Source organism: Streptomyces sp. WG5, assembly GCF_049974565.1.
In the GTDB taxonomy this organism is placed as follows: domain Bacteria; phylum Actinomycetota; class Actinomycetes; order Streptomycetales; family Streptomycetaceae; genus Streptomyces.
Genome location: NZ_JBNGGC010000013.1, coordinates 56,791 through 111,512, shown reverse-complemented (window position 1 = coordinate 111,512; position 54,722 = coordinate 56,791). Strand labels below are relative to the sequence as shown.

The window sequence follows — 54,722 nt, the reverse complement described above, 5'->3', positions numbered from 1 at the left end:
ACGGCGGCAAGGTGGTGAAGTCGGACCAGATGGACGAAAGTGGACTCTTCCCCACTTACCGCGAGGAGTTCGAGCTGATGTGGGCGGATTCGCGGCCGGTGTCGTGAGTGCCGGCGACGGGAGGGCCTGCCGCCTGACCGGACGTAAGCGGAATGCGATCCTCTGATTGTCAGTGGCCCATGGGAAGGTGGAGACCACTGGGGGAACGCACCACTGAGAAGGGGGACCGCCCATGGGCTGGCACCGGGAGCTGCTGGTCGGCTTCGACCTGGAGACGACGGGCACCGATCCGCGTGAGGCACGCATCGTCACGGGGGCCGTGATCGAGGTCGTGGGCGGCGATCCGCGAGGACGCCGGGAGTGGCTGGCCGACCCCGGCGTGGAGATCCCGGCGGACGCGGTGGCGGTGCACGGCATCACCGGCGAACGAGCGGCCGCCGAGGGCCGCCCAGCCGACCAGGTCGCCGACGCCATCGCCGGTGTGCTCGCGGCCTACTGGAAGACGGGCGTCCCGGTCGTCGCCTACAACGCGGCCTTCGACCTCACCCTCCTCTCCGCCGAACTGCGGCGCTACGGACTGCCGTCCCTGCGCGACCGCCTGGGCGGCCTGGACCCCGCCCCGGTCATCGACCCGTACACCATCGACCGTTCCGTCGACCGCTACCGCCGCGGCAAGCGCAACCTCGAAGCCGTCTGCCGGGAGTACGGCGTCCCGCTCGACGCCGCCCACGACGCCACGGCCGACGCCCTCGCCGCGGCCCGGCTGGCCTGCGCGATAGCCGGCCGCCACCCCAAGGTCGCGTCCCTCGGCCCGGCGGAGCTGCACCACCGCCAGATCGAGTGGTATGCCGAGTGGGCGGCGGACTTCCAGAGCTTCCTGCGCCGCAAGGGCGACGCCGCGGCGGTCATCGACGGGAGATGGCCGGTGCGGGAGCCGGCCGGCGAGCGGGTCTGACCGGTACCGGAAAGGACGACGCGCGGTCAGAACGGATACCAGCGCACCGTCGGATCCCCGTCCCGCAGTGATGCCACCCGGCGTTCGAACTCGGCCAGCGCCTTCGGGTTGCTCGGCGCGTGCTGGGCCACCCATGCGCAGCTGGCCGTCTCCCGGGCGCCGCGCAGCACCGCGCAGCCGTCCCACTCGCGCACGTCCCAGCCGTAGGTCGCGGTGAAGGCGTCGTGCGCCTCGGCGGGCAGTCCGTAGCGGTCCCGGCTGAGCGCCATCACCACCAGGTCGTGCTCGCGCAGGTCGGCGGAGAAGGTCTCCAGGTCGACCAGGACCGGCCCGTCGGGCCCGACGTGCACGTTGCGGGGCAGCGCGTCGCCGTGGATCGGGCCCGGCGGCAGATGGGGGACGAGCGCGGCGGCCGCCGCCGCGAAGCCGTCACGCCGCTCACGCAGATACGCGGCGTCCGCCGGGTCGATCACGTCACCCGCGAGGCGCAGCCAGCGTTCCACGCCGCCCAGCAGCTCGCGGGGCGGCAGCCCGAAGGAGGGGGAGGGCAGCGCGTGGACCAGCCGGAGCAGCGCGGCCACGTCCCGGGGCTCGGCGGGCCGTACCGGGTCGGGCAGCCGCCGCCACACCGTCACCGGGTGCCCCTCGACGAACCGCGCCGTCGGATCGGCCGCCCGCACCGCCGGCACCCCGGCCTCCTCCAGCCACACCGCGACGGCCAGTTCCCTGCGCGCCCGGCCGAGGAGCTCCGCGTCCCGGCCCACCTTGACCGCCAGGTCACCGGCGGCGAACACCGCGTTCTCGCCGAGGGCGAGCAGCCGCGCCTCCCGCGCCGGGCCGGGCAGCACCCCCGCCGCGGCCAGCACCTCCCGCGCCCGTGCCTCGTCCATCGTTGTCCGCCTCCGTGTCCGTGGTGCCCGTGGTGCCGGTCGCGCCGGTCGTGTCCGTCATGTCCGTCGCGTTCCCGTCATCCGTCGGCCAGTGTCGCATTCGCACAGGTGGGAGCGTGTGCGCGGGCTCTTGACGGGGCACGGCGCCTTCACGACCATGACCAGGCCCGTTCGATCCGTGCAAAGGGGCTGATTACGTGACATCGGTGACCGAGCCGAGAAAACCGGCGCGCCGCGCGCCCGGCACGGACCGGCCGCGGCACGGCCCCGACCACGGCGCCTGGTTCCTGGTGCTGCCCGCGCTGATCCCCATCCTGGTGCTCAGCGTCGGGCCGCTGCTCTACGGCATCCTGCTGGCGTTCACCGACGCCCAGTCCGGCCGGACGGAGCCCACCCGGTGGATCGGCACCCTGAACTTCCAGGACCTGCTGCACGACACCCTGTTCTGGGAGTCGTTCCGCATCGGACTGGTGTGGGCCGTCGGGGTGACGGTGCCGCAGTTCCTGCTCGCGCTCGGCCTCGCCCTGCTGCTCCACCAGAACCTGCGGCTGCGCTGGCCGGCCCGCGCCCTGGCGATCGTCCCCTGGGCGATGCCCGAGGTCGTCGTCGGCATCATGTGGCGCCTGGTCTACAACCCGGACGCCGGCATCCTCAACGAGGCCCTGCGCGACTTCGGCCTCGGCGACGGCCGCGACTGGCTCAGCGGCCTCGCCACCGCCCTGCCCGCCGTCATCGTCGTCGGCGTCTGGGCCGGCATGCCCCAGACGACGGTCGCCCTGCTCGCCGGGCTCCAGAACACCCCGCGCGAGCTGCACGAGGCCGCCGCGGTCGACGGCGCGGGAGCCTGGCGCCGCTTCCGCACGGTCACCTGGCCCGCCCTCAGACCGGTCGCACTCGCCATCACCGCGCTCAATCTCATCTGGAACTTCAACTCCTTCGCCCTGGTCTACGTGCTGACCAACGGAGGCCCCGGCGGCCGGACCCGGCTGCCCATGCTCTTCGCCTACGAAGAGGCCTTCCGCTACGGGCAGTTCGGCTACGCGGCCGCGATGGGGTGCGTCATGGTCGCCGTCGTCTCGATCCTGCTGGCCGTCTTCCTCGCCGGCCGGCTCAGGGGCGGACTCAAGGGAGGTGGCGAGGCGTGAGGACCTCGAGAGGGGCCCGGGTGGGCCAGTACGCCGCGCTGCTCACGTATCTCGTCTTCCTGGCCTTCCCGCTCGTCTGGCTGGTCTCCACCGCGTTCAAGCCGCCGCAGGAGCTGGCCAGTCTCCACCCCACCTGGATCCCGGAGGACCCCACCCTCGACAACTTCCGGCAGGCCTTCGACGAACAGCCGCTGCTGCGGGCCGCCCTGAACTCCCTCCTCACCGCGCTCGGCGCCGCGGTGATCGCCGTGGTGATCGCGACGCCGATGGCGTACGTGATGGCCCGGCACCGCGGCCGGCTCGGCAGGGCGGCCACCGGGTGGGTCGTGGTCAGCCAGGCCTTCCCCTTCGTACTGCTGATCATCCCGCTCTTCCTGGTCCTGAAGAACCTCCGGCTGATCAACTCCGTGCCGGGCCTGGTGATGGTCTACGTCGTGTGGTCGCTGCCGTTCGCGCTGTGGATGCTCGCCGGGTACGTCCGGGCCGTGCCGGCCGAGCTGGAGGAGGCGGCGGCGGTCGACGGCGCCGGGCGGCTGCGCACACTGGTGTCGGTGACCGCGCCGCTGCTCGCGCCGGGGATCGTGGCGACGGCACTGTTCGCGTTCATCACCGCGTGGAACGAGTTCTTCTTCGCGCTCGTGCTGCTGAAGACACCGGAGAAACAGACCCTGCCGGTGATCCTCACCCACTTCATCGGTGCCGAGGGCGTCGCGGACCTCGGCCCGCTCGCGGCGGCGGCCTTCCTCGCGACGCTGCCCTCGCTGGTGGTCTTCGCACTCATCCAGCGGCGGATCACGGGCGGCATGCTCGCCGGGGCGGTGAAGAGCTGATGCGCACGAGAATCACGACCCTGCTCCTCTCCCTCAGTCTCCTGCTCGCGGGCTGCTCGGGCGGGGGCGACGGCGAGGACGGCCGGATCACCCTGCGCTTCCAGTCCCTGGCCTGGCAGGAGGAGTCCGTGACGGCCAACAAGGAACTGGTCCGGGAGTGGAACGCGGCCCACCCGGACGTGCGCGTCGAGTACGTCCAGGGCAGCTGGGACAGCGTCCACGACCAGCTCCTCACCTCCTTCGAGGGCGGTGAGGCACCCGACATCATCCACGACGCCTCCGACGACCTCGCGGACTTCGCCTACGGCGGCTACCTGGCCGACCTGACCGGCCTGCTGCCCGAGCGGCTGAAGGCGGACATCCCGCAGCGCAGCTGGGAGACGGTCACCTTCGGTGACGGCGTCTACGGCGTGCCGTTCCTCCAGGAACCCCGTGTACTGATCGCCAACGCCGACCTGCTGAAGGAGTCGGGCGTCCGGATCCCGGCACCCGGTCGACCGTGGACCTGGGACGAGTTCCGGCAGGTGACGAAGGAGCTGAGCGGCGACGGGAGGTACGGCGTGGCCTGGCCGCTGAAGGAGCCCGTGTCCGCCACGCTCAACCTCTCGCTGTCCACGGGAGGGAAGCTGTTCCACCGCGGCGCGGACGGGAAGGTCACCGTCCGGTTCGAGGAGGGCGACCAGGTGGTGCCCCGCACCATCCACGACCAGGTCACCACGGACCACAGCGCCTCGCCCACCACGCTCGGCAGCGGCGGCTCCGACACCCTGCCCGGCTTCTTCGCGGGCACGTACGCGATGGTGCCCCTCGGCTTCTCCTACCGCCAGCAGATCGAACAGCAGGCACCCGACGGCTTCGACTGGCGGGTCCTGCCCGCCCCGGCCGGTGCCGAGGGGCTCACCCAGGGCGTCAGCCCCCAGACGCTGTCGATCGCCGAGGACAGCCCGCACAAGAGGGAGGCCGCCGCGTTCCTCGACTTCCTCCTCCAGCCGGACAACATGGTGCGCCTCGCCCTCGGCGACTGGATGCTGCCGACCGGCAGCGAGGCGCTGAAGGACCCGGCCCTGCGCACGGCCGAGCACGGCTGGGCCACGGGCACCGCCCTCGCCGGCCATCTGCGCTCGGCGCCCGCGCAGTCCGTGCGGGGCTACCCCGAGTGGAAGGACAAGGTGGCCACCCCCGCACTCCAGGAGTACTACAGCGGAGCGATCGACACGGAGGAGCTGCGCAGCCGCCTGGAGAAGGACGGAAACCTCGTCCTCGCCCGCTACCAGCGCTGACGGGAGCCGGCGGTTCGCCGCGCGCGGTTCCCGCGGCGTGCCCGCCCCGGGCGCCGGGTGGACGCAGCCGCAGGGAGCCGGCGGTACGAGGCGGAACCCGCGGGAAAAAGGTTGCACGAGACGTATCGTCTCGCCTAGTCTCGTCCCATGACCAGTCCCGCTCACATCGCCATGTTCTCCATCGCCGCGCACGGCCACGTGAACCCCAGCCTGGAGGTGATCCGCGAGCTCGTAGCACGAGGGCACCGGGTGACGTACGCGATCCCGCCGCTCATGTCGGAGAAGGTCGCCGAAGTGGGGGCCGAGCCCAAGCTGTGGAACAGCACGCTGCCCGGCCCCGACGCCGACCCGGAGGCATGGGGGACCACGCTGCTGGACAACGTGGAGCCGTTCCTGAACGACGCGATCCAGGCGCTCCCGCAGCTCGTCGAGGCGTACGAGGGGGACGAACCGGACCTGATCCTGCACGACATCGCCGCCTACCCGGCCCGGGTACTCGGTCACCGCTGGAACGTGCCCGTGATCTCCCTGTCGCCGTGCATGGTCGCCTGGGAGGGGTACGAGCAGGAGGTCGGCGAGCCGATGTGGGAGGAGCCGCTGAAGACCGAGCGCGGCCAGGCGTACTACGCCCGTTTCCAGGCCTGGCTGGAGGAGAACGGGATCACCCAGCACCCCGACCCGTTCGCGGGCCGCCCCGCCCGGTCCCTGGTACTGATCCCCAAGGCGCTCCAGCCGAACGCCGGCCGGGTCGACGAGACGACGTACACCTTCGTCGGCGCCTGCCAGGGCGACCGCTCCGCCGAGGGGGAGTGGCAGCGGCCCGACGGCGCCGAGAAGGTCGTCCTGGTCTCCCTTGGGTCGTCCTTCACCAAGCAGCCGGCCTTCTACCGGGAGTGCGTGAAGGCCTTCGGCGAGCTGCCCGGCTGGCACACGGTGCTCCAGGTCGGCAAGCACGTCGACGCCGCCGAGCTGGGCGACGTACCGGACACCGTGGAAGTGCGGTCGTGGGTGCCGCAGCTGGCCATCCTCAAGGAGGCCGACCTGTTCGTCACCCACGCGGGCGCGGGCGGCAGCCAGGAGGGACTGGCCACCGCCACGCCGATGATCGCCGTGCCGCAGGCCGTGGACCAGTTCGGCAACGCGGACATGCTCCAGGGCCTCGGTGTCGCCCGCCACCTCCCCACCGAGGAGGCCACCGCCGAGGCGCTGCGCACCGCCGCCCTCGCCCTGGTCGACGACCCGGAGGTGGCCGGGCGCCTGAAGGAGCTCCAGGCCCAGATGGCCGAGGAGGGCGGCACCCGGCGGGCCGCCGACCTGATCGAGGCGGAGCTGCCGGCGGCGAGGGCCTGACCGCGCCGACGTCGAAGAGGCCGAGAGGCCCGTCGGTCTCCAGGAGGACATCCCGGAGACCGACGGGCCTTCCGGCGCTCACCCGCGGAGGTTCCCGCTCTCGCCCCGACCCGCTCGCCCGCGGTGTCCGCCTCCTTCGAGAGCTCTGCTCCTGCTACTGGCGGGTCCTGATCAGGGGGGCGAAGCCGTACGGGGCCCTTCCGCAGAGTTGTTGAATAAGTCACAGGAGTGCGTAGTGGTTGAACCGCGCGCACCGCATCGGCGAGAGTGGCGCGCACGTCCGCCGGGTGCGCGGACGCGGCCGTCGTGCCCACCCCCACGGGGCACGACGGCCGTCCTATGGTGTGTGCATGACGACGATGTACGCGGCGCTGCTGCGCGGGATCAACGTGGGCGGCGCGAGGAAGGTCCCGATGGCCGAACTGCGGGCGCTCCTGGAGAGCCTCGGTCACGACGCCGTACGCACCCATCTCCAGAGCGGGCAGGCCGTGTTCGCGTCCGGCGACGGGGACGAGGAGGCCCTGGCGGCCGAGTTGACGCGGGCGATCGAGAAACGCTTCGGCTTCGCGGTGGACGTGATCGTGCGCGACCACGCCTATCTGCGGGCGGTCGCCGAGGCGTGCCCGTTCCCGGCCGCCGACCTGGAGGCCAAGCAGGTGCACGTCACCTACTTCTCCGCGCCGGTCGACGCGGAGCGCTTCGCGGCGATCGACCGGCCGGCGTTCCTCCCGGAGGAGTTCCGCCTCGGCGACCGTGCCCTCTACCTGTACGCGCCGGACGGCCTCGGCCGCTCCAAACTCGCCGAGGCCCTCGCCGGGCGTCGCGTGAACAAGGGCCTGATCGCCACCAGCCGCAACTGGAACACCGTCACCAAGCTCGTGGAGCTGACCGCCCCCTGACCGCCCCGTGACCGTGCACGCCGAGGATCGGAGCAGCGACAGAGCGCAGAATCGGGTCACGACGCCGTACCACCCGGACACCGGCGTCGGCGGCATGAACGCCATGAACACCATGGCCACCGCGCCACCCACGTGCGCCGACTGCTTCTTCGACCCCGCCCGCCCCTCCGCCCGGACCACCTCCCGCCGGCTGCTGGAGGCCGAACGGGAGCGCCCGCCCGGCCTCCGCTTCCGCGTGACGAGCCTGTACCCGCGCAACGCGCACGGACCGGCGTACGACGAGGCCGTGCGCCGCAGCCACGAGGCGGGGGCGGCACCCGGCTCGGGCGGCCATGTGGGGACACCCGGCCTCCACGTCGACGGAGCGGTGGGGTCCGGACCCGTGCCGCGGGCCGTTCCGCGCGGCACCCGGACGGCCGGGCGCTTCGACGGCTTCCGCGTCCTGGCCACCGGCCCCGAGTCTTCGGGCTCAGGCGCACCCGCACCGGCGGGCTGTCCTTCGACTGAGGACGACGCCGAGGTCAGGCCCCGACCGCCGCCGGCACCGGCAGCCGCGCCCCGTCGTACCGCTCCAGCAGCACCCGCGCCACCTCCGGCGAGGGGCCGAGGACGTCCGCCAGTACGTCCGCCTCGGCAGCGCCCCGCGCGATACGGTCCGGCAGGAAGCCCGGGGCCAGGACGTACGGTGCCACGGCGACGCGTGCGCAGCCCAGCTCCCGCAGCTCGCGCACCGCGTCCTCGGTGCGCGGAAGGGATGCGGAGGCGAACGCGGGCCGCACGGCGCACCAACCGGTGTGCCGCCACTCCCGCGCGATTTCTGCGATCACCGCGATCGCCTCCGGGTCGGTGGACCCCGCCGAGGCCAGCACGACCCCGGTCGAGGACTTGTCGGCGGGCGTCAGACCCGCCTCGTACAGGCGCCGTTCCAGGGCGGAGCGCAGCAGCGGGGAGGGGCCGAGCACCTCGGCCTGCCGGATCCGCAGCCGCGGGGGCGCGTCCGCGAGGACCGCCGGGATGTCCGCCTTGGCGTGGAAGGCGCGGGTCAGCAGCAGTGGCAGCGCCACGACGTCCCGCACCCCCTCCGTCTCCAGGGATTCCAGGACCCCCTGCACGGAGGGGACGTTGAAGTCCAGGAAGCCGGTCTCCACCCGTACGTCCGGGCGCAGCGACCTGACCCGGCGCACCAGGGCGTGCACGGTCGCCGCGTGGCGCGGGTCGCGGCTGCCGTGCGCGATGACCAACAGGACGGGGTGGGCGGAACGGACGGGGCGGGAGGAGCGGACGGGGCGGGAGGAGCGGGCCGGTCGGTGCATGGTGTGCCTCAGCTCCTCACCAGCAGGCCGCGGCTGCGCAGCACCCACCGCTCCAGCGGGCTGAAGATCAGCAGGTCGATCGCGATGCCGACGAACAGGATCAGCAGGATCGCCTCGAACACCATGGCCATGTCGCTGGCGTTGCGGCCGTTCTCCAGCAACTGGCCGAGGCCCACCCCGAGGTCGGGGAAGGAGGCGATGATCTCGGCGGCCATCAGCGACCGCCAGGAGAACGCCCAGCCCTGCTTCAGCCCCGCCACATAGCCGGGCAGCGCGGCCGGCAGCACGATGTGCCAGGTGCCCTTCAGCCCCGTCGCGCCCAGCGTGCGGCCGGCGCGCAGGAAGATCGGGGACACCTGGTCGACGCCGGAGACCAGACCGTTGGCGATGGACGGCACCGCGCCGAGCAGGATGACGGCGTACATCATCGAGTTGTTCAGGCCGAGCCAGATCACGGCCGGCGGCACCCAGGCCACCGACGGCAGCGACTGGAGGCCGGACAGGATCGGGCCGATCGCCGCGCGCACGAACTTCACCCGCGCCACCAGCAGCCCCAGCGGGGTGCCGATCAGCAGGGCGAGGCAGAAGCCGAGCAGGCCGCGCGAGACGCTGGTCCAGATGTAGCCGAGCAGCTCGCCCTGGAGCCAGGCCTGGCGGACCACGTCCCACACGTCGGACGGGGCGGGCAGCTTGGTCGGGTCGTCGACTATCCGGAAGGAGACGAGTCCCTGCCACACCGCGAGCACCAGGAGAACGGCGACGGAGGGCGGCAGGATCTTCTCCACGAAGGTCTGCCGGAAGGGCTTGCGGCCCTGCTGCACCGTCTCCAGTGCGTCCAGGCCGGCCTCCAGACCGGCGAGATCGCCGCCGTCCTTCGCGGGGCGCGTCGTGTCAGTGCTGGCCATGGCGGCGGATCTCCCCACGCAGTTCTTCGGTGATCTCGACGGACAGCTCCGCCACGGCGGTGTCCTCGATGCGGCGCGGATGCGGGATGCCGACCGTCCACTCCCGCGCCACGCGCCCGGGACGGGAGGACAGCAGCACCACGCGCTCGGCGAGCCGGACGGCCTCGCGCACGTTGTGCGTGACGAACAGGACGGACAGGTTCGTCTCGCGCCAGATCCGTGTCAGCTCGTCGTGCAGCACGTCCCGCGTGATGGCGTCCAGCGCCGCGAACGGCTCGTCCATCAGCAGCAGCTTGCTCTCCTGGGCGAGCGCCCGGGCCATCGCGACCCGCTGGCGCATACCGCCCGACAGCTCGTGCACCCGCTTGCCGTACGCGCCCTTCAGCCGGACGAGTTCGAGCAGCTCCTCCGCCTTGCCGCGGCGCTCGGCCTTGGGCACGCCGCGCAGTTTCAGGGCGAGTTCGATGTTCTTGCCCGCGGTCAGCCACGGGAACAGGGCGTGCTCCTGGAACATCAGGGCCGGCCGCCCGTCCGTGGTGATCGCGCCGGCGCTCGGCTTGTCCAGGCCCGCCACCAGGTTCAGCAGCGTGGACTTGCCGCAGCCGGAGGCCCCCAGGAGGGTGACGAACTCGCCGGGCGCCACATCGAGGGTGATGTCGTCCAGTACGAGTTGCCGCCCGGCGGGGCCTGTGAACGACTTCGAGACGTGCTCGATCCGGGCGGCGTGCGTGGCCGCCCCGGTGCCCTCGTCGGCCTTGGCGAGGGTCGTGGTCGTGGCCATGGTCGTCACCTCCTGAGGAATGGTCGGGGTCCGCGCCTACTGGACGCCGAGACCGGCGTCGTCGACCGCGGGTTCACCCTTGGCCTTGAGGACCTTGTTGAGCAGCGTGAGGTCGTAGATGCCCTCGAGGTCGGGCTGCTCCAGCAGGCCCGCCTCGACGGCGTGGTCCGCCTGGGCGTCGAGGGTGGCGGCCAGCGGGTCGTCGGTGAGCCGGATCGACTCCCACGCCGGGTCCAGGACGTCGGCCGGCAGTGCCTTGCCGGTGTCCTTCTCCAGCTGCTTGTTCGCCGCGGCCTTGGCCTCGTCGGGGTGGGCCCCGATCCACTCGTTGGTGTCGACCGAGGCCTTCAGCACCGCCTCGACGACGTCGGGGTGCTCCTCGAGGAACTCCTGGCGCACGATGATGTTCGTGATCACGAACTGCTCGTCCGGCCACAGCGTCGCCTCGTCCAGCAGTACCTTGCCGCCCTGGGCGACCAGCCGGGACGCCGTCGGCTCCGGCACCCACGCGCCGTCGACGGAGCCGGACCCGAAGGCGTTCGGGGTCACCTTGTTGTCACTGCGGACGACCGTCACGTCGCCCTTGCCGCTCTGCGCGTCGACCTTCCAGCCCTGCTCGGCGACCCAGTTGAGGAACGCCACGTCCTGCGTGTTGCCCAGCTGGGGGGTCGCGATGCGCTTGCCCTTGACGTCCTGCAACGACGTGATCTTGTCCGGGTTCACCACCAGCCTCACCCCGCCGGAGGCCGAACCGCCGATGATCCGCAGGTTCTTGCCGTCCGACTTGGCGTAGCCGTTGATCGCCGGCGACGGGCCGATCCAGCCGATGTCGATGGAGCCGGAGTTCAGCGCCTCGATCTCGGACGGGCCCGCGTTGAAGACCGCGTACTTCGCCTCGGTGGCGCCCAGCTCCTTCTGGAAGAAGCCCTTCTGGTTGCCGACCAGGGGAGTGGCGTGGGTGACGTTGCCGAAGTAGCCGATCCGGACGGAGTCGAGGCCGTCGATCTTCTCGGCCCCGGCTGCGATCCGGACACCCCCGTCGTCCTTGGCCTGCGAGCCGTACCCGCAGCCGGCGAGGACCAGCAGCGGGAGGGCGGTGAGGACCGCGAGGGTGCGGCGCAGGGGCTTGGTGGCAGGCACGGGAGGTGTTCCTCTCGTTGGCCCGGCGGTCACGTTCCGTCAGGTCGTGGCCGGGAGATCGGCGGTTTTTCGTCTACGGCGGTGGGGGGTGAGGGCGCGCAAGCGGTGCGCGTACGTCACCGCCCACATCGCCCGACGCCGCCCTGTCCGCTTCCGAGGGCGCCTCCCCCAGACTTCGTCCGGGGGGACCCCCCGCCGACGCGGCCGCCCGCCTTCGCGAACGTGGAGTAGAAGTCGGGGGAGTCCATGCTCAGAAGTCCCACCCGTCGTCGTCCGCCTCGTTCTTGACCGGCTCGGGCGTGGCGAAGGACTCGCCGGCCATGCCGGCGGTGAGCGTGGTGCCGTCGTTCGGGTCGATCAGGATGAACGAACCGGTGCGGCGCGAGTCGGCGTAGGAGTCGGCGGGCAGCGGCTCCGCCGTACGGATCTTCACCCGGCCGATGTCGTTGGCGACGAGCTGCCCGGGGTGCGGGTGCAGGGACAGGTCGTCCAGGGTGAGCCGGGCCGGGATGTCCTTGACGACCGCCTTGACCGTGCGGGTGCCGTGCTTGAGCAGTACCCGGTGGCCGACGGTGAGCGGGGCGTCCGCGACGTGGCAGACCGTGGCCTCCACGTCCTGGGTGGTGGCCGGCGCGTCCTTGGCGGGCACGATCAGGTCGCCGCGCGAGACGTCGATGTCGTCGTCCAGCAGCAGCGTCACCGACTGCGGCGTCCAGGCCACGTCGACCGGCTCGCCCAGCAGGTCGATGCCGGCCACCCGCGACGTGCGGCCGGACGGCAGGACCTTCACCTCGTCTCCGACCCGGAAGGTGCCGGCGGCGATCTGGCCCGCGTAGCCGCGGTAGTCGGGGTGCTCGGCGGACTGCGGCCGGATCACGTACTGCACGGGCAGCCGGGCGTGGCAGTGCGCCAGGTCGTGGCTGACCGGGACGGTCTCCAGGTGCTCCAGCACGGTGGGACCGCCGTACCAGTCCATGACCGCGGACGGCTCCACCACGTTGTCACCGGCGAGCGCCGAGATCGGGATCGCGGTGACCTCCGGGACGCCCAGCTCGGTGGCGTACGCCGTGAAATCCTCGGCGATGGCGGCGAACACGGGCTCCGCGTAGTCGACCAGGTCCATCTTGTTGACGGCGAGGACGACGTGCGGGACCCGCAGCAGGGCGGCGATCGCGGCGTGCCGGCGGGTCTGCTCGACCACGCCGTTGCGGGCGTCGACCAGGATCACCGTCAGCTCGGCCGTGGAGGCGCCGGTGACCATGTTCCGGGTGTACTGCACGTGCCCGGGGGTGTCGGCCAGGATGAACCGGCGGCGCGGGGTGGCGAAGTAGCGGTAGGCCACGTCGATGGTGATGCCCTGCTCGCGCTCGGCCCGCAGGCCGTCGGTGAGCAGCGCGAGGTCCGGGGCCTCCTGGCCGCGGCTCGCGGAGGCGCGCTCCACGGCCTCCAGCTGGTCGACGAGGACCGACTTGGAGTCGTGCAGGAGACGGCCGACCAGGGTGGACTTGCCGTCGTCGACGGACCCGGCGGTGGCGAACCGCAGCAGGGTGGTCTCCGACAGCTGCCAGGCCGCCGGCGACTCGGTGGGTTCGGTGGTGCTGGTCATCTCTAGAAGTACCCCTCGCGCTTGCGGTCTTCCATCGCGGCCTCGGACATCTTGTCGTCGGCACGGGTCGCACCGCGCTCGGTGAGCCGGGAGACGGCGATCTCGGCGATCACCTTCTCGATGCTGTCGGCGTCGGAGTCGACGGCGCCGGTGCAGGACATGTCGCCGACGGTGCGGTAGCGGACCCGCCGCTTGACCACCGTCTCGCCGTCCTTCGGGCCGCCCCACTCCCCGGCGGTCAGCCACATGCCGCTGCGTCCGAAGACCTCGCGCTCGTGGGCGTAGTAGATCGCCGGCAGTTCGATGCCCTCCCGCGCGATGTACTGCCACACGTCCAGCTCGGTCCAGTTGGAGAGCGGGAAGACCCGGACGTGCTCGCCGGGGGCGTGCCGGCCGTTGTACAGGTTCCACAGCTCGGGGCGCTGGCGGCGCGGGTCCCACTGGGAGAACTCGTCGCGCAGCGAGAACACCCGCTCCTTGGCGCGGGCCTTCTCCTCGTCGCGGCGCCCGCCGCCGAAGACGGCGTCGAACTTCTCCGCCTGGATCTTCTCGGTCAGCGGCAGCGTCTGCAGCGGGTTGCGGGTGCCGTCCGGGCGCTCCTTGAGCACTCCCCGGTCGATGTAGTCCTGCACGGAGGCCACGTGCAGGCGCAGCCCGTGCTTCTCGACCGTGCGGTCGCGGTAGTCGAGGACCTCGGGGAAGTTGTGCCCGGTGTCGACGTGCAGCAGGGAGAACGGCACCGCCGCGGGGGCGAACGCCTTCAGCGCCAGGTGCAGCATGAGGATGGAGTCCTTGCCGCCGGAGAAGAGGATCACCGGCCGCTCGAACTCGCCCGCCACCTCGCGGAAGATGTGCACCGCCTCGGACTCGAGGGCGTCGAGGTGGGAGAGGGCGTACGGGCCGGCCGACCCCTTCTCCACTGTGGCCACGGTCGTCGTCATGCCAGTCCCCTTTCGGTGAGCAGGGCGTGGACCGCCGCGGCGGACTCCTGGACGGTCTGGTCCTGCGACTCGATGCGCAGGTCGGGCTTGACGGGCTCCTCGTACGGGTCGTCGACCCCGGTGAGTCCCGTCAGCTCACCCGCGGCCTGCTTGGCGTACAGGCCCTTCACGTCGCGCACCGAGCACACCTCGACCGGGGTGGCCACGTGCACCTCCACGTACGCCGTGCCGTTCGCCTCGTGGCGCTCGCGCACCGCGTCCCGGCTGTCCGCGTACGGGGCGATCACCGGGACCAGCGCCGTGACGCCGTTGCGGGCGAGCAGTTCGGCGACGAAGCCGATGCGCTGCACGTTGGTGTGCCGGTCCGCGCGGCTGAAGCCGAGGCCGGCCGAGAGGAACTCGCGGATCTCGTCGCCGTCCAGGACCTCGACGCGGTTGCCCTCCTCGCGGAGCAGGCCGGCCAGTTCGTGGGCGATGGTGGTCTTGCCGGCGCTGGGCAGACCCGTGAGCCAGACGGTGGCTCCGGTCGTCACGTGGATCTCCCTGTTTCTCGATGTTCCGGTGGTGTTCGTCATGTCAGCCGTGCAGTCCGCACTCGGTCTTGGAGCGGCCCGCCCAGCGTCCGGCGCGGGCGTCCTCGCCCTCCAGCACACGGCGGGTGCAGGGCGCGCAGCCCACGGAGGCGTAGCCGTCCAGCAGCAGCGGGTTGGTGAGGACACCGTGCTCGGCGACGTACGTTTGCACATCTTCCTGTGACCACCGTGCGATCGGGGAGACCTTCACCTTCCGGCGCTTCTCGTCCCAGCCGACCACGGGGGTGTCGGCCCGGGTCTCGGACTCGTCGCGGCGCAGGCCGGTCGCCCAGGCCTGATAGCCCTTCAGGCCCTCCTCCAGCGGTCGCACCTTGCGCAGCGCGCAGCACAGGTCGGGGTCGCGGTCGTGCAGCTTCGGGCCGTACTCGGCGTCCTGCTCGGCGACCGTCTGCCGCGGGGTGAGCGTGATGACGTTCACGTCCATCACGGCCTCCACCGCGTCCCGGGTGCCGATGGTCTCCGGGAAGTGGTAGCCGGTGTCGAGGAACACCACGTCCACGCCGGGCAGGGCGCGGGAGGCGAGGTGGGCGACGACCGCGTCCTCCATGGAGGAGGTCACGCAGAAGCGGCTGCCGAAGGTCTCGGCCGCCCACTGGAGGATCTCCAGCGCGGACGCGTCCTCCAGGTCGCGGCCCGCACGCTCGGCGAGTGCCTTGAGTTCCTCGGTCGTACGCTCTTCCTGAACCGCCGTCATATCGGTTCCCCTCCCGTGGAGTTGGGCTGAAGACCCCGGGCGAGCAGCCCGAGGAACTTCAACTGGAATGCGCGGTTGCACGCCCCGCATTCCCAGGCCCCGTGTCCCTGCTCGCCCGGACGCAGGTCCTCGTCGCCGCAGTAGGGGCAGTAGAAGGGCGCGGCGCGCTCGCTCACGACAGGGCCTCCTCGGAGGCGCGGGCCGCCCAGGTGGCGAAGCGCTCGCCGTCCTCACGTTCGGCCTGGTAGCGCTTGAGCACGCGCTCCACGTAGTCCGGCAGCTCCTCCGCCGTCACCTTCAGGCCGCGCACCTTGCGGCCGAAGCCGGGCTCCAGGCCGAGCGCGCCGCCCAGGTGCACCTGGTAGCCCTCGACCTGCTCGCCCCGGTCGTCGAGGACCAGCTGGCCCTTGAGACCGATGTCCGCGGTCTGGATGCGGGCGCAGGCGTTCGGGCAGCCGTTGAGGTTGATGGTGAGGGGCTCGTCGAACTCCGGGAGCCGGCGCTCCAGCTCGTCGATCAGCGAGGCGCCGCGCGCCTTGGTCTCGACGATCGCGAGCTTGCAGAACTCGATGCCGGTGCAGGCCATGGTGCCGCGCCGGAAAGTGGAGGGCCGGGCGGTGAGGTCCAGTGCCTCCAGGGACTCGACCAGGGAGTCGACCTGCCCCTGCTCGACATCGAGGACGATCATCTTCTGCTCGACCGTGGTGCGCACGCGGCCCGAGCCGTGCGCCTCCGCCAGGTCGGCGACCTTGGTCAGGGTGGTGCCGTCGACGCGGCCGACGCGCGGGGCGAAGCCGACGTAGTAGCGGCCGTCCTTCTGCCGGTGCACGCCGATGTGGTCGCGCCAGCGGCTGGTCGGGTCGGCGGGCGCCGGGCCGTCGGTCAGCTTCCGCTTCAGGTACTCGTCCTCCAGTACCTGGCGGAACTTCTCCGCGCCCCAGTCGGCGACGAGGAACTTCAGGCGGGCGCGGTTGCGCAGCCGCCGGTAGCCGTAGTCGCGGAAGATGGAGAGGACGCCCTCGTAGACGTCGGGCACGTCCTCGATCGGCACCCAGGCGCCGAGGCGCACGCCCAGCTTGGGGTTGGTGGACAGCCCGCCGCCGACCCACAGGTCGAAGCCCGGCCCGTGCTCGGGGTGCTCGACGCCGACGAACGCCACGTCGTTGATCTCGTGCACCACGTCCAGCACCGGCGACCCGGAGATCGCGGTCTTGAACTTGCGGGGGAGGTTCGAATAGGCCGGGTTGTTCAGGACCCGGCGCTTCATCTCCTCCAGGGCCGGCGTGCCGTCGATGATCTCGTCCTCGGCGATGCCCGCGACCGGGGATCCGATCATCACGCGGGGCGTGTCGCCGCAGGCGGTGACCGTGGACAGGCCGACGGCCTCCAGGCGGTTCCAGATCTCGGGCACGTCCTCGATGCGGATCCAGTGGTACTGGACGTTCTGCCGGTCGGTGATGTCGGCCGTGCCGCGCGCGAACTCCTGCGAGATCTCGCCGATGACGCGCAGCTGCGCGGTGGTCAGTGCGCCGCCGTCGACGCGGACGCGCAGCATGAAGTAGCTGTCGTCCAGCTCCTCCGGCTCCAGGACGGCCGTCTTTCCGCCGTCGATGCCCTGCTTGCGCTGGGTGTACAGCCCCCACCAGCGCATCCGTCCGCGCAGGTCGCTCGGGTCGATCGAGTCGAAACCCCGCTTGGAGTAGATCGTCTCAATACGTGTCCGTACGTTGAGACCGTCGTCATCCTTCTTGACCTGCTCGTTGCCGTTGAGCGGGGTGAAGTGACCTACGGCCCACTGACCCTCGCCGCGGTGACGGCTCACCTTGCGGCGGGGGGTCGCGGCAGCAGGCTTCGGCGGAGTGGCGGCCATGGCGTGACACGTCCTTCGGGACAGGCGGAAAGCGGCTCTTACCTGCGCGTACGGGCGCATGGGCAGGCATGCGCGTCATTGCGCGGGGGGAGGCGAATGCGGGAAATCCGGTAGTGCTGGAGCGGGCTCTCAGCGGACCGGACAGATGGCGCTGGACATGCGGCCGAGGTCGACGTGCCGCCGACTCACCAAGGCAATTCCAGTTCCAGGCATGGCGGAAGCGTGGCACGGCGATCTGGACACAGTCCAGCTTCTTCCAAGATGCGGACACCCTTGTCTCGCAGAGCGAGACAAGGGTGTCGTGGATCACAGGTCGGCCCGCCGGCCGAGGGCCGACCGGTCAGGCGGGGAACGCTCCGGGCCAGGGCCCCGGAGCGGCCACCTCCGCCTCTTCCTCGACCTTGGTGTCGAACAGACGGAAGCCGCGGCGCTGGTAGTTGTCCATCGCGTATGCGCCGTCCTTGCTGCACGTGTGCAGCCACACCCGCTTGGTCGTGGCCAGCCCCGGCCACCGGTCCGCCAGGTCCCAGGCGCGGGCGGTCCCGTACGAGAGCAGGTGGCCGCCGATGCGCCGGCCGCGGAAGGCCGGGATCAGGCCGAAGTACTCGATCTCCACGACCCCGTCGTCCCCGGGTGTCAGCTCCACGTATCCGGCGGGCGTGCCGCGGTCGTGGGCGACCCAGGTCTCCACGCCCGGCCGCTCCAGGTGTTCCCGCCAGCGCGCGTGGCTCCAGCCGAGCCGGTCCGTCCAGCGGATGTCGCCGCCCACCGAGGCGTACAGGAAGCGGCTGAACTCGGGGGAGGGCACCTCGGCGCGGACGATCCGGACGTCCCCCTCCGGTGCGGCGGCCGGCAGCAGATCGGTCGGCGCCGTCTGCTCCAGGGACCAGGTGGTCACGGCGATGTTGGTCATGCCGAGCAGGGAATCATCCGGTCCGCGGATCTGTCGATCCCCGTCCGCGCGGCCCGCGCGTCCCGGGGATCGGGTGGCCGTCAGTCGAGCGCGTCCTCGATCGAGGTCATCGGCAACGCGAACAGCATGCGGTCCGACTGCGACCAGACCTCGCCGGTCTGCCCCCAGTAGGACAGGGAGCCCACCTCGCCGCTCCAGCACCGCTGGGAGCGGTCCGCGCCGCACTCCGTGGCCCGGGCACCCTCCGAGTCCTGGCGCCACAGGGTCCCGCGCCCGTCGTGCCCGCCGGCCGAGCGCCCCAGGTACCAGTCGGTCCGTGCGGTGCCGGCCGGGCGGTGCGACAGCACACCGCTCACCTCGGTCGCCCCGGTCTCGTACGCCTCCACCGCGTCGACGTGTCCGGCGGGGTCGGCGGCCGGCAGCCCGGCGCGGGCCGGATCCGTGCTGAGCGCGTAGCGCCACAACCGGGTGGGGCGGTCACCGTCCGCGGGCACCCGCTCGCTCGCCACCAGGCTGTCGGGGGCCGTGCCGCGGTCCAGGGAGATCGCGCCGGGACGCGCGGCCCCGGAGGTGTCGGAGAGCCGGTACGAGGCGACGGCGGGCAGCACGTACGGGTGGCCGTCCGCCGCCCAGCCTCCGGGTACCCGCCCGACGGCGTCCGCGTCGGTGGTGGCGCGCTGGACCCGGTCCAGGTCGTACGCGTACAGCGCTTCGCGGTCCCCGGAGCCCGCGGTCACCAGCAGTTTGTCCTGGTACCAGACCATGCCTGAGACGGGGGAGGCGAGCCCTCGGTAGTCCTGGCCGCCGTCGACCGGGACGGCGAGGAGCGCGGAGGTGTAGCCGAGGCGGTCGGGATCGTCGGCGTCGACGAAGGAGACCCGGGCGAGGCCGCCCTCGGGTGTGCCGTCGTCGCGGGTCCAGGCGGCGAGGACCACGCGGTGGGCGCCCCAGCGGCCGTCCTCGTCGGCGTCCCCGGAGGTGGTGACCGCGCCGGGGCGCCAGCCCTCGGTGTCGTCGCCCCAGCAGTAGGCGCGGGTGGCCGCGGGGGAGACCGGCAGGGCTTCCCGCTCCCCGGCCGTGCAGTCGGCGGCTTCGCGCAGCGTGTGGTCGGTGGAGCCGAGCACGGTGTCGACGCCGACCGGTTCACCCATCGCGGCGGAGAGCCGGTCCAGCCACGGCTGCGGCACGCGGTGCTCCGTCAGCCGCAGTGCGCCGGTCTCGGCGGCGGAGGTGAGGGGCTCCAGAGCGCCGGGGTCGTCGGCGACCGTGGCCTGCGAGGCGCTGATCAGCGTGGCGGCACCCGTCAGCGCGAGGGCCGCCCCGGTCAGGGCGGCGCGCAGCGCCCTGCCCCGCCTGCGTCGGCGGTGTCTGCCGCGATGCTTCATCGAACCTCCACGGGCGCCGGACCAACTGGGCTCGACGGTGGTCACGTTGACCGAGGAGCGGATGGGCGGTCCGTAGAGGATGCTACGACAGACGGACGGGTCCGGGGACGCGGACGATGCAAATATGCGAAAACAAACCGCCTTTCCGGTCGTCCGGGACGGACCGGCGCTGACGCGTGGCCGGCGGACGGGAGCCCGGCGGCGGGGCGTGCGGCGGAGCTCGGTGGGGCGGGCCGGGTGGCGGGGGCCGGTGCGTTGTGGCTGGTCGCGCGGCTCCCCGCGCTCCCCGCGGGCTGCGCCAGCCCCCAGGGGGCACGAAGGCTCAGGGTGTCGGCAGCGACGCCCGGCGTGCCACGACCGCCGGCGCCGTCGAGTGGGGGAGCAGGTCGCGCGGGTCGTCCGGGAGGACCACCTCGACCTCCGCGTCTTCACAGAAACGATACGGCCGGTGTTCCAGGTAGGCCCCGAGGTACCTCCTCACCCGGGACATCTCGGCCCGTACCGTCACCGTGCGGGCAGGGTCGCCGAACATGTCCTCGGCCAGCCCCGCCGCGCTGCGGCCGGCGCGGTGGACGGCCAGCAGGTACAGCAACTCGGCGTGCCGGGGGCTCAGTTCCCGGGCCCAGGCCTCCGCGCCGCCCAGCACCCGGACCGACCAGCGGCGCGGCTGCCCGAGTTCCAGCACGATCCGGGTGGCGCCGAGCGGTACCGGCCCCTCGGCCACCCGTACCAACCAGCCCTCACCCAGCGGCTCCACGGTGCACGCGCCGAGCGCCGGCAGCCACCTCGGCCCCGCCGCGGGGGGCTTGGGCAGTGCCACCCGGTCCAGGTACGGCATCCCCGTCACCGCCGCCGTCCAGCCGTCCCGGTCCGTCACCACGGCCCGTCCGCCGAGCCGGGCCAGCACCGGCGCGGCCACCGCCCGCAGCCGCTCCAGGGACAGCATGTGCAGCTCGCGCAGCCGGGCCTCGGCGAGCTTGGCCACCGAGTCGACCCAGGCGAGCGTCGCCGGGTGCATCGTCTCCAGCGGCCCGCTCACGTCGACCACACCGAGCAGCCGGCCGCTGCGCGGATCGGTGATGGGCGCCCCGGCGCAGGTCCAGGTCGCCTGGGACCGGACGAAGTGCTCGGAGGCGAAGACCTGTACGGGGCGCCGGGTGACCGCCGGCGTGCCCACGCCGTTGGTGCCGACGACCTCCTCCCGCCAGTCCGCCCCGAGTTCGAAGCCGAGGCCGTCGGCCTTGCGCAGCACCCGCGCGCTGCCCTCCCGCCACAGCACCCGGCCCTCGTGGTCGGCGACCACCATGATGTGGTGCGCGACGTCCGCGACCGACAACAGGCCCTCCCGCAGCACCGGCAGCACGTGCCGCAGCGCCGAGGTCTCCCGCCGCCGCCGCACCTCCTCGGGGGTCAGCAGCCCGGACCGGAAGTCGTGCTCGGGATCGACACCGCTGCGCAGCACCCGGTCCCAGGACTGCTCGATCACCGGCCGGGGCGCCACCGGGGCCCGCCCGCCCGAGAGCCTGGCGGAGCGGACCTCGTTGAGCATCCGCGCCGCGCGCGCCGTGTCGACGGCGGCGAACTGCATCACGTCCATCGGCGAGAGCGCCACTGGTCCCCGTCCTCCCGGAAGCCGGATGTTCGGATACTCGGATGTTCGTCTGATACCGACCGCTTGCCCGGGACACGAGGACACAGTCCGCACACGGCCCACAGCAAGTTGCAACCCCCTGCAACCCTGGTGGGCGGCCGTACCGGTGTCCAAACTTGAACCACGTCGCCCCGAGCGGCGTACGCGGCCTGCACAGGCCTGTGTGGCGGGGGTGGTGCCGTGTCGGCGCAGCACCACCCCCGCTTCACCCGATGAAATCAGGCCACGGCCACCGGACGGGCCCGCTCCACCACCGACGCCAGATCCAGCGTCGGCGGCAGCGTGCCGAAGGCCGCGCCCCCGTCACCGCCCAGCCGCGCGGCACAGAACGCGTCGGCGACCTCCGGCGGCGCGTACCGGACCAGCAGCGAACCCTGGAGCACCAGCGCCAGCCGCTCCACCAGCCGCCGCGCCCGCCCCTCGGCGGCCCCCAGATCGGCCAGCTCCGTCAGCAGACCCCTGATCGCCGCGTCCAGACGGTGGTCGGCGCCGCGTGCCAGGCCCACCTCCGTCAGATACGCGTCCATGGCGAGCGGCTCCCGTCCGAGTGCCCGCAGCACGTCCAGCGCCTGCACGTTGCCGGCGCCCTCCCAGATCGAGTTCAGCGGTGACTCGCGCACCAGCCGGGGCATCCCCGACTCCTCGACGTACCCGTTGCCGCCCAGGCACTCGGCGGCCTCCACCGCGAGGGGCGCACACCGCTTGGTCACCCAGTACTTGGCCGCCGGCACCGCCAGCCGCAGCAGCGCCCGTTCCCGCTCGTCACCGCCTTCGGCGGCGTCGTAGGCCGCCGCCAGCCGCAGCGCGAGCGTGGTGGCCGCCTCCGACTCGACCGCGAGATCCGCGAGGACGTTGCGCATCAGCGGCTGGTCGACCAGCTTCGCGCCGAAGACCTCCCGGTACGTGCAGTGGTGCACCGCCTGCGCGACGGCCTGCCGCATCAGGCCCGCCGACCCCAGTACGCAGTCGAGCCGGGTCGCCGCCACCATGCCGATGATGGTCCGCACCCCGCGGCCCTCCTCGCCGACCCGGCGCGCCCAGGTCCCGGCGAACTCGACCTCGGCGGAGGCGTTGGACCGGTTGCCCAGCTTGTCCTTCAGCCGCTGGATCCGGAACACGTTGCGGGTGCCGTCCGCCAGCACGCGCGGCACCAGGAAGCAGGTCAGCCCTCCCGGGGCCTGCGCGAGCACCAGGAACCCGTCCGACATCGGCGCCGAGCAGAACCACTTGTGCCCGGTCAGCTCGTACGTGCCGTCCTCGGCCAGCGGGCGTGCCGAGGTGGTGTTCGCCCGTACGTCGCTGCCGCCCTGCTTCTCCGTCATGCCCATCCCGAACAGCGCCCCGGCCTTCAGGTGGGCCGGCCGCAGCTCCCGGTCGTACACCCGGGAGGTCAGCCGCGGCTCCCACTGCGCGGCGAGCTCCGGATCGGCGCGCAGGGCCGGCACCGCCGCGTGGGTCATCGACAGCGGGCAGCCGTTGCCCGCCTCGACCTGGGTCCACATGAGGAAGCCGGCGGCACGCCGCACGTGCCCGCCCGGCCGCGACCAGGCCGCCGTCAGCCCCGCCGACACCCCCTTGCCCAGCAGCCGGTGCCAGGCCGGGTGGAAGTCCACCTCGTCGACGCGGTGGCCGTAGCGGTCGTGCGTGCGCAGCACCGGCGGATTCTCGTTGGCCTGCGCGCCCCACTCCTGGGTCTGGACCGACCCGCAGCCGCGGCCCAGGCCCGACAGCTCCGCCAGCGCCTCCTCGCGCAGCTCGGGTGCCAGATGCCGTTCGACCGCGGCCGTCAGGGCCCGGTCGGCGGTGAAGACGTCGTAGCCGACCAGCGGCGGGGCCTGATTCGTCACGGTGTGGGTACTGCCTGCCATGACCGTGAACCTACCGTGTCGGGGGCCGGAGGGGGGCCGGTACGGTGCGGCGGGCGTCCGCGGATGAGTGCCACCTCCGGCGGCGGATACCTTTAGGGCGTGCAGCCAGCAAGTGAATCTCCCGAACGGCCCTCCGGCCGGCTCCATCGTGCCCGGGTTCTGTACCGGAACGTCTCCAAACGCAGGACCACCTGGCTGCTGCTCAAGGACACGGTCAACTCGTGCATGGAGTACCGCATCCTCGGCCTGGCCGCCGAGGCCGCGTTCTTCACGCTGCTGTCGGTGCCTCCGCTGCTGCTGAGCGTCATCGGCCTGCTCGGCTACGTCGACCTGTGGATCGGCGCCGACACCACCGAGAGCCTGCGCGCCAGCATCCTGGACGCCTCCCGCGCGGTGCTCTCCGAGAAGGGCGTCGAACAGATCACCGAGCCGATCCTGGACGACGTCATGAAGGGCGGCCGGCCCGACGTCATCTCCCTCGGCTTCCTGTTCGCCCTGTGGTCGGGCTCCCGCGCGGTGAACGTCTTCATCGACACCATCACCGTCATGTACGGCCTCGACGGCGTCCGGGGGATCGTCAAGACCCGTCTGATGGCGTTCCTGCTGTTCCTCGTGGCACTGCTGATCGGATCCATCGCGCTGCCGCTGATGGTGGCCGGCCCGGATGTCGTGGTGGGGATCGTGCCGTGGTCGACGACGGTCGTCCAGGTGCTGTACTGGCCGGTCGTCATCATCCTGTCCGTCGCCTTCCTGACCACGCTGTACCACGTCTCCGTGCCCGTGCGCTCCCCGTGGATCGAGGACGTGCCCGGCGCGCTGGTCGCACTCGCCATGTGGGTGCTCGGCAGCTTCCTGCTGCGCATCTACCTGACCAACACCGTCGAGGGTCCCACCATCTACGGCTCGCTCGCCGCGCCCGTCGCCGTGCTGCTGTGGATCGGCGTGTCCGCGTTCGCGGTCCTCGTCGGCGCCGCGGTCAACGCGGCCATCGACCGGGTCTGGCCGGCCGCCGCCACCGCCGCGGCCCGCGAGGCCAACGAGCGGCTGCGCCAGGCCCAGGTCGCCGAGTACGTCGCCCGCACCGCCGCGAACGGGGAGGCGGACCCCGACATGCCCTCCGAGTTCCCGGAACGCTGGTCGCGCTTCCTGCCCCCGGAGGACGTCACGTCCCGCCTGCGCGCCCATGTGAAGAACGCGCCGCCCGTGAACCACAACAAGCCGGAGGCCTCGTAGGCCCGGCAGGGCTCCCGGCCCGCTCGCCTGTGCGCGAAGAGCGGACCCGGCGGTGCGGCCCGACGCCCGCCGGCCGTCACCCGCCGTGCCGCGGGCGCCGCGTGCCGGGCAGGGCCCCCGGCCGCCGCGACCGTGCGCTTGCCGGGTGCCCCTCGTGGCTGGGGCGAGCGCCCTTTGCGGCCGGGATGCCGCTCGCGGCTGGGGCGCCCCTCGCCGTCGGGGGCACCCTCGTGGCCGGGTGCCGTCCGCCGCGTGCCGGCTCGGGCACCGCCGGCCGGGGCGGCTACGACGGGTCCCCGGCCCGCCACGTCCCCGCCGTCGCGCCCTCCCGTACGAAGTCCCCGAAGTCCCTCGGCGCACGGCCCAGCACCTGCTGTACCCCGTCCGACAGGTGGGCGTTGCGGCCGTCGAGCAGGGTGCCGAACAGCTCCACGAGGAACGCGGCCTCCTCCTCCGGCACCCCGAACCCGGCCAGTTCCTCCCCGTACTCGCGCGGCGGGACGGCCCGGTACGTCAGCGCGCGCCCCGTCACCTCCGCGATCTCGGCGACCGCCTCCGCGAAGGTCAGCAGGCGCGGCCCCGAGACCTCCAGCACCCGCCCGGCGTACCGGTCACCGGAGACCAGCGCCGCCACCACCACGTCCGCGACGTCCCGCAGGTCCACGAACGGTTCCCGGGCCACGTCACCGGCCGGGAACACCAGCTCCCCGCGCTGCCGCAACTCCTCACCCAGCGGTCCCTCGCTGAAGTTCTGCGCGAACCACGCGGCCCGTACGACCGTCCAGTCCACGCCCGCCCCGGCCAGCGCCTCCTCGGTGGGCCGCGCCTGGTCCTCGCCCCGCGCCGACAGCAGCACCAACCGCCGTACCCCGAGCCCCGCCGCCTCCCGCGCGAGCTCCCCGACCGCCCCGGCGGCGTCGGGGGCGCCGACGTCGGTGGGGTAGGCCAGGTAGGCCGCGTCGGCGCCGCGCAGGACGTCCGCCCAGGTCGACCGGGACCGCCAGTCGAAGCCGGTCGCCCGGGACGCCGCCCGCACGGTCAGCCCGGCCGCCCGCGCCGCCTCGGCCACCCGCCGCCCGGTCCGGCCGGAGGCCCCCGTGACCACGACCGTCATGTCCCCGCCCGTGTTCGTGTCCGTCCTGTGTGTCATGGCTTCAGTCAACTGCCGGGCGCCCCGCGTTCCCATCGTCGAACGACTCGCCGGCATGCGCGTGCGTCTACGCTGTGACGCCATGGACGCACTCGCCGGCCTGCTGGAGGGCCCCCGCGCCCGTGGCGCGTTCATGATCCGCGCCTGTTTCGACCCGCCGTGGGCCGTGCGCGTCGAGGACCGGGCGCCGCTCACGGTGATGCTGCCGGTCCGCGGCGACGCCTGGATCGTGCCGGACACGGGGGAGCCGCTGCGGCTGCGGGCCGGCGACCTCGCCATCGCGCGCGGCCCCGACCCGTACACCTGCGCCGACGACCCCGGCACCCCGCCGCAGGCGGTGATCCTGCCGGGCGGTGCGTGCAGCTACCCCGACGGACGCCCCCTCAACGGCTCGATGGACCTCGGGGTGCGCACCTGGGGCGACCGGACCGACGGCGGCGCGGTGCTGCTGATCGGCACCTACCTGGTGCGCGGCGAGGTCGGCGGCCGGCTGCTGGACGCCCTGCCGCCGCTGCTGTGCCTCACCTCCGACCAGTGGGACTGCCCCCTGACGCCCCTGCTGATGACGGAGGTCACCCGGGACGAACCGGGCCAGGAGGTGGTCCTGGACCGACTCCTCGACCTGCTCGTCATCGCCGCGCTGCGGGCCTGGTTCGCCGGCCCCGGGGCCGAGCCGCCCGCCTGGTACCGGGCCCTGGGCGACCCGGTCGTCGGCCGGGCGCTGCGGCTGCTCCAGGACGACCCGGCGCACCCCTGGACGGTGGCGTCCCTCGCCGCCGGGGCCGGGGTCTCCCGCGCCGCGCTCGCCCGGCGCTTCACCGACCTGGTGGGCGAACCCCCGATGGCGTACCTCACCGGCTGGCGCCTCGCCGTCGCCGCCGACCGGCTGCGCGACACCGACGACACACTCGGCGCGATCGCCCGCCGGGTCGGCTACGGCAGTGCGTTCGCCCTGTCCACGGCCTTCAAGCGGGTGTACGGCGTCAGCCCGCAGGAGTACCGCACCCCGGCCGCGTAGCCTGGCACCCGTGTACGCGGAACGGGCATCCCGGCTGACCGGCGCGGTGGTGTGGACCGACACCCCGACCGCGCCCGGCACCGGACGCGTCCTGCCCGACGGCTGCATGGACCTGCTCTGGTACGACGGCCGCCTGCTGGTCGCGGGCCCGGACACCCGTGCCCACGTCACCGAGGGAGCGCCGGGCACCTGGGCGGGCGTCCGCTTCCACCCCGGCACCGCGCCGGCCCTCCTCGGCGTCCCCGCGCACGAACTGCGCGACCGGCGCGTCGACCTCACCGACCTCTGGCCGTCCGCCCGGGTGCGGCGCCTGACCGCGCGGGTGAACGCGGCCCCCGACCCGGCGAGCGGCCTGGAGGAGGCGGCGCTGTCCCGGGCCGCCGACACCGGGCCCCCCGACCCGCTGCTGCTCCGGATCGTGGCCGCCCTCGGCGAGGGCCGCCCGGTCGCCGCCACCGCCGACGAATTCGGCATGGGCGCACGCCAGTTGCACCGCCGCTCCCTGGCCGCCTTCGGCTACGGACCCAAGACGCTGGCCCGTGTCCTGCGGCTGCAGCGCGCCCTCGCCCTGGCCCGCGCCGGCACGCCCCTCGCCGAGACGGCCGCCCGGGCCGGGTACGCGGACCAGGCCCATCTGACGCGGGACGTACGGGAGTTGGCGGGCGTTGCGCCCGGGGAGCTACTGGCCCGGCGCGGTTAGCGGCGCGAACAGGTCGACGCCGTGGCCGTCCGGGTCGTTCACGACGGCGTACCGCTGCCCCCAGGGCGCGTCCCAGGGCTTGCGCTCGCCGTGGCAGCCGGCGCCGGTCAGCTCCTCGTAGAGCGCGTCGACCTCGGCGGGCGTGTCGCACAGCAGGGCGAGCGAGTGCCGTCCGCCACCGGCCGGCGGCTGCCAGTCGGGCATGAAGGAGCGGACGGACTCCTCGGTGTCGAGCAGCAGCCGGATCCCGCCCGGCAGCCCTGCCTCGGCGTGCGGACCGTGCTCGGCGTCCTCGGGGAAGGCGAAACCGAGCCGGCGGTAGAAGGTCACGGACGCGGCCATGTCGGAGACGACGAGGCCGATGGCGTTGAATCGTGCGGTCATGGGGCCACCGTAGGCAGGGTGTGCGTGGCCGGTCTTGAAGGAATCGGACACGCGGGAAACGGGTGTGTGGGAAACGGGCGTGTGGGGAACGGGTGTGTGGGAAACGGGCGTGGGAGCCCCGTCACGGGGTGCGCCCGTGCCTGAGGAGCCCTGTCACGGGGTGCGCCCGTGACAGGAGCCCCGTGACGCGGTGCGCCCGTGCCTCAGAAGCCCCTCAAGTCACTTGGACCGCACAGGGCCTGCCGTCCCGGCCGTGTCACGGCAGGCCGAACGACACCGGCCCCCGCGGCGTGTCCACCGTGCAGCCCAGGCCCGTCGGACCGGCGGTGAGCGGCAGTGCGGTGCCGAGGGCGGACAGCAGCGGGCGGATCCGCGCCGGGTCCGGGGCCGTCGCCGTGAGAGCCCGCAGGGGAGTGAGGGGCAGGCCCGCCGAGGGGTGGGGCGTGGTGCCCCAGTCGATGAGGAAGGGCACCAGACCGGAAGGGTGGGCGCCGTCGGTCAGGCGCCACTCCAGGAGCGTGCCGTCGGCTCGGCGGCGGCTCATCGGGCGTACCGCGCCGGGGTCGTGGCCGCGGGCCCGGGCCGCCGCCACCGCCGCGTCCAGGTCGGGCGGGCGGATCGCCCAGGTCACGATCCGCGGCGCGGTGAGCCGGTCGATCCGGAAGGGGCGCGGGCCGTCCGGCGGCGGCTGGTCCGGGTCGGGGCCGATGATCTCCAGGTAGCCGGAGCCGCCCAGCCCCACGAGGTGGTTGCGGGTGCCGAGGCCGAGGTGCGTACCGCCGGGCGCGGGGGCGACGCCGGTGCGCCGGGCGAAGTCGGCGACCGTCGTCGCCAGATCGGGGGTCGCCAGGACCAGGTGGTCCAGCAGGGCGGGAAGGGCGTTCATCCCGTCCGAGCGTAGGCGGCCCGGCCCGGCTGTGGAACGCCTGTGCGGCAGGATGGCCGTATGACCCGTCCCACGCGCGTCCTGCCGGTGCTGCTGCTGGCCCCTGTGCTGCTCACCGCCTGCGGCTCCGAGAAGGCGGGCGCCGACCCCGCGTCCGGTACTTCCGTGCGTACGGCCGAGGCCGCCGGCCAGGGGGAACTCGACGCCCGCGCACAGGCGCTGGGCGTCGCGCCCGAGCTGGTCCACGTCACCGAGGCCCCCGGTTTCACCCTGGCCCGGCAGTCCGTCGGCGTCCTCGGCGACGACGGCTTCTCCGCCACCTGGGTCTCCCGCGAGACCGGCGCCCATCTGCGTCTCTCCGTCGACCGGGGCTCGATCACGGCCGCCACCTGCCCCGAGCAGCCCGTCGGCGACATGCCCGGCGAGCGCACCAGTTGCGAGCGCGACGGCGACGCCTGGTACCGCACCGGCGCCGGGCGCCACGAGTACGCCGTGCCCGGAAGGGGCCACGTCGTGCGTGTCTCCGGCGAGTTGGACGCCGTACCGCGCGACGTCCTGCGCGGAGCCGCCCTGGCCGCCCACCGCCCCGACGACGCCGAGGCCGCCGCTCTCCTGCCCTCCGCCGAGCCGGTGCCCGGCGCACCGGTGGAGCGCGGCGACCTGCCCCCGGCCGGCGACGGTGCTCCCGACAACAACGTGGACGTGGGCGGCTGAACCCGCCCCACCGTCCGGCCCGGCGCTCTAGGGTCTGCGGCATGGCACCCCGACTGCTCCTCTACACGCGCACCACCGCCTACCGCCACGACTCCATCCCGGACGCGGTCGACGCCGTCGCAACGCTGGGGGAGTTCGAGGCGGACCACACGGAGGATCCGGCGGTCCTGGAGCGGCCCCTCGACCGGTACGCCGCCGTCGTCTTCCTCTCCACCAGCGGCGAGGTGCTCACCCCGGCCGGGCGCGCGCGGCTCGCCGCGTACGTCGGGGCGGGCGGCGGCTTCGTCGGCGTGCACGCGGCGGCCTGCACCGAGGAGGACTGGCCGTACTACGGCGAACTGCTCGGCGCCCGCTTCGACCGCCACCCCGCCTACCAGCCGGGCCGGGTGGTCGTCGAGGACCGCGACCATCCCGCGACCCGGAACCTGCCCGCCTCCTGGGAGTTCACGGACGAGTGGTACGACTTCCGCACCAACCCGCGCGGTGCGGTCCGCGTCCTCGCCCGCGCCGACGAGTCGTCGTACGAGGGCGGCGGCATGGGCGACGACCACCCACTGGTCTGGTGCCGCGACCAGGGCGCGGGCCGCGTCTTCTACACGGCCCTCGGCCACGCCGCCGACGCCTACACCGACCCGGACTTCCGTGCCCATCTGAGGGGCGGCATCGCCTGGGCGGCACGCACGGCCCGGGCCGTCGGCACCTCGCGCGAGTGACGAGCCCGCCCCACGCGCCCCACCGCCCCGCCCTGGGCCGCTCTGCTCTGTCGTGCCGTAGGCCGGCCGCCCGGCCCGGGTGGCGGCGGGCCCGCCCACCAGCAGTGCCGCGGCGGCCGGGAGCAGGGCCGGCGAACCGACCGCAGTGACGGTCGCCGGAGGCACTCGGCGCGGGGGTGGCCGATCAGCCCGCGCCGGCGGATCCCCACGCCGTGCGCGGCGGTGCCGTACTCGCGCGTTCCACCAGGCGGGTCGAGAGTTCCGTGCGGGTGCTCTCCGGGTGGTGGCCGTCCATCATGCGCAGCAGCAGGCGCAGGGCGGTGGCCGCCATCTCGGAGAGGGGCTGGCGGACCGTGGTCAGGGCCGGCGTGACCCAGCGGGCCTCGGGCAGGTCGTCGAAACCGACCACGCTCATGTCGGCCGGCACCGTCATGTCCCGCTCGGCCAGGGCCTCGTACACGCCGAGGGCCATGGCGTCCGAGCAGGCGAACACGGCGGTCGGCGGGGCGGGCAGGTCGAGCAGCTCCCGCATGCGGCGACGGGCCGCGGCCCGGTCGAACCCAGCGTGGCGGACGTACTCGGGGCGGTGGTGCACACCCGCCGCGGCGAGGGCGGAACGGTAGCCCGCGACCCGTGCGCTGCTGCACAGCCTGTGCTGCTGACCGGCGACGACGGCGATCCGTTCGTGCCCGAGGCGCAGCAGGTGCTCGGTCGCCGTGACACCGCCCTGCCAGTTCGCCGCGCCGACGGACACCACGCCCGGCGGCGGCTCCACCGCCGGGTCGATCATCACGAACGGGACGCGGTGGTGCTCCAGCCAGGCGTACTGGGCGGCGGTCAGCTCGGCCAGGTTGAACAGCACGCCGGAGGAACCGCGCACGAGGAGCCTGTCCAGCCGGTCCCGCTCCGGCCGCGGCTTCTCCTGGGGGCCGGACCGGGAGCGGTCCAGGCCCGCCGACACCACGACCTCCAGCCCCGCGTCGTACGCCGCCTCCTCCACTCCGTGGAGTACCGCACCCGACCAGGAGCTCACCAGGGAGTGCATGACGAGGTCGACCAGCCGGGGCGCGCGCGTGGGGTCGTAGCGGGGCCTGCGTACGTAGCCGAGCCGGTCCAGTGCCTCCGCGACGCGGCGGCGGGTCTCGGGCGCCACGTCCTCGCGGCCGTTGACCACCTTGGACGCGGTCGGCACCGAGACCCCCGCCTCCCGGGCCACGACCGCCAGCGTCGGCCCGGCCGACGTGCTCGCACTCGCGGTACGGACCATCGGTCAACCACCTCTCCGGCCCGCCCGGGGCCCGGGTAGAAAGCGCTTCCTATACTAGGTACGCCGTACCACGGCGGGAAGAGCGAGGGTCGCCCCGGGGAACATCGGCGCAACGGCGGTCGGCCTCCTCGGGCCTTCTCGCGATCCCTCCCGGCGCGGGGCGCCCCTGCTCCCCGGCGCGACGGCGAGGGAGGGCGCGCTTCCCGTATCCGATGCACCGCCCGGCGCAACCGCCGGGCCGCTGACTCGTTGAGCCACCCGGGTGAAGGAATGAGGGGATTCGGTGAGGAGGTCCCGGGTGAGGCGAGTCGGTCCTGCCGGTCGACGCACCCGGTCGGGCCTCACGCACGCCCATACGGAACATAACCGGAACACCTGTCAGAAACGCCAACAACCTTTACCCTAAGTAAGTTGACGGTAACGAAGCAGTGTATTAAAGGCCATTGACGGGGGCGTCCATGACCAGTCTTCCTGAAATCTCCGCCGAACTCGCCACCTACTTCTCGCTGGCGGCCGAAACCCTGGGCGTCGCCATGGTGGCGAGCGCCGCACAGCGCGTCACGGACGGGTCGATCGACGCGGGCCACGGCTACTTCCGCAGGCTCTTCCGCCGCGGCGGCGACGACACCCCGCTCGCCCTCCCCGAGGGAGGCAGCGAACAGCGCGCCGACCGGCTGCTCGGTGCGCTCTCCCCGGAGGACCGGCAGCGGCTGGCCGCGGCCCTGACGGCGTGGCTCGGCGAACAGCGGGACCGCCGTCCGGACGAGGCCCGCCTGGCGGAACTCCTGGCAGCCGCACCGGCGCCCACCCGCACCTGTCACGTCACGGCCCACGGCCCGAACTCCGCGGCCATCGGTTCGGTGGGGGACGGTGCCACCTTCAACTTCGGCGGCGTCAGCCGTCACGGGGACGGAGGGTGAGCTCCGACGGCCCCGGCGCGGAGGGGACCTGCGAGGTCGGCAACGTCAGCGGCAGCGGCGACGGTTCGACCACGGTCGGCTATGTCGGTCCCGGCGCCACGTTCAATTGGTGGTTCAAACTCTCCGCGCTCCTCACGTGGCCCTCTCTGTCCGTTTTCCTCGTCATCACCGGGACCATCGGCTTCGCCGTCTACGCCGTGGCCCATTGGCCCGGCGGCCCGCAGATCCAGTACGTGTGGTTCTACGTCCTCGCGCCCCTCGCCCTGCTGATCGCCGGTGCCGCCGCCCTGTACCCGGCCGACCGGACCGGGCAGCCCCGCGACGCCGTGCAGCAGGCCGCCGACAGACGGCGGCGCGGTACCGTCCGCGCCATCCTCTTGGGCACCGCCCTGCTCTGCTCCCTCGGCGGCGCGTGCGTCTGGTTGGTCGTCGACCTCACCGGCGAGCTCGGCGTGGAAATGTCCATCAGCGGCACACAGCCCGTGGGCGACGCCGGCGGCACACTCACGGTGGAGATGGCGCGGCCGGCCCTCGACGACGTACGGGACAAGCTGCGACTGAAACTGACCATCGTCGACGACGATCCGAGCACACCCACCTGCGTCGGCAGGACCACGGCGACGATCACCGCCGCCACCCCGGGCGTCACCCCGAACACGCGGGAGGTGCCCGCGCAGTCGACCGTCGACTTCGACCTCGGCGGGCGCCAGGGGGCGCTCCGGTTCGAGGTCGCCGTACACCCGGAGACGGGCTGCTCCATGCGCCTCGCACAGGCCCGAGGCACGCTGCACAACGACTGAACCACGACGACCAGGAGGACCGTTCATGAGTGATACGGGGCGTCGTTCCCGCACGATCCGCATCGGGATCACCGCGGCGGCCCTCGCGGGAGCCGCCCTCGCCGGCTGCTCCTCGGAGCCCCCTTCGCTGCTCGCCGACGGGAAGATCGAGGTCGGGGCCAAGGGTGACCAGCCGGGCACGAGCTACTCACCCCACGACGGCGAGTTCAACGGGTTCGACATCACGGTCGCCCGGGAGGTGCTTGACCGAGTGGGGATCGAGTCCGTCGATTTTGAAGGCGTCCTGTCCAAGAACCGCGCCCGCGCCCTGCACGAGGGAGACGTCCAGCTCATCGCGGCCACCTACTCGATCACGAAGGACAGGATGACGCCGAAGTCGGAATCGGGACACGGCGAGGGACTCGACTTCGTGGGCCCCTACGCCTCGACCCAACAGGGCGTCCTCGTACGGACCGAGGACGCCGGACGCTACAAGCACCTCAGCGACCTCAACGGACGGCTCGTCTGCGTCTGGGAAGGCACCACCTCCGCGGCGGAGCTCAAGAGAAGGGCGTACGGCGACATCCGCACCGTCACGGAGACGGACGCCCGGGACTGCGTGAGAAGACTGCGGGAGGAGACGGTCGACGCCGTCTCCACCGACCAGCTGATCCTCTACGGATTCATGGAGGACGACCCCGGTCTCACCGTCCGCAAGGGCCTGTCGTTCGGCCCGTTCAACGACTACGGCATCGCCATGGCCAAGGGCCACCGGGACGACTGCAAGAAGCTCCAGCAGGCCCTCATGGACTACGCGCGCAGCAACGACTGGGACCAGGACTTCCAGAACAACCTGCCCCAGGTCCCCAAGGCCATCCGCGACAAGGCCAGGCCCAACGACGACGACATCGACACCTACTCCTGCCGCGACGAGCCGGGCAACGCGCAGTTGGACGACTGACCGCCGCCCCGGCGCCGGACGACGGACCGACGACGGTTCCGGGACGGGCAACTGGAGCCCGGTCTCCTGGTGAGCGCGGTCACCGCCGCGGGATCAGTGGGTCAGGCCGCACCGGGCTCAGCCCCACGTCGGGCCGGCCGGTTCCCTGGTGGTGCGGTTGACCCGGCCGAAGAGGTGGTCAACGCGATCTCCAGGTTGACCGCGCCGATCCGCTCCTCGGTTACTCCTCGTAGGCGGTCACGGCGTCGAGGCCGGCGTGCCGCAGGGTCCGGTGAACGGCCGGGCGGGCCCCGCGGATGGTGAGGGCGGCCGGTTCGGGGGCCCGGGTGACCACGCGCAGAAGCGCGTACGCACAGGCCAGGTCGATGTGCTCCAGGTCGCTCATCTCCAGGATCCACGTGCCGGGCTGTTGCAGACGGTGGTCGAGGAGGAGCTCCTCCAGTACGCGCAGCGCGGGGGCGTCCAGGTCACCGGAGAAGGCCAGGACTGCGCGCTGACCGTCGGCCTCCATGATCCTCACGGGTGGGGACGGGGCGGGGCGATGAGGGTCCACGCTCACGACGGCCTCCTCGGCAGCACAAGCGGGCGTACGTGCCTTCAGTGTCTCTCAGCCATTGTCCCTCAGCGGCGCCGAGCGGGACGTCCGGAATAGATCCGTTCGCCGCGACGCTCTGGCATGAGCAGTCCATCAGCGCGGCGAAGGGCTGGTGAGCGTGTGATGACAGGCCGGACGCACCCCGTGGTCAGTACGCCGTACGGGGCCGTACGAGGCAGGTACGAGCACGGCGTCGCCGTGTTCCGCGGCATCCCGTACGCGGCGCCCCCCTTCGGGCCCCGCCGGTTCCGCCCGCCCGTGCCGCCCGAGCCGTGGGACGGAGCACGCGACGCGGGCTCCTTCGGCCCCACGGCGCCGAAAGCGCCGTACTCCGAGGCCTTCGCCCAGTACCTCTCCGACCCGGAGATCCCCGGCGACGACTGCCTCAACCTCAACGTCTGGACCCCCGAGCCGGGCCCCGGGGCCCGCCTGCCCGTCCTGGTCTGGCTGCACGGCGGCGCGCTGACCAGGGGTTCCTCCGCCGTGCCCGTCTACGACGGCCGCACTTTCGCCCGCGACGGCCTGGTCTGCGTGTCGATCAACTACCGGCTCGGCATCGAGGGCTACGGACTGTTCCCGGACGCCCCCGCGAACGCCGGACTGCGCGACCAGCTCGCCGCCCTGGAATGGGTGCGGGAGTCGATCGCGGCCTTCGGCGGCGACCCCGGCCGGGTGACCGTCGCCGGTCAGTCGGCCGGTGCGATCAGCGCCGGCGCGCTGCTCGCCGCTCCGCAGGCGCAGGGGCTGTACCGGCGGGCCGTGCTGCAGAGCGGAGCCCCGGAGGCCTCCGACCGCGACAAGGTACGGCGGATGGTCCGCCGCATGGCCTCCCGCCTCAGGATCCCCGCCACTGCCGAGGCCTTCGCCGCCGTCGACCGGGACCAGCTGCTGCGCGCCCAGGCCGACGTGGGCAGGTTCAGCAGCCCCGTGCTCGGCGGACCCGCCTTCGGGATCGTCGTCGACGGGGACGTCGTTCCCCGCGACCCCCTGGAAGCGCTCGTCGAGGGCCGGGCCGCGCTCGGCACCGGCCTGATGATGGGCTGGACCCGCGACGAGTACCGGCTCTGGCTGGTACCCGGCGGTCTCCTCGAACGCGTCGACCGGCTCGGCGCCGTGGCCCTGGCGGGCGCCCGGGCCCGCTGCCACTGCGGCAACGAGGTCGTACGCGGCTACCGGGCGATGCACGCGGGCGCCGCCGAGACCGTCGGGCAGCTGGTCACCGACCACCTGCTCCGCATGCCGATGCACCGCCTGGCCGACGCCCGGCCGGGATCGTCGTACGTCTACGAGTTCGCCTGGCCGTCCCACCTGCCCGACCTCGGCGCCTGCCACGCCCTGGAACTGGGCTTCGTCTTCGACTCGGGGGACACCCCGGACTCGCGCCGGCTCGCGGGCGAGGGTGCTCCGCAGGAGCTGGCCGACGAGATGCACGGGGCGTGGGTGCGGTTCGCCGAGTCCGGCGACCCGGGCTGGGCGGCGTGGGACGCCACACATCCCGTGCGGGTCTTCGGCGCCGGCGCCGCGCACACGGCGTACGGCCCGCTCGACGCCCAGTTCGACCTGTGGAAGGACGACGTCACCCTGCGAGGAACGCGGTCCCGGCGGCCGGTTCGACGGTGATGCGGGGGCGGTGGGGCGTCGGTCCGGGAGTCGCGGATGCCCGCGGGTGACCCGCCCTGCCCGGAGCGCGGTCCGTACGATGAGCCCATGAAGCGACGTTCAGCCGGGCGCTGGCTCCAGGTCGTCGGCACGGGTCATGGGGTCCTCGGGGCGGTGATCTACCGCGACGTTCTCGTCGACATGGCGCGCGATGGCCTCATCGACTCCGTGCCCGACCGGGGCGACCGGGCCGCCGCCTTCTGGTTCATGGCCGCCGCGCCCGCCCTGTGGTTGGGCGGCCGGCTGCTGCAGGCCGCGGAGGAACACGAGGACATCCCGGCCCAGCGCGCCGCAGGCGTCGTTCTGACCGTTGTCGGCGCGACGGGCACCGTGATGATGCCGAAGAGCGGCTTCCCCGCCCTGGCGGGGATCGGCGGCCTCCTGCTGCGCAGGTCGCTGCGCGGCCAGCCTGGGCACTGTTCGGCGGATCATGTGCCCTCATGACTGGTAGCTCGTTCGTTCGGTCATGAGGTGGGGGGATCGGTGGGGGATCTGACGAACATGAGTGGTCGCTGTCGGAGCCTCACCTGCCGCCGTCAGGTGAGGGTGGTCGGGGTGGCCGGCGGAACGACCATCGCACGGTGGTGAACGGGATCCTGGCCCGGATCCGGACCGGTGTCCCATGGCGGGACCTGCCAGGACGCGACGGGTCGTGGAAGGCCGTCTATGGACGGCATCGCCGCTGGTCGGCGGACGGCACGTGGGATGCGGGATCCACCTCGCCGGGGAAGGCGGCAGTGAACTGCCTCCAGAACTCCCGGGCAGTCGCCACCCGTCACGACGAGAGGGCCCACGTCTTCCACGGAACCGTCGCAGGCGCGGCGATCCGGCTCTGGCTCCGCTCGTGATCTGCCGGGCCGGGCCCGTGGGCCGCCTCAGACGCTTCCGCGCCTTTCGACGACGAGGATGCGGGCCTGCGGCGCCGGGTGGGCTACGTGTGCGTCTCCTGGTTCGACGCAGCACACCCGGCCCGGCGTCAGGCGCTCGACCTGCTCGACACCGTCCACGCGGTAGTGCATGTCCACCGCCCCGTCCAGGACGACGAACACTTCGGGGCCGTCGTTGACGTGCCACTTGTACGGCTGGTCGGTCCAGTGCAGCCGTACCGTCGCGTCGTCCACGGCGGCGAGACCGATGGCACCCCAGGGGCGTTCGGCGGTGAATGAGGCGGCATCGATGAAACGCATCAGAGTCTCCCTGGTCAAGGCCCTGCGTGGGTCTCGGTGGCATCCGGCGGTCCGTCCATCGTGCAGGAGGGGCACGGGCACCGCGATAGGCAGAAATGACGCGAGCCGTAAGGTTTCTGCCATGCATCATGTCGTTGCCCTGGCACTTCCTGGGGTCGTCGCGTTCGACCTCGCCACCCCCGCGCAGGTCTTCGGCGCCCCCGGTTCCCCCGGCCTCTACCGGTTCAGCCTCTGCGCCGCCGAAGCCGGACCGGTGACCACGTCCACCGGCTTCGACCTCGTTGCCCCCCGCGGACTCGATGCCCTGGGCGAGGCCGACACGATCATCGTGCCCGGCTACGAGCCGCACGATCCGCCCGTACAGCCCGTGACCGAAGCCCTGCACACAGCCGCCGCCCGCGGCGCCCGCGTGGTGTCGGTGTGCACGGGCGCCTTCGCGCTGGCGGCAGCCGGCCTCCTCGACGGACGCCGCGCCACCACCCACTGGCTGGACGCCTCCGACCTCAGCCACCGCTACCCCGCGGTCGAGGTCGATCCCGCGCCCCTGTACATCGACGCCGACTCGGTCCTGACCAGTGCCGGATTCTCCGCGGGCATCGACCTGTGCCTGCACCTGGTCCGCGAGGACCTGGGCGCGGACACCGCGGCCGAACTCGCCCGCCGACTCGTGGTGCCCGCCCACCGCGAGGGAAACCAGGCCCAGTACATTTCCCGGCCCCTGCCCGCCGACGGCACGGGCATGGCCGACGTGTGCGCCTGGGCCCTCCAGCACCTCGACCATCAGCTGACGGTGGCCGACCTGGCCCGCCGTGCCTCGCTCTCTCCCCGCAGCTTCGCCCGCCGCTTCACCGCGGAAACCGGCACCACACCCCTGCGCTGGATCAACACGCAGCGCCTCCAACAGGCACGACGCCTCCTGGAAACCACCGATCTCAGCGTCGAGGAGATCGCCCACCGGGCCGGCCTGGGAACCGCGACGAACCTGCGCCTCCACCTCGCCCGCGAAGCCCGGACCACTCCCACCGCCTACCGGCGCACCTTCCAGCGAACCAAGAACGCGCATGAGACGTCGGGCAGGCGTACTGCGGACCGGCAGGGCGTCCAGACATGACCCGCCGGACAGGCCCTGGTCGTACCGACCCGGGAGGTCGGGGACGCGGCCGGCGGGTGGCCGGCCGGTGCGGCTACGGGTGACCGCGCCGGGTCGAGAGCCCTGTCCGGCCCGGCGCCGGGCGCAGGTCCAGCATCATGTCGAGCGACAGGGAACCGTCCGGCTCGGTGAAGAAGCCGACTGGTCGGAAGCCGTTCTTCTCGTAGTAACGGATGGCCCGGGGGTTGTCGGCGCGGACGCCGCCCCACAGGATGATTCTCGGCCGGCCGAGCAGCCGTGCGACCTCCGTGACGAGCGGGAAGGCGAGCGTCCCGATGCCTCGACCCTGGTAGTCGTCAGCGAGAGTGGGGCCGAAGCGGCAGTCGGTTGTCTCGGTGAGGCGGAGGCCCGCGTCCTGGTAGCGCGCGATGTCCGCGGGAGTCAGGGCGAGGCTGAATTCGAGGAGGCCGACGACCCGGCCGGACGGCACGTCCTCGAGCACCAGCCTGAGCTTGTCGTAGCGCGCGATCGCGTCACACAGCTCCCGGGCGGTCGCGAGGTCGTACCCGCCGAACGTACTGAAGCGTCTCGACTCGGGCGACAGGGCGCCGAGGAACTCGGCCAACCGTCGCGTGTCGGCGTGCGTCAGGGGGCGGAGGGTCACATCCGAATTCCCGTGAGCTCCCAGACGGCTCGTCAGGCGGTGGGGCTCCTCGGCAATCTCCGTCAGCGTCAGCACGCCCGCAGTCTCCCCGAACCGGCTTCGAGGGGACAACGCCGGCAACGGGCTACGGGGTGGACGGCCCGCACGGCCGCCGCCCTGCCGGCGCCGGTGCCGACGCGATCGACGTGATCGAGTCCGGGCCCACCCGGCAGCACCCGCCGACCAGTCGTGCCCCCGCCGCCCGCCAGCCCCGCACCAGTCCGGGGGCGAACGAGGAACGTCCCCGCCACGCCCTGGCCCGCGCGTCCCAGGTCTCCCCGCTGTTGGGGTAGGCGACGACCGGCTTGCCGGTGACCCGGGCGGCGGTCTCGACCGCGGCCGCCACGTCCTCGGGGGCGCAGCAGTTCACGCCCACCGCGATCACCTCCTCCGCGTCCGCCGCCAGGGCGAAGGCCTCCTCCAGCGGCTGACCGGCGCGGGTGCGGCCGCCCACGACCGTGTACGACAGCCAGGCGGGCACGCCGAGTCCGCGCACCGCCCGCAACAGCGCCGCCGCCTCCTCGGTGTCGGGCACCGTCTCCAGCGCGAGGACGTCCGGCCGGGCGGCGGCCAGGACCTCCAGGCGGGGCCGGTGGAAGTGCTCCAGCTCCCCGGCGCCGAGCCCGTACCGGCCGCGGTACTCGGAGCCGTCCGCGAGCATCGCGCCGTACGGGCCGGCCGACGCCGCCACCCACAGAGGGCGGGCCGCCCGGGCCCGGCGGGCGGCCTCCCGGGCCAGCTCCACGCTCAGGGTGAGCAGTTCGGTCGCACGCTCCCGGCCGATGCCGTGCCGGGCGAAGCCCTCGAAGGTCGCCTGGTAGCTGGAGGTGATCGCCACGTCCGCGCCCGCCTCGAAGTAGGCGAGGTGTGCTTCGGTGATCGCTTCGGGCTCCTCGGCGAGCAGCCGGGCCGACCACAGCTCGTCGCTCAGGTCGTGCCCGGTCGACTCCAGTTGGTTGGACATCCCGCCGTCGAGCACGAGGGGGCGGCCGGAGGCGAGGGAGTCGGCGAAGGCGCTGGTCATGGCATGAGGCTAGCCAGTCGGGCCGAAGCTTGTAGGACTTGTCCCCCGTGAGAGCTACGGCGAGGTGCCCACCGTGGGGTGACGATCTCCGGGCTTCGGATCCGTAGCGTCCAGTGCAGTCCGCGGCACCTGGGCCACGGTCCCGATCAAGGAGTTTCCCCGTGAGGTTTGTCTGGCAGTTCCTCGCCGTCATGGTGATGTTCGCCGCCACCGGCAGCGCCACCAGCGCGGTGAAGGACAACGACTGGCTCTCACTCGTCGTCGGTCTCGCGTCGGCCGCGCTCGCGATCCTCGTGTACGCGTGGGTGGTGCGGCGCACCGAACACCGGGCGGCCCCGGACGTGGCCCGTGAGGGCGCCGTCGTCAAGACCGGCTGGGGGATGCTGATCGGTGTCGGGATGTTCGGGGCCGTCATCGCGAACCTCTACGCCGCCGGGCACTACGAAATCGACGGCCTGGGCTCGCCGGAGGGCGCCGTGGGGCTGGTGGGCTTCATGGCCGGCGCGGCCGTGGCGGAGGAAGTGGTCTTCCGCGGTGTCCTGTTCCGGATCATCGAGGAGCACATCGGCACGTACATCGCGCTGGTGCTGACCGGCGTCGTGTTCGGCCTCATGCACCTGGCCAACGAGAACGCGACCCTCTGGGGCGCGATCGCCATCGCCATCGAGGCCGGCTTCATGCTCGCCGCCGCGTACGCCGCCACCCGCACCCTGTGGGTCCCGATCGGTGTGCACTTCGGCTGGAACTTCGCCGCGGCCGGCATCTTCAGCACCGAGGTGTCCGGCAACGGCGCCAGCCAGGGGCTGCTCGACACCGCGACGTCGGGGCCGGAGCTGTTCACCGGCGGCGGGTTCGGACCGGAGGGCAGCATCCACGCGATCGGCTTCGGAGCGGTGCTGACGATCGTGTTCCTGTGGCTGGCCCACCGGCGCGGCAACATCAAGCCCCGCTCCCGGCGTGCCGCCCGTGTCGACTCCACCGCTACACTTCCCCGATGATCGATCGTCGGTGGGTTCCGGAGCTGTGGCACCGGCTCGACGTCACGGTCCGGGATCTCCCCTTCGGGGTGCTGCTCCTCGTCGCGTCGCTCCTGCCGGGCCTGCGCGGCAACGGGACGGAGGTCGGCGGCCTGCCGACCCAGCCCCTCGACGACGTGCTGGGCGGCGTGGCGGTCGCCCTCCAGTCCCTTCCGCTCGCCCTGCGCCGGCGGTGGCCCACCCTCTGCCTCGCTCTGGTCGCGGTCGGCTTCGCCGTCGACCAGGTCAACGGATACCACCTGCTCGCCGGCACCGGACTGCCCATCGCGCTGCTGAGCGCCGGGTCCTACCTGGAGCGGTACCGGCGGGTCACCCTGCTCGTCCTCTCCGCCGCGTACGTGCCGCTCGCCGTGGTGCTCCACCGGCGCGGTCCGGGGGAACCGGCGGCCGAGTTCGTGACGTTCTACCTGGCCATGGTCCTCGCGTGGGGTGTCGGCGTATGGATGCGCTCCGTCCGGGCCGCGGAGGCCGAGCGCCGGATCCGCGTCGCCGACGACGCCCGGGCGGCCGAACGCGGCCGCATCGCCCGCGAGTTGCACGACGTCGTGACCCACCACGTGACGGCGATGGTCGTACAGACGGAGGCGGCACGGTACCTGACCGCCGCGCCGGAGCGCCTCGACCAGACTCTGACGGCCGTCAGCGACACCGGCCGGCGGGCCATCACCGACCTGCGGCACCTGCTCGACCTGCTCAACCCGGACCACGGGACCGGCCACGGATCCGGCCCCGGCAGCGAGGCCAGGACGCCTCCCGTCGGCAGACTGCTCACCCTGGTCGAGCAGACGCGGCGGGCCGGACAGCCCGTGGAGTTCACCGAGGAGGGCACGCCGGCGACATCGACCGGCAGCGCCGACCTCGTGGCGTACAGGGTCGTGCAGGAAGCCCTGACGAACGCCCTCAAGTACGACCACGGAAGCCGCACCTCGGTCCTGGTCCGTCATTGCGAAAGAGAGATCACGGTGGAGGTCGGCACGGACGGGACCGGTTCGCGGGCCGCGTCGCCCGGCGGCAGTGGGCGGGGCCTGGCCGGGCTGCGCGAACGGGTCGACGTCCTGGGCGGCGACTTCAGCGCGGACCACGAGGCGGACGGCGGCTTCGTCGTCCGGGCGCGGATACCCGCGGGGAGCCCGTCATGAGCGCGCCGATCCGGGTCCTGGTCTGCGACGACCAGGCACTGATCCGCACCGGGCTGGCGACGATCATCGACGCGCAGCCCGACCTGGAGGTGGCGGGCGAGTGCGGGGACGGGCAGGCCGCGGTCGACCTGGCCGGCGAACTGCGTCCGGACGTCGTGGTGATGGACGTACGCATGCCGGTGCTCGACGGCATCGAGGCCACCCGCCTGCTGGCCGGCGCCGGGGTGGCGCACCCCGTCAAGGTGCTCGTGGTGACGACGTTCAACCTCGACGAGTACGTGTACGAGGCGCTGCGCGCGGGAGCGAGCGGGTTCCTGCTCAAGGACGCGCCGCCCGACCGGCTGCTGCACGGCATCCGGACCGTGGCGATGGGCGCGGCGCTGCTGGATCCCGACGTGACGCGTCGGCTCGTGGGCCAGTACGCCGCCCGCATCCGGCCCACCCGTGGCACGCCGAACGACCTCCCGCTGACCCCCCGGGAGACGGAGGTGCTCCGCCTCATCGCGGACGGCCTCTCCAACAGCGAGATCGCCGCCGCCCTCGTGATCAGCCCCGAGACCGTCAAGACCTTCGTGTCCCGCATCCTCACCAAGCTCGACCTGCGTGACCGCGTCCAGGCGGTCGTCTACGCCTATCGGCACGGTCTGGTGGCCTGACGCGCGTGCCGCGAGAGTAGCCGTGCCGGACCCGTTGACCTCTCCACGTCACACCCTTACCTTTTCGACGTTCGTAATCACAGATGGTGTTCGACATCACGAACAGGTGGTGTCGCGCACCCCGTCGAGAGGCCCCGCATGAGCCGCGCCGACGATCAGCCCGTTCAGCCCAGCCGGCCCAGCCCGTCCGTTCGGCCCGTTTCGCCTGAGGGGCCCGCAGCCCCCGGGCGACGCCTGCTGTTGAAGGGCGCCGCGATCGCGGGGGCCCTGGCCGCCGTCCCCGCCACCGCGTCCGCCGCCTCCGCCGCGTCCGCCTCCGCCGTGCCGAGGAAGGCGGCCCCGTACGTGAACCCGCTCGTCCGCAACCGCGCCGACCCGCACATCCGCCGGCACACCGACGGCTTCTACTACTTCACGGCGACCGCCCCCGAGTACGACCGCATCATCCTGCGCCGCTCCCGCACCCTGGACGGTCTCGCGACCGCCCGCGAGTCCGTGATCTGGCGCAAGCACGCCACCGGCGACATGGGCGCGCACATCTGGGCGCCGGAGATGCACCGCGTCGGCGGCAGGTGGTACATCTACTTCGCCGCCGCGCCCGCCGAGCGCGTCTGGGACATCCGCATCTGGGTCCTGGAGAACTCCCACCCCGACCCCTTCCGGGGCACATGGGTGGAGCGCGGCCAGGTGAAGACGGCCTGGGAGACCTTCTCCCTGGACGCCACGACCTTCACCCACCGCGGCACCCGCTATCTCGCCTGGGCCCAGTACGAGCCCGGCATGGACAACAACACCGCCCTGTGGCTGTCCGAGATGGAGAACGCCTGGACGCTGAAGGGCCCTCAGATACGGCTCTCCACGCCCGAGTACGACTGGGAGTGCGTCGGCTTCAAGGTCAACGAGGGCGCGTCGGTCATCGCCCGCAACGGCCGCCTGTTCATGACCTACTCGGCCAGCGCCACCGACGCCAACTACTGCATGGGGCTGCTGACCGTCGACGCGGACGCCGACCTGATGAACCCCGCGAACTGGTCGAAGTCGCCGACGCCCGTCTTCACCAGCAACGAAGCCACCGGCCAGTACGGCCCCGGCCACAACTGCTTCACCGTCGACCGGGACGGCCGCACCGACGTCCTCGTCTACCACGCCCGCCAGTACAAGGAGATCGACGGCGACCCGCTCGACGACCCCAACCGGCACACCCGCGTCCAGAGGTTCGGCTGGAAGGCGGACGGCACACCGGACTTCGGCGTCCCGGTCGCCGACCACGCGGGGCGGGGGCGGGCGTGAGACGTTCGGCCGCCGTCATCCTGGTCGCCGTCGCGCTGGCCGCCGGAGCCCTGACCGCCGTACCCGCTCAGGCCCGGACCGGGACGCCGGACGGCGCCCACGGGATGGCCGACTGCACCGCCACGGCCTGCCACTTCGACGTCCCGCCGGGCACGTACGACGTGAAGGTGCTGCTCGGGGGCGACGATGCCGCCCGTACCGCCATCGGCGGCGAGAGCGGGCGGTCGCTGCTCGCGGAGACCGCCACCGGGGCCGGTGAGCGGGTCGCCCGGAGCTTCACCGTCGACGTGCGCACGCCCGAGGGCGAACCCACCGGGCCCGACGGCAGCCCGGGCCTGGACCTGGTGATCGGCGGTTCGGCGCCCGCCCTCGCCGGTATCGGGGTGACACCCGCCCGGCACGCGCGGCAGGTCCTCCTCGTCGGGGACTCCACGGTCTGCGACCAGCCGGGGGAGCCCTACTCCGGCTGGGGCCAGCAACTGCCGCGGTACCTCCGCAAGGGCCTGTCCGTCGCCAACCACGCCGACTCGGGTGAGAGCACGGTCAGTTACCTGGCCGACCAGCGGCTGTGGGGCACCGTCCGGGCGCGGATCCGCCCCGGGGACCTCGTGCTCGTCCAGCTCGCGCACAACGACAAGACGACCGACGGGGCGACCTACCGCGCCAATCTGGAGACACTGGTGGCGGGCGTGCGGGAGCGCGGCGGCCGGCCCGTCCTCGTGACGCCGGTCGTGCGCCGCTGGTTCAACGCCGACGGCACCCTGGACAACGGCACCGCCCTCCTCGTCAACGGACTCGGCGTCGACCACCCGGCCGTCGTCCGCTCGGTCGCCGCCGCCGAGGGCGTACCGCTGATCGACCTGACCGCGAAGACCAAGGCGCTCGTGGAGTCCCTGGGCGTGGAAGGCTCCAAGGCCCTTTACCTCACCGACGAGAAGCGGGACAACACCCACACGTCCGCGCACGGCGCCACCGTCTACGCGGGCCTGGTACGCGACGAGCTGGTCGCCCAGCACCTGGTACCGCGCGGCACGGTACGGGCACGGTGAGCGTCCGGCCTCCGGCGGCGAAGGGCAGCCGGAGGCCGGACCACCCGCGCGCGGGGGACGGGGACACTTCGGCGGTCACCGAAACAACCGGCCCCTAGCGTGGGGGACATGAGCGACACGAACACCGCCACCAGCACGGTCCCCCTCACACCCGCCGCCGCGGTCACCGGCATGGTCGACCACGTCCTCGCCCTGGCCGCCACCTGGACCCGCTGGGACGGGCGGCCCGCGCACGTCGACGGCCGCGTCTACACCCCGCACAAGGCGATCCGCCGGGTCGCCGACCACATGGTCGACCACCTCGCCGAGCTGGAGGCCCGGCTGGCCGGCGAGGAGACCCAGCCCGACCACTGGCACGCCTCCATGACCACCACGGACGCGGACCGGGCCCCCTTCACGGCCGAGGACCTCGACGAGGCCCGCAGCCGCCTCACCCGGCTCGCCCGGATCTGGGCCAACCGCCTCGACGCGCTCACCGACGAGCAGCTCGACCACTCGCCCGGCGAGGGCTGGAGCTTTCGCGAACTCGCCGTGCACCTCACCGAATCCGTGTACTACGCCGACGCGGTGGGCGATCTGTCGTGACCGCCTTCGCCGGCCTCCATCGCCGCGGCGAGCCCCTGCTGCTGCCGTGCGCCTGGGACCACGCCTCCGCGCTCGCCCTCGCCGGGCAGGGTTTCCGGGCCATCGGTACGACCAGCCTGGGCGTCGCGGCGGCGAGCGGGCTGCCCGACGGGGCGTCGGCGACCCGCGACGAGACGCTGCGGCTGGCCGCCGGCCTGGGCTCGGCGCCGTTCCTGCTCTCCGTCGACGCGGAGGACGGCTTCAGCGACGACCCCGACGAGGTGGGGGAGCTGGCGCGGCTACTGGCGGCGGCCGGAGCGGCCGGCATCAACCTGGAGGACGCTCTGGGCCCCGCCGACCGGCACGCGGCCAAGATCGCCGCGGTCAGATCGGCGGCCCCCGGCCTGTTCGTCAACGCGCGCACGGACACGTACTGGCTCCGCGAGGGCGAGGGCGAGGGCGAGGGCGAGGGCGAGGGCGAGGGCGGGGGCGAGGGAGACACGGGCGGTGAGGGGCGCGCGGCGGAGACGGTGCGGCGCCTGGAGGCGTACCGCGAGGCCGGTGCCCACGGCGTCTTCGTCCCGGGCCTCACCGACCCCGGCCGGATCGCGGCGCTGGCCGCGCACTTCGACGTGCCGCTCAACGTCCTCTACTCGCCCACCGGCCCCTCCCTGCCGCACCTCGCCGACCTCGGCGTGAGCCGCGTCAGCCTGGGCTCGCTGCTGTACCGGCGGGCGCTGGGCGCGGGTCTCCAGGCGGCGGCCGACATCGGTGCGGGCCGGTCCCCGGGCGGCGCGACGCCCGCGTACGACGAGGTGCGGGCCCTGAGCCGACCGGACCTCGGGCGGACGACCCCTGACTCCGGTTCGTCGCTGTCAGGCCTGGCGGGCGCGGGACGCGAGGCGATCGGCGAGCGCGATGACGAGGTCGCGCAGTTCGTCGGGGCGTTCGACGACGAACGGCCGGTCGAGTGAGGCGAGTACCGGGGGGAGCCAGTCGAGCCGCTCGGCCCGCAGCTCGACGCGCAGCCAGCGCTCGGCCGCCCGGTCCTCGCCCGCCACGGGGTCGTGTTCCTCCAGGCTCGCGACGCTGGCGGGCAGGCGGGCGCGGATCTGCTCGACGGTCCCGTGGATCCGCAAGGTCACCTCGTGCCGGTACCCGGCCGTGGCGAGCGCTGCCACCACACGCTCTGCCGGAGCGGGGTCCGCGGGCGCTTCGAACGAGCCGGGCAGGGTCCGCGCGTCTGCGACGCGGTCGAGCCGGAAGGTCCGGTCCTCGCCGATCCGGGGGTCCTCGCCCGTGACGTACCACCGGCCCGCATGGGCGACGATCCCGTACGCGTGCAGCGTGCGTTCGCTGCGCCGTCCGTCGCGGTCGGTGTAGCGGATCGAGACCGGTCGGCGGTGGCGCACCGCGTCGGCGACGGTGAGCAGGACCCCGGCGTCCGGGGTGCCGGACTCTCCGGGCTGCTCCGTGAACGCGAGGGATTCCAGGAGGGTGTCGAGCCGGCGGGCGATGTGCCGGGGCAGCACCCGCCGGATCTTCGCCGACGCCGTCTCGCTCGCCGTGTGCTGGGCCGTCGTCAGCCCTGCCCGGCGGCCGGCGACCAGGCCGAGCAGCACGGCCAGCGCCTCGTCGTCGCTGAGCATGAGGGGAGGCAGGCGGTACCCGGGGGCGAGCCGGTACCCGCCGTAGCGGCCGCGCACCGATTCCACGGGCACGTCCAGGTCGATCAGCTGGTCCACATAGCGCCGCACGGTGCGTCCTTCGACACCGAGCCGGCCGGCCAGTTCGGCCACCGTCCGGGTGCCGCCCGACTGCAGCAGCTCCAGGAGCGTCAGCACGCGGCCAGTGGGTCGGGACATGTCCGCAGCCTACCGCGCATACAGGACCGATTCTGTCCACTATCTCTCCTAGTCTGCGCAGTGCACGCCTCCAGCACAGCCAAGGAGATCCCCATGGACTTCGTCTCGATCCGCATCATCACCAGCGACGTGGCACGCCTCGTCGAGTTCTACGAGCGAGCCACGGGGGCGCGGGCGACGTGGGCCACCGAGGACTTCGCCGAACTCAGGACGGCGGGCGCCACCCTCGCGATCGCCGGCACCCGCACCGTCCCGCTGTTCGCGCCGGGCTCCGCCCGCCCGGCGGACAACCACAGTGTGATCACCGAGTTCCTCGTCGACGACGTGGACCGCGTCCACCAGAACCTGTCCGGCTTCGTCACCGACTTCGTCAACGGGCCCACCACGATGCCCTGGGGCAACCGGTCGCTGCTGTTCCGCGACCCCGACGGCAACCTCGTCAACTTCTTCACCCCCGTCACCCCGGCGGCCGTCGAGAAGTTCTCACGCTGACGCCACGCGGAGCCGCTCACCGGGAGCCCCGAGGTCCCAGGGCTCCCGGTGAACGCGGTCACCCGGAGCCAGAGGGTCCCGAGAAACCCCTCAGGCCTCGTCCGTCCCCTCGCGCGGCCAGTGCTCCAGCGCCACGTGCAGGGCGTCGACCGCCTTCTCCCAGGAGGCCTGTACGTCGCGCGGGGCACCGAAGGCGCCGGCGGCCTCCAGGGCGCAGTAGCCGTGGAAGGTGCTGCGCAGCAGGCGTACGGCGTCGGTGAGGTCGGGCTCGGTGAGGCCGTAGGCGCGCAGCATGCCGTAGGTGATCTCGGCGGTGCGGCGCAGGGCGGGGGAGCCGGCGGCGACGGACCGGTCGACGCGGATCTGCGTCGCGGCGTAGCGGCCGGGGTGGCGCAGGGCGTACGAGCGGTAGGCGCCCGCGAAGGCGGCCAGCGACTCCTTCCCGGCGCGGCCGGCCACGGCCGCCGCGATCTCCTCGATCAGCTCGCCGCCGGCCAGCAGGGCGACCCGGACGCGCAGGTCCTGGAGGTTTCTGACGTGCGTGTACAGGCTCGCGTCCTTCACCCCGAAGTGCCGGGCGAGCGCGGAGACGGTGACACTGTCGAACCCGGCCTCGTCGGCGAGGTCGGCGGCGGCCGCGACGACGCGTTCGGTCGTGAGGCCCGCTCGGGGCATGGGCCACCTTCCCTCTTCCTAGGGATCCTAGGTTTCATGCTAGAGCAGGCAGGGCGGCAGGCGGGGCTCATCTCCGAGTCGTTAAACGTTCATCTTCTGCCTCGATTCTCCTCGGAGCCGCGCACGGCGGCGGTATCCAGGAGGAACTTCATGGGGCACGGACACGGTCACGGGCACGGCCATCACCACCACGGACACGCACACACGCACGACCACGACCACGAGGCCGCGCAGCCCCTGCCCGCCGCCTTCGACACCAGCGTCCCCGACGAGGCCCTGAGCCCCGAACAGCAGTCGCGCCGCGGTCTGCTGCGCCGTGCGGGACTGCTCGGCGCCGGACTGGCCGCCGGCACCGTCCTCGCCCAGACCGCGACCGCCGCCCCCGCCCAGGCCGCGGGCAACGGCCGCCGCAAGAAGGGCTTCCTCTGGCTCGCCGGCGACCACCACATCCACACCCAGTACAGCAGCGACGGCAAGTACCGCGTCGTCGACCAGGTCCGCCAGGGCGCCCGGCACGGCATGGATTGGATGGTCATCACCGACCACGGCAGCGTCACCCACGCCAAGATCGGTGTGGAGAAGGTCAACCCGGACATCCGCGAGGCCCGCGACACCTACGAGGACACCCTCGTCTTCCAGGGCCTGGAGTGGAACATCCCGGCCGCCGAGCACGGCACGGTCTTCGTCCACCCCGGCAAGAACGAGGTCTCCGTCCTCAAGCAGTTCGAGACCGGCTACGACGGCGGCGTCAAGGGCGCCACCGCCTCCACGCCCGCCAACGAGGCCCTCGCCGTCGCCGGACTCTCCTTCCTCGCCGACCAGGTGAAGCGGCGCAAGGTCAAGGACGCCCTGATGCTCGCCAACCACCCGGCGCGCAAGGGCATCGACTCCCCGCACGAGATCCGCGCCTGGCGCGACGCCACCGGCACCGGCGACCGGCAGATCGCGGTCGGCTTCGAGGGCGCCCCCGGCCACCAGGCGGCCGGCCTGCCGAAGCCGCTCGGCATGGGCCGCGCCCGCGGCATCTACGACGGCAGCCCCGGCGCCAACTCCTTCCCCGGCTACCCGCTGGAGAGCTACCGCACCTGGGGCGGCTTCGACTGGATGACCGCCACCGTCGGCGGCCTGTGGGACAGCCTGCTCGCCGAGGGCCGCCCCTGGTGGATCACCGCCAACTCCGACTCCCACCAGGTGTACGGCGACACCGCCGCGCGCGGTGGCGGCGACTTCAACGCCAACGGCCGCTACGACGACCCGGTCTACGCCGGCCAGATCGACGTCACCCAGGGCGACTACTGGCCGGGCCAGTACAGCCGTACCCACGTCGGCTCCGACGGCTTCACCTACGCCGCCGTCATGGACGGCATCCGCGCCGGCCGCATCTGGGTCGACCACGGTCAGCTCATCAGCGGCCTCGACGTGCGCGTGTCCGGCGGCGGTCGCTGGGCCACGCTCGGCGGCGCCCTGCACGTGCGCAAGGGCACCCGGGTCACCCTGTCCATGGACGTGGCCCTGGCCGGCGGCCCCAACTGGGCCGGGTTCACCCCGAAGCTGGCCCGGGTCGACGTCATCCAGGGCGACGTGACCGGCGAGGTCGCCGACAAGGACACCTTCACCGCGCCGACGGCCCGCGTGGTCAAGTCGTACGAGGTGAACAAGGACACCGGCACCGTCCGGCTCACCTACGACCTCGGCCGCGTCGACCGCCCCGTCTACCTCCGTACGCGGGGCACCGACGGCAACCGGTCCGCCGTCGGCGCGCTGGGCGCGAAGGTCGACCCGGCCGGCCCCGCCATCGACGTCGTCGGCGACGCCGACCCGTGGCGCGACCTGTGGTTCTACTCCAACCCGGTGTGGATCCTGCCGTCGTGACACAGCCCTCCGCGCCGTACACCATCGGCATCGACACCGACGCGGCGACGCTGCGCGAGGCCGATCACCTGCTCCAGGCGATCGCGGCCGAACTCGCCCTCCCCGAAGGCGTTTTCGGCTGCACGCACCTGGTGCGGGACGGCCGCCCGCGCGTCGCCCTGTCGCTGGCCGCCGGGGCGGAGCCGGTCCTGCGCACCGCCCGGGACCGGCTCACCGCCCAGGGGTACGAGGTCCGCGACGGCGCCCCGGACGAGGCCGGCCGCGCCGTCCTCTACCCGGGCGCGGGCGGCCTCACCGGCACGCTGACGCTCGCCGAGCTGCTCGCGCGCTCCGCGATCGACCGGGTGACCGTACTGGGCACGCCGGACGAACCCGCGCCGGACACGCGGCTGGTGACCCGGGAGCACGTCCGCCCGCAGTGGCAGAACGGCCGCCTCGTCCTGGCCGCCATGCCCGCGGCGGGCGGAACCCTGGTGCCGTTCGAGGACCCCGACCCGACGCCGTGCTGCGCGGACCACTGACGACGTCCGGACGGGGGAAAACCCCCCGGTGGCAAGCGGGTTGGCCACATGGTCGGGTACGCGGTCCGGTTCGTACGGTCGTCGCATGAACCGGACGAGCACAGTGATGACAGCCGCGGCGGTGGCCGCGGTCCTGGCAGTGAGCGGAACGGCAGTCGCCGCACAGGAGGCCCCGGACGGCCCCGCCGGATCCGCCCGGGCGGCGGCGCACGGCGCGCGGGGAACGGTCGTCTCCACCGAGCACCTGCGGACGCTGTCCGCCGGCGAAGTGGCGGCCGAACTGGCCGGCGACGAGGAGGGCGCCTGGGACACCGGCACCGTGCGGTACGGGGTGGACACCTACCGGATCGTGTACCGCACGGTGGACCCGCACGGGCGCCCCACCACCGCCAGCGGCCTGCTGGCCCTGCCCCGCAACGGCGAACGACGCCTGCGCACCGTGTCGTTCACCCACGGCACCGAACTGTTCAAGGGGGACGTGGCGTCCGTCTCGACGAGCGTGTGGGACCAGGCCCCCGCCCTCACCCACGCCTCCGCCGGATTCGCCACGGCGCTCCCCGACTACCTGGGACTGGGCCTCGGCCCGGGACCGCACCCGTGGATGGACATCCCCTCCGAGACCACCGCGGCCCTGGACATGCTGCGCGCCTCCCGCGCCGTCGCCGCGGAACAGGGACGCCACCTGCGCCGCGAGGTGTTCGCCACCGGCTTCAGCCAGGGCGCCTCGGCGGCGCTGGGACTGGCCCGGGCGCTTCAGGAACGGGCCGACGACTGGTTCCGGCTCGGCGCGGTGGCACCGATCAGCGGCGCCTACGCCTTCCGGGACGTCGAACTGCCCGCACTGCTGGCCGGGGAGACGGAACAGAAGGCCAGTGTCATCTACGCGGCCCTCACCCTGGTCGCCTTCAACCGGCTGCACCACCTCTACGACAGCCCCGCCGAGGTGTTCGAGGAGGACTACCACCGCACGATCGAGGGCCTGTTCGACGGCACGCACCCGGGCCAGGACGTCGTGCTCGGCACCCCGGACACTCTGGAGGAACTGCTCACACCCCACGGCCGGGCCATGCTGGAGCACCCTTCGGGGAGGCTGGCGGAGGCCCTGAGGGTGACCGACGGGGTGTGTGCCGACTGGACACCGCGGGCCCCGCTCCGGCTCTACCACGCCGAAGGCGACGAGCAGGCCGTCACCGCCAACACCGCCCACTGCCGGGCCGCCCTGCGTGCCCGCGGCGTCCACGTCCGGACCGTCGACCTCGGCACCCCCGACTACGGGAACTCCCGGCACCTGGGCTCGCACCAGGCGGGCACCGCGGCCGTGGTGCGCTGGTTCCGCTCCCTGTCCTAGGAGCCGGGGAGGCTGGGACGCCAGTGTGTTCCGGCGGGTGTGCGTGGGCGCGGGCGGGCCTCCGGGCCCGCGCCGACGGTCCGAGAGGGAGTGGGGGCGGGCGCCCCGGCTGGGCACGCCCGCCGAGCGGTGCGGTGCGACCGCGCGCGGGACCGGAGCGCCCGGCGTCTCAGCCGGCCAGCACCTCCCGCACGAACGCGTTGGTGAACTTCCCCGCCGGGTCCAGCGCCTCGGCCAGCGCCCGGAAGCCGTCCAGCCTCGGGTAGAGCGCGCGCAGCGCGCCCGCCGGTGTCGTGAACACCTTCCCCCAGTGCGGCCGGGCCGCGAAGGGTGCCAGCGCCTCCTCCAGCCGCCGCACCACCGGCAGCACCGCGGCCGTGTCCTCGACCCACGTGAAGTGCGCGGCCACGGTGTCCCGGCCGTAGGAGGGGCTCAGCCACTGCCGGTCCGCAGCGACCGTGCGGATCTCACAGGTCTGCAGCACCGGCGCGACGACCTCCCGTATCGCGTCCACCGCACGCAGGGCGTCCAGCGCGTGCTCGCGCGGCATCAGGTACTCCGACTGGAGCTCGGCACCGCTGCTGGGCGTGAAATCGGCGCGGAAGTGCGGCAGCCGCTCGTGCCAGGGTCCCGGCACCCCGAACTGCTCGGTGCAGTTGACCGCGGGCATGCCGGGCACCGGATGCATCTTCTCGGTGGCCGCGGGCGCCCAGGGGACATCGGGCAGCGGCTGGTCGGTGCGCCGCTTCAGCCACACCTGCCGGAAGCCGGGTGCCCGCCAGTCCGTGAAGAGGCTCACGCTGTACGCCGCCGCCATCACCGTCTCGAACGCCGCCGTGTCCAGGCCGTCCAGCGGCAGCTCGGTGAAGACGTGCTGCTCGACCTCGTAGGCGGGTTCCAGGTCGAGAGTGAGCGAGGTCACGACGCCCAGCGCGCCGAGCGAGGTCACCGCGCCGCCGAACCGCTCGTCGCCGCGCGCCACGGTCACCGTCTCACCGTCCGCCGTGACCAGCTCCACCTCGCGCACGGACGAGGAGAGCGGCCCGTTGCCGACCCCGGAACCGTGCGTGCCGGTCGCCACCGACCCGGCGACCGAGATGTGCGGCAGCGAGGCCATGTTCGGCAGCGCCAGCCCCCGCCCGTGCACCACACGGGCCAGCTCCGCGTACCGGACGCCGCCGCCGACCCGCACCGTCCGGGCCGCGGTGTCGACGTCCACCTCGGCCGGCAGCGCGGCCAGCGACAGCAGGACGCCCTCGGCGCCCGGCTCGGCGATCTCGTTGAAGGAGTGCCCGCTGCCCAGCACCCGCACCCTCGCGCTGTCCGCCACCAAGGCCCGCAGCGCGTCCAGTGAGTTCGGCCGGAGCAGCTCCTTGGCCGTGTACGTGATGTTGCCGGCCCAATTGGTCACCGTGATGTCGCTCATACCGCGGAAACCTACCCGGCGCGTCTGGAGGGGCCCCGCGCGGGAAGCCGCACGGGCGGGGGCATACCGTGAGAAGTCGAACGCCTGAGCCGGGAGGAGACACGGGATGGGCAGCCGTACCGCGCTGGTCGAGGATCTGATGGAGCGCTTTCCGCACGTACCGCGGGAAGCCGTCTTCAAGGAGGACCTGCTCCGCGGCGGGGTGGCCTTCGACCCCTCCGCGCTGAGCGACAACGAGGACGGCGAGGTCAAGCCGAAGTCGTACTTCATTTTTTCCTTCGACCACGGCACCCTGCCGGAGCTGGGCGAGGCCGCGCTGCGCCGCCCGCCCGAGGAGATCATCCTCACCGGAGGCCCCTACGACCTGCGCCGCACCGTCGTCTCCGTCCGGGTGAACCCGTCCTCGCCGTACCGGGTCGCGGCCGACGAGCACAACCAGCTCGGCCTCTACCTCGACGGCAAGCGGATCTCCGACGTCGGCGTGCCGCCCATGCCCGAGTACTACCGGCACAAGCTCGCCAATGGGAAGTCGGTCATGGAGGTGGCCCCGACCATCCAGTGGGGCTACCTGATCTACCTGACCGCGTTCCGGGTCTGCCAGTACTTCGGCGCCAAGGAGGAGTGCCAGTACTGCGACATCAACCACAACTGGCGCCAGCACAAGGCCGCGGGCCGCCCCTACACGGGCGTCAAGGACGTCGACGAGGTCCTCGAAGCGCTGGACATCATCAACCGGTACGACACGGCGAAGACGTCCACCGCCTACACGCTCACCGGCGGCGCGATCACGTCGAAG

At 73.0% G+C, this 54,722-nt stretch carries 57 protein-coding genes and 2 pseudogenes (2 of these 59 only partly in view); 32 read left to right on the top strand and 27 right to left on the bottom strand.

The features are described 5' to 3' along the window. On the top strand, positions 1 to 107 hold the 3' portion of the coding sequence (locus ACP4IX_RS16240) for an SAV2148 family HEPN domain-containing protein (protein ID WP_426523343.1). 1,141 nt of this gene lie to the left of the window's left edge; 107 of the gene's 1,248 nt are visible here — the last part of the coding sequence; its start codon lies off the left edge, out of view; its stop codon occupies positions 105 to 107. A gap of 125 nt (positions 108 to 232) precedes the next feature. Then, positions 233 to 955, top strand: coding sequence for a 3'-5' exonuclease (locus tag ACP4IX_RS16235; RefSeq protein ID WP_426523344.1), 723 nt, complete (start codon positions 233 to 235; stop codon positions 953 to 955). Between the two features lie 26 nt (positions 956 to 981). Here the strand turns inward: ACP4IX_RS16235 and ACP4IX_RS16230 are convergent, their stop codons facing one another. After that, complete coding sequence (locus ACP4IX_RS16230; protein ID WP_426523345.1) at positions 982 to 1,845, bottom strand: phosphotransferase enzyme family protein; 864 nt, start codon at positions 1,843 to 1,845, stop codon at positions 982 to 984. Positions 1,846 to 2,042: 197 nt separating this feature from the next. Between ACP4IX_RS16230 and ACP4IX_RS16225 the strand changes: the two genes are divergently transcribed. The 6 genes and pseudogenes from ACP4IX_RS16225 to ACP4IX_RS16200 all read left to right on the top strand — a co-directional run. Continuing rightward, on the top strand, positions 2,043 to 2,990 hold the full coding sequence (locus ACP4IX_RS16225; protein WP_426555918.1) for a carbohydrate ABC transporter permease: 948 nt from the start codon (positions 2,043 to 2,045) through the stop codon (positions 2,988 to 2,990). Continuing rightward, positions 2,987 to 3,820, top strand: a complete 834-nt coding sequence (locus ACP4IX_RS16220; protein ID WP_426523347.1) for a carbohydrate ABC transporter permease — start codon at positions 2,987 to 2,989, stop codon at positions 3,818 to 3,820. The genes ACP4IX_RS16225 and ACP4IX_RS16220 overlap by 4 nt, the downstream gene beginning before the upstream one ends. Further along, positions 3,820 to 5,100, top strand: a complete 1,281-nt coding sequence (locus ACP4IX_RS16215; RefSeq protein ID WP_426555917.1) for an ABC transporter substrate-binding protein — start codon at positions 3,820 to 3,822, stop codon at positions 5,098 to 5,100. Before ACP4IX_RS16220 ends, ACP4IX_RS16215 begins: the two co-directional genes overlap by 1 nt. Positions 5,101 to 5,247: 147 nt before the next feature. Further along, complete coding sequence (locus ACP4IX_RS16210) at positions 5,248 to 6,450, top strand: glycosyltransferase (protein WP_426523349.1); 1,203 nt, start codon at positions 5,248 to 5,250, stop codon at positions 6,448 to 6,450. 350 nt (positions 6,451 to 6,800) lie between these two features. Next, positions 6,801 to 7,349: a DUF1697 domain-containing protein gene (locus ACP4IX_RS16205; RefSeq protein ID WP_426523350.1), complete on the top strand. Its 549-nt coding sequence runs from the start codon at positions 6,801 to 6,803 to the stop codon at positions 7,347 to 7,349. A 94-nt stretch (positions 7,350 to 7,443) separates the two neighbouring features. Then, positions 7,444 to 7,746, top strand: a pseudogene (locus ACP4IX_RS16200) (hypothetical protein); the annotation flags it as partial. A 124-nt stretch (positions 7,747 to 7,870) separates the two neighbouring features. On the opposite strand, the gene ACP4IX_RS16195 reads toward ACP4IX_RS16200, so the two are convergent. The 15 genes from ACP4IX_RS16195 to ACP4IX_RS16125 form a co-directional block, all read right to left on the bottom strand. Continuing rightward, a complete protein-coding gene (locus tag ACP4IX_RS16195) occupies positions 7,871 to 8,662 on the bottom strand; it encodes a sirohydrochlorin chelatase (protein WP_426523352.1) in 792 nt (263 codons plus the stop codon). An 8-nt stretch (positions 8,663 to 8,670) separates the two neighbouring features. Further along, positions 8,671 to 9,567, bottom strand: a complete 897-nt coding sequence (locus ACP4IX_RS16190; RefSeq protein ID WP_426523353.1) for an ABC transporter permease — start codon at positions 9,565 to 9,567, stop codon at positions 8,671 to 8,673. After that, the gene (locus ACP4IX_RS16185) at positions 9,554 to 10,348 is read right to left on the bottom strand and encodes an ABC transporter ATP-binding protein (protein WP_426523354.1); all 795 of its coding nucleotides are present in this window, start codon (positions 10,346 to 10,348) and stop codon (positions 9,554 to 9,556) included. The genes ACP4IX_RS16190 and ACP4IX_RS16185 overlap by 14 nt, the downstream gene beginning before the upstream one ends. A 36-nt stretch (positions 10,349 to 10,384) precedes the next feature. Then, positions 10,385 to 11,488, bottom strand: a complete 1,104-nt coding sequence (locus ACP4IX_RS16180; RefSeq protein WP_426523355.1) for an aliphatic sulfonate ABC transporter substrate-binding protein — start codon at positions 11,486 to 11,488, stop codon at positions 10,385 to 10,387. Positions 11,489 to 11,738: 250 nt separating this feature from the next. Then, positions 11,739 to 13,094 carry a sulfate adenylyltransferase subunit 1 gene (locus ACP4IX_RS16175; protein WP_426555916.1) on the bottom strand — a complete coding sequence of 452 codons (1,356 nt, stop codon included), beginning with the start codon at positions 13,092 to 13,094 and terminating at the stop codon, positions 11,739 to 11,741. A gap of 2 nt (positions 13,095 to 13,096) precedes the next feature. Continuing rightward, positions 13,097 to 14,035 (bottom strand): sulfate adenylyltransferase subunit CysD, encoded by a 939-nt coding sequence (cysD, locus tag ACP4IX_RS16170; RefSeq protein WP_426523357.1) that lies wholly within the window; start codon positions 14,033 to 14,035, stop codon positions 13,097 to 13,099. Beyond that, a complete protein-coding gene (cysC, locus tag ACP4IX_RS16165) occupies positions 14,032 to 14,568 on the bottom strand; it encodes an adenylyl-sulfate kinase (RefSeq protein WP_426555915.1) in 537 nt (178 codons plus the stop codon). The genes cysD and cysC overlap by 4 nt, the downstream gene beginning before the upstream one ends. Positions 14,569 to 14,611: 43 nt before the next feature. Further along, positions 14,612 to 15,322, bottom strand: coding sequence for a phosphoadenylyl-sulfate reductase (locus ACP4IX_RS16160; protein WP_426555914.1), 711 nt, complete (start codon positions 15,320 to 15,322; stop codon positions 14,612 to 14,614). Beyond that, positions 15,319 to 15,498, bottom strand: a complete 180-nt coding sequence (locus tag ACP4IX_RS16155) for a hypothetical protein (RefSeq protein ID WP_003972819.1) — start codon at positions 15,496 to 15,498, stop codon at positions 15,319 to 15,321. Before ACP4IX_RS16155 ends, ACP4IX_RS16160 begins: the two co-directional genes overlap by 4 nt. Further along, positions 15,495 to 17,192 (bottom strand): sulfite reductase SirA, encoded by a 1,698-nt coding sequence (gene sirA, locus ACP4IX_RS16150; RefSeq protein WP_426523361.1) that lies wholly within the window; start codon positions 17,190 to 17,192, stop codon positions 15,495 to 15,497. The genes ACP4IX_RS16155 and sirA overlap by 4 nt, the downstream gene beginning before the upstream one ends. A 129-nt stretch (positions 17,193 to 17,321) precedes the next feature. Next, positions 17,322 to 17,405, bottom strand: a complete 84-nt coding sequence (locus tag ACP4IX_RS16145) for a putative leader peptide (RefSeq protein ID WP_351391960.1) — start codon at positions 17,403 to 17,405, stop codon at positions 17,322 to 17,324. A gap of 127 nt (positions 17,406 to 17,532) precedes the next feature. Beyond that, on the bottom strand, positions 17,533 to 18,105 hold the full coding sequence (locus ACP4IX_RS16140; protein ID WP_426523363.1) for a GNAT family N-acetyltransferase: 573 nt from the start codon (positions 18,103 to 18,105) through the stop codon (positions 17,533 to 17,535). 80 nt (positions 18,106 to 18,185) lie between these two features. Next, the gene (locus ACP4IX_RS16135; protein WP_426523364.1) at positions 18,186 to 19,490 is read right to left on the bottom strand and encodes a hypothetical protein; all 1,305 of its coding nucleotides are present in this window, start codon (positions 19,488 to 19,490) and stop codon (positions 18,186 to 18,188) included. Between the two features lie 322 nt (positions 19,491 to 19,812). Continuing rightward, entirely contained in the window at positions 19,813 to 21,102 is a 1,290-nt protein-coding gene (locus ACP4IX_RS16130) for a GAF domain-containing protein (protein ID WP_426523365.1), read from the bottom strand. Positions 21,103 to 21,359: 257 nt separating this feature from the next. Further along, on the bottom strand, positions 21,360 to 23,009 hold the full coding sequence (locus ACP4IX_RS16125) for an acyl-CoA dehydrogenase family protein (RefSeq protein WP_426555913.1): 1,650 nt from the start codon (positions 23,007 to 23,009) through the stop codon (positions 21,360 to 21,362). Between the two features lie 99 nt (positions 23,010 to 23,108). Here ACP4IX_RS16125 and ACP4IX_RS16120 point away from each other — a divergent pair, with 99 nt between their 5' ends. Beyond that, on the top strand, positions 23,109 to 24,242 hold the full coding sequence (locus tag ACP4IX_RS16120) for a YihY/virulence factor BrkB family protein (protein WP_426523367.1): 1,134 nt from the start codon (positions 23,109 to 23,111) through the stop codon (positions 24,240 to 24,242). A 283-nt stretch (positions 24,243 to 24,525) separates the two neighbouring features. Here ACP4IX_RS16120 and ACP4IX_RS16115 read toward each other — a convergent pair whose 3' ends face one another. Beyond that, positions 24,526 to 25,392 (bottom strand): NmrA family transcriptional regulator, encoded by an 867-nt coding sequence (locus ACP4IX_RS16115; protein WP_426555912.1) that lies wholly within the window; start codon positions 25,390 to 25,392, stop codon positions 24,526 to 24,528. An 82-nt stretch (positions 25,393 to 25,474) separates the two neighbouring features. Between ACP4IX_RS16115 and ACP4IX_RS16110 the strand changes: the two genes are divergently transcribed. Further along, a complete protein-coding gene (locus tag ACP4IX_RS16110) occupies positions 25,475 to 26,410 on the top strand; it encodes an AraC family transcriptional regulator (protein ID WP_426523369.1) in 936 nt (311 codons plus the stop codon). A 10-nt stretch (positions 26,411 to 26,420) separates the two neighbouring features. Then, positions 26,421 to 27,110 (top strand): helix-turn-helix domain-containing protein, encoded by a 690-nt coding sequence (locus tag ACP4IX_RS16105; protein ID WP_426555911.1) that lies wholly within the window; start codon positions 26,421 to 26,423, stop codon positions 27,108 to 27,110. Here the strand turns inward: ACP4IX_RS16105 and ACP4IX_RS16100 are convergent. After that, positions 27,090 to 27,494 (bottom strand): VOC family protein, encoded by a 405-nt coding sequence (locus ACP4IX_RS16100; protein ID WP_426523371.1) that lies wholly within the window; start codon positions 27,492 to 27,494, stop codon positions 27,090 to 27,092. The genes ACP4IX_RS16105 and ACP4IX_RS16100 overlap by 21 nt on opposite strands. 256 nt (positions 27,495 to 27,750) lie before the next feature. Next, positions 27,751 to 28,380, bottom strand: a complete 630-nt coding sequence (locus tag ACP4IX_RS16095; protein WP_426555910.1) for a VOC family protein — start codon at positions 28,378 to 28,380, stop codon at positions 27,751 to 27,753. Positions 28,381 to 28,440: 60 nt separating this feature from the next. On the opposite strand from ACP4IX_RS16095, the gene ACP4IX_RS16090 reads away from it, so the two are divergent. After that, positions 28,441 to 29,094 (top strand): hypothetical protein, encoded by a 654-nt coding sequence (locus ACP4IX_RS16090; protein ID WP_426555909.1) that lies wholly within the window; start codon positions 28,441 to 28,443, stop codon positions 29,092 to 29,094. A gap of 41 nt (positions 29,095 to 29,135) precedes the next feature. Beyond that, positions 29,136 to 29,807 carry a ThuA domain-containing protein gene (locus tag ACP4IX_RS16085; protein WP_426555908.1) on the top strand — a complete coding sequence of 224 codons (672 nt, stop codon included), beginning with the start codon at positions 29,136 to 29,138 and terminating at the stop codon, positions 29,805 to 29,807. A 184-nt stretch (positions 29,808 to 29,991) separates the two neighbouring features. Here the strand turns inward: ACP4IX_RS16085 and ACP4IX_RS16080 are convergent, their stop codons facing one another. After that, complete coding sequence (locus ACP4IX_RS16080; protein WP_426555907.1) at positions 29,992 to 31,074, bottom strand: LacI family DNA-binding transcriptional regulator; 1,083 nt, start codon at positions 31,072 to 31,074, stop codon at positions 29,992 to 29,994. 458 nt (positions 31,075 to 31,532) lie between these two features. Between ACP4IX_RS16080 and ACP4IX_RS16075 the strand changes: the two genes are divergently transcribed. Genes ACP4IX_RS16075 through ACP4IX_RS16065 form a run of 3 tightly spaced genes read left to right on the top strand, consistent with a single transcriptional unit; the run spans position 31,533 to position 33,734 of the window. Further along, complete coding sequence (locus tag ACP4IX_RS16075) at positions 31,533 to 31,994, top strand: hypothetical protein (protein ID WP_426555906.1); 462 nt, start codon at positions 31,533 to 31,535, stop codon at positions 31,992 to 31,994. Beyond that, positions 31,991 to 32,794 carry a hypothetical protein gene (locus ACP4IX_RS16070; RefSeq protein WP_426555905.1) on the top strand — a complete coding sequence of 268 codons (804 nt, stop codon included), beginning with the start codon at positions 31,991 to 31,993 and terminating at the stop codon, positions 32,792 to 32,794. The genes ACP4IX_RS16075 and ACP4IX_RS16070 overlap by 4 nt, the downstream gene beginning before the upstream one ends. 25 nt (positions 32,795 to 32,819) lie before the next feature. Beyond that, positions 32,820 to 33,734: a glutamate ABC transporter substrate-binding protein gene (locus tag ACP4IX_RS16065; RefSeq protein ID WP_426523378.1), complete on the top strand. Its 915-nt coding sequence runs from the start codon at positions 32,820 to 32,822 to the stop codon at positions 33,732 to 33,734. Positions 33,735 to 33,954: 220 nt separating this feature from the next. Here ACP4IX_RS16065 and ACP4IX_RS16060 read toward each other — a convergent pair whose 3' ends face one another. Continuing rightward, on the bottom strand, positions 33,955 to 34,293 hold the full coding sequence (locus ACP4IX_RS16060; RefSeq protein WP_426523379.1) for an STAS domain-containing protein: 339 nt from the start codon (positions 34,291 to 34,293) through the stop codon (positions 33,955 to 33,957). 159 nt (positions 34,294 to 34,452) lie between these two features. On the opposite strand from ACP4IX_RS16060, the gene ACP4IX_RS16055 reads away from it, so the two are divergent. The 3 genes and pseudogenes from ACP4IX_RS16055 to ACP4IX_RS16045 all read left to right on the top strand — a co-directional run. After that, positions 34,453 to 35,949 (top strand): carboxylesterase/lipase family protein, encoded by a 1,497-nt coding sequence (locus ACP4IX_RS16055; RefSeq protein ID WP_426555904.1) that lies wholly within the window; start codon positions 34,453 to 34,455, stop codon positions 35,947 to 35,949. Positions 35,950 to 36,036: 87 nt separating this feature from the next. Beyond that, positions 36,037 to 36,432 (top strand): DUF6463 family protein, encoded by a 396-nt coding sequence (locus tag ACP4IX_RS16050; RefSeq protein WP_426555903.1) that lies wholly within the window; start codon positions 36,037 to 36,039, stop codon positions 36,430 to 36,432. 39 nt (positions 36,433 to 36,471) lie between these two features. Beyond that, positions 36,472 to 36,695 (top strand): annotated as a pseudogene (locus ACP4IX_RS16045) (transposase); the annotation flags it as partial. A 168-nt stretch (positions 36,696 to 36,863) separates the two neighbouring features. Here the strand turns inward: ACP4IX_RS16045 and ACP4IX_RS16040 are convergent. Further along, positions 36,864 to 37,175 (bottom strand): hypothetical protein, encoded by a 312-nt coding sequence (locus ACP4IX_RS16040; RefSeq protein ID WP_426523382.1) that lies wholly within the window; start codon positions 37,173 to 37,175, stop codon positions 36,864 to 36,866. A 121-nt stretch (positions 37,176 to 37,296) separates the two neighbouring features. Here ACP4IX_RS16040 and ACP4IX_RS16035 point away from each other — a divergent pair, with 121 nt between their 5' ends. Further along, positions 37,297 to 38,286 carry a GlxA family transcriptional regulator gene (locus ACP4IX_RS16035; RefSeq protein ID WP_426523383.1) on the top strand — a complete coding sequence of 330 codons (990 nt, stop codon included), beginning with the start codon at positions 37,297 to 37,299 and terminating at the stop codon, positions 38,284 to 38,286. Between the two features lie 73 nt (positions 38,287 to 38,359). Here the strand turns inward: ACP4IX_RS16035 and ACP4IX_RS16030 are convergent, their stop codons facing one another. Both ACP4IX_RS16030 and mmuM read right to left on the bottom strand, forming a co-directional pair. Continuing rightward, a complete protein-coding gene (locus ACP4IX_RS16030; RefSeq protein ID WP_426555902.1) occupies positions 38,360 to 38,929 on the bottom strand; it encodes a GNAT family N-acetyltransferase in 570 nt (189 codons plus the stop codon). A 124-nt stretch (positions 38,930 to 39,053) separates the two neighbouring features. Next, entirely contained in the window at positions 39,054 to 39,992 is a 939-nt protein-coding gene (gene mmuM / locus ACP4IX_RS16025) for a homocysteine S-methyltransferase (RefSeq protein WP_426523385.1), read from the bottom strand. 161 nt (positions 39,993 to 40,153) lie between these two features. Between mmuM and ACP4IX_RS16020 the strand changes: the two genes are divergently transcribed. The 7 genes from ACP4IX_RS16020 to ACP4IX_RS15990 all read left to right on the top strand — a co-directional run bounded on the left by ACP4IX_RS16020 (position 40,154) and on the right by ACP4IX_RS15990 (position 46,701). Then, positions 40,154 to 40,990, top strand: coding sequence for a CPBP family intramembrane glutamic endopeptidase (locus tag ACP4IX_RS16020; protein ID WP_426523386.1), 837 nt, complete (start codon positions 40,154 to 40,156; stop codon positions 40,988 to 40,990). Next, positions 40,987 to 42,168, top strand: coding sequence for a sensor histidine kinase (locus ACP4IX_RS16015; RefSeq protein WP_426555901.1), 1,182 nt, complete (start codon positions 40,987 to 40,989; stop codon positions 42,166 to 42,168). Before ACP4IX_RS16020 ends, ACP4IX_RS16015 begins: the two co-directional genes overlap by 4 nt. Beyond that, positions 42,165 to 42,824 (top strand): response regulator, encoded by a 660-nt coding sequence (locus ACP4IX_RS16010; protein ID WP_426523388.1) that lies wholly within the window; start codon positions 42,165 to 42,167, stop codon positions 42,822 to 42,824. The genes ACP4IX_RS16015 and ACP4IX_RS16010 overlap by 4 nt, the downstream gene beginning before the upstream one ends. 138 nt (positions 42,825 to 42,962) lie before the next feature. Next, positions 42,963 to 44,114, top strand: coding sequence for a glycoside hydrolase family 43 protein (locus ACP4IX_RS16005; RefSeq protein WP_426555900.1), 1,152 nt, complete (start codon positions 42,963 to 42,965; stop codon positions 44,112 to 44,114). Beyond that, positions 44,111 to 45,163 carry a rhamnogalacturonan acetylesterase gene (locus ACP4IX_RS16000; RefSeq protein WP_426555899.1) on the top strand — a complete coding sequence of 351 codons (1,053 nt, stop codon included), beginning with the start codon at positions 44,111 to 44,113 and terminating at the stop codon, positions 45,161 to 45,163. Before ACP4IX_RS16005 ends, ACP4IX_RS16000 begins: the two co-directional genes overlap by 4 nt. A 108-nt stretch (positions 45,164 to 45,271) precedes the next feature. Then, positions 45,272 to 45,748 (top strand): hypothetical protein, encoded by a 477-nt coding sequence (locus tag ACP4IX_RS15995; RefSeq protein WP_426523391.1) that lies wholly within the window; start codon positions 45,272 to 45,274, stop codon positions 45,746 to 45,748. Further along, positions 45,745 to 46,701, top strand: coding sequence for an isocitrate lyase/PEP mutase family protein (locus tag ACP4IX_RS15990; protein WP_426555898.1), 957 nt, complete (start codon positions 45,745 to 45,747; stop codon positions 46,699 to 46,701). The genes ACP4IX_RS15995 and ACP4IX_RS15990 overlap by 4 nt, the downstream gene beginning before the upstream one ends. On the opposite strand, the gene ACP4IX_RS15985 is transcribed toward ACP4IX_RS15990, so the two are convergent. Further along, positions 46,603 to 47,592 (bottom strand): helix-turn-helix transcriptional regulator, encoded by a 990-nt coding sequence (locus ACP4IX_RS15985; RefSeq protein ID WP_426555897.1) that lies wholly within the window; start codon positions 47,590 to 47,592, stop codon positions 46,603 to 46,605. The two genes, ACP4IX_RS15990 and ACP4IX_RS15985, sit on opposite strands and share 99 nt — an antisense overlap. Positions 47,593 to 47,685: 93 nt before the next feature. On the opposite strand from ACP4IX_RS15985, the gene ACP4IX_RS15980 reads away from it, so the two are divergent. Beyond that, positions 47,686 to 48,084 (top strand): VOC family protein, encoded by a 399-nt coding sequence (locus tag ACP4IX_RS15980; protein ID WP_426523394.1) that lies wholly within the window; start codon positions 47,686 to 47,688, stop codon positions 48,082 to 48,084. 90 nt (positions 48,085 to 48,174) lie between these two features. Here the strand turns inward: ACP4IX_RS15980 and ACP4IX_RS15975 are convergent, their stop codons facing one another. Continuing rightward, complete coding sequence (locus ACP4IX_RS15975) at positions 48,175 to 48,759, bottom strand: TetR/AcrR family transcriptional regulator (RefSeq protein ID WP_426523395.1); 585 nt, start codon at positions 48,757 to 48,759, stop codon at positions 48,175 to 48,177. A 150-nt stretch (positions 48,760 to 48,909) separates the two neighbouring features. Here ACP4IX_RS15975 and ACP4IX_RS15970 point away from each other — a divergent pair, with 150 nt between their 5' ends. From ACP4IX_RS15970 to ACP4IX_RS15960, 3 genes are all read left to right on the top strand, one after another. Next, positions 48,910 to 50,631, top strand: a complete 1,722-nt coding sequence (locus ACP4IX_RS15970) for a PHP domain-containing protein (protein WP_426523396.1) — start codon at positions 48,910 to 48,912, stop codon at positions 50,629 to 50,631. After that, a complete protein-coding gene (locus ACP4IX_RS15965) occupies positions 50,628 to 51,152 on the top strand; it encodes a hypothetical protein (protein ID WP_426523397.1) in 525 nt (174 codons plus the stop codon). Before ACP4IX_RS15970 ends, ACP4IX_RS15965 begins: the two co-directional genes overlap by 4 nt. An 85-nt stretch (positions 51,153 to 51,237) precedes the next feature. Continuing rightward, the gene (locus ACP4IX_RS15960; RefSeq protein WP_426555896.1) at positions 51,238 to 52,500 is read left to right on the top strand and encodes an alpha/beta hydrolase family protein; all 1,263 of its coding nucleotides are present in this window, start codon (positions 51,238 to 51,240) and stop codon (positions 52,498 to 52,500) included. 169 nt (positions 52,501 to 52,669) lie between these two features. Here ACP4IX_RS15960 and ACP4IX_RS15955 read toward each other — a convergent pair whose 3' ends face one another. Next, a complete protein-coding gene (locus ACP4IX_RS15955) occupies positions 52,670 to 53,926 on the bottom strand; it encodes an FAD-binding protein (protein WP_426555895.1) in 1,257 nt (418 codons plus the stop codon). A gap of 106 nt (positions 53,927 to 54,032) precedes the next feature. Between ACP4IX_RS15955 and ACP4IX_RS15950 the strand changes: the two genes are divergently transcribed. Beyond that, positions 54,033 to 54,722: the 5' portion of a radical SAM protein gene (locus ACP4IX_RS15950; protein WP_426555894.1), read on the top strand. 630 nt of this gene lie beyond the right edge of the window; the window shows 690 of its 1,320 coding nt (coding positions 1–690); it begins with the start codon at positions 54,033 to 54,035; its stop codon lies off the right edge, out of view.

Coding starts and splice junctions, on each gene's coding strand:
- ACP4IX_RS16160 (WP_426555914.1), bottom strand. CDS start 15,322: ATGACGGCGGTTCAGGAAGAGCGTACGACCGAGGAACTCAAGGCACTC.
- ACP4IX_RS16125 (WP_426555913.1), bottom strand. CDS start 23,009: ATGGCAGGCAGTACCCACACCGTGACGAATCAGGCCCCGCCGCTGGTC.
- ACP4IX_RS15980 (WP_426523394.1), top strand. CDS start 47,686: ATGGACTTCGTCTCGATCCGCATCATCACCAGCGACGTGGCACGCCTC.
- ACP4IX_RS16185 (WP_426523354.1), bottom strand. CDS start 10,348: ATGGCCACGACCACGACCCTCGCCAAGGCCGACGAGGGCACCGGGGCG.
- ACP4IX_RS16075 (WP_426555906.1), top strand. CDS start 31,533: ATGACCAGTCTTCCTGAAATCTCCGCCGAACTCGCCACCTACTTCTCG.
- ACP4IX_RS16035 (WP_426523383.1), top strand. CDS start 37,297: ATGCATCATGTCGTTGCCCTGGCACTTCCTGGGGTCGTCGCGTTCGAC.
- ACP4IX_RS15985 (WP_426555897.1), bottom strand. CDS start 47,592: ATGTCCCGACCCACTGGCCGCGTGCTGACGCTCCTGGAGCTGCTGCAG.
- ACP4IX_RS16235 (WP_426523344.1), top strand. CDS start 233: ATGGGCTGGCACCGGGAGCTGCTGGTCGGCTTCGACCTGGAGACGACG.
- ACP4IX_RS16050 (WP_426555903.1), top strand. CDS start 36,037: ATGAAGCGACGTTCAGCCGGGCGCTGGCTCCAGGTCGTCGGCACGGGT.
- ACP4IX_RS16210 (WP_426523349.1), top strand. CDS start 5,248: ATGACCAGTCCCGCTCACATCGCCATGTTCTCCATCGCCGCGCACGGC.
- ACP4IX_RS16055 (WP_426555904.1), top strand. CDS start 34,453: ATGACAGGCCGGACGCACCCCGTGGTCAGTACGCCGTACGGGGCCGTA.
- ACP4IX_RS15955 (WP_426555895.1), bottom strand. CDS start 53,926: ATGAGCGACATCACGGTGACCAATTGGGCCGGCAACATCACGTACACG.
- sirA (WP_426523361.1), bottom strand. CDS start 17,192: ATGGCCGCCACTCCGCCGAAGCCTGCTGCCGCGACCCCCCGCCGCAAG.
- ACP4IX_RS16190 (WP_426523353.1), bottom strand. CDS start 9,567: ATGGCCAGCACTGACACGACGCGCCCCGCGAAGGACGGCGGCGATCTC.
- ACP4IX_RS16145 (WP_351391960.1), bottom strand. CDS start 17,405: ATGCCTGGAACTGGAATTGCCTTGGTGAGTCGGCGGCACGTCGACCTC.
- ACP4IX_RS16095 (WP_426555910.1), bottom strand. CDS start 28,380: ATGAACGCCCTTCCCGCCCTGCTGGACCACCTGGTCCTGGCGACCCCC.
- ACP4IX_RS16195 (WP_426523352.1), bottom strand. CDS start 8,662: ATGCACCGACCGGCCCGCTCCTCCCGCCCCGTCCGCTCCTCCCGCCCC.
- ACP4IX_RS16205 (WP_426523350.1), top strand. CDS start 6,801: ATGACGACGATGTACGCGGCGCTGCTGCGCGGGATCAACGTGGGCGGC.
- ACP4IX_RS16110 (WP_426523369.1), top strand. CDS start 25,475: ATGGACGCACTCGCCGGCCTGCTGGAGGGCCCCCGCGCCCGTGGCGCG.
- ACP4IX_RS16090 (WP_426555909.1), top strand. CDS start 28,441: ATGACCCGTCCCACGCGCGTCCTGCCGGTGCTGCTGCTGGCCCCTGTG.
- ACP4IX_RS15960 (WP_426555896.1), top strand. CDS start 51,238: ATGAACCGGACGAGCACAGTGATGACAGCCGCGGCGGTGGCCGCGGTC.
- ACP4IX_RS16230 (WP_426523345.1), bottom strand. CDS start 1,845: ATGGACGAGGCACGGGCGCGGGAGGTGCTGGCCGCGGCGGGGGTGCTG.
- ACP4IX_RS16085 (WP_426555908.1), top strand. CDS start 29,136: ATGGCACCCCGACTGCTCCTCTACACGCGCACCACCGCCTACCGCCAC.
- ACP4IX_RS16010 (WP_426523388.1), top strand. CDS start 42,165: ATGAGCGCGCCGATCCGGGTCCTGGTCTGCGACGACCAGGCACTGATC.
- ACP4IX_RS16080 (WP_426555907.1), bottom strand. CDS start 31,074: ATGGTCCGTACCGCGAGTGCGAGCACGTCGGCCGGGCCGACGCTGGCG.
- ACP4IX_RS15995 (WP_426523391.1), top strand. CDS start 45,272: ATGAGCGACACGAACACCGCCACCAGCACGGTCCCCCTCACACCCGCC.
- ACP4IX_RS16140 (WP_426523363.1), bottom strand. CDS start 18,105: ATGACCAACATCGCCGTGACCACCTGGTCCCTGGAGCAGACGGCGCCG.
- ACP4IX_RS16135 (WP_426523364.1), bottom strand. CDS start 19,490: ATGAAGCATCGCGGCAGACACCGCCGACGCAGGCGGGGCAGGGCGCTG.
- mmuM (WP_426523385.1), bottom strand. CDS start 39,992: ATGACCAGCGCCTTCGCCGACTCCCTCGCCTCCGGCCGCCCCCTCGTG.
- ACP4IX_RS16175 (WP_426555916.1), bottom strand. CDS start 13,094: ATGACCAGCACCACCGAACCCACCGAGTCGCCGGCGGCCTGGCAGCTG.
- ACP4IX_RS16115 (WP_426555912.1), bottom strand. CDS start 25,392: ATGACACACAGGACGGACACGAACACGGGCGGGGACATGACGGTCGTG.
- ACP4IX_RS16065 (WP_426523378.1), top strand. CDS start 32,820: ATGAGTGATACGGGGCGTCGTTCCCGCACGATCCGCATCGGGATCACC.
- ACP4IX_RS16215 (WP_426555917.1), top strand. CDS start 3,820: ATGCGCACGAGAATCACGACCCTGCTCCTCTCCCTCAGTCTCCTGCTC.
- ACP4IX_RS16040 (WP_426523382.1), bottom strand. CDS start 37,175: ATGCGTTTCATCGATGCCGCCTCATTCACCGCCGAACGCCCCTGGGGT.
- ACP4IX_RS16015 (WP_426555901.1), top strand. CDS start 40,987: ATGATCGATCGTCGGTGGGTTCCGGAGCTGTGGCACCGGCTCGACGTC.
- ACP4IX_RS16005 (WP_426555900.1), top strand. CDS start 42,963: ATGAGCCGCGCCGACGATCAGCCCGTTCAGCCCAGCCGGCCCAGCCCG.
- cysD (WP_426523357.1), bottom strand. CDS start 14,035: ATGACGACGACCGTGGCCACAGTGGAGAAGGGGTCGGCCGGCCCGTAC.
- ACP4IX_RS15975 (WP_426523395.1), bottom strand. CDS start 48,759: ATGCCCCGAGCGGGCCTCACGACCGAACGCGTCGTCGCGGCCGCCGCC.
- ACP4IX_RS15970 (WP_426523396.1), top strand. CDS start 48,910: ATGGGGCACGGACACGGTCACGGGCACGGCCATCACCACCACGGACAC.
- ACP4IX_RS16100 (WP_426523371.1), bottom strand. CDS start 27,494: ATGACCGCACGATTCAACGCCATCGGCCTCGTCGTCTCCGACATGGCC.